Origin of the sequence: Acinetobacter sp. GG2 (assembly GCF_000292385.1) — a bacterium.
Lineage (GTDB): Bacteria > Pseudomonadota > Gammaproteobacteria > Pseudomonadales > Moraxellaceae > Acinetobacter > Acinetobacter seifertii.
The window spans coordinates 115,343-173,013 of record NZ_ALOW01000035.1; the positions used below are offsets into that span (position 1 = coordinate 115,343).

The 57,671-nt window shown below is 39.1% G+C and carries 53 protein-coding genes and 1 pseudogene (2 of these 54 running past the window's edge); 31 read left to right on the forward strand and 23 right to left on the reverse strand.

The annotated features are described in order from the left end of the window. The 4 genes from B554_RS0111010 to B554_RS0111025 all read left to right on the forward strand — a co-directional run. Positions 1–429 carry the 3' portion of a YfgM family protein gene (locus B554_RS0111010; RefSeq protein WP_002053293.1) on the forward strand. It extends 270 nt beyond the left edge of the window, so 429 of the gene's 699 nt are visible here — the last part of the coding sequence; its start codon lies off the left edge, out of view; its stop codon occupies positions 427–429. Then, on the forward strand, positions 429–1,574 hold the full coding sequence (gene bamB / locus B554_RS0111015; protein WP_019458082.1) for an outer membrane protein assembly factor BamB: 1,146 nt from the start codon (positions 429–431) through the stop codon (positions 1,572–1,574). Before B554_RS0111010 ends, bamB begins: the two co-directional genes overlap by 1 nt. Positions 1,575–1,761: 187 nt before the next feature. Next, positions 1,762–3,171, forward strand: coding sequence for a ribosome biogenesis GTPase Der (der, locus tag B554_RS0111020; protein ID WP_019458083.1), 1,410 nt, complete (start codon positions 1,762–1,764; stop codon positions 3,169–3,171). 113 nt (positions 3,172–3,284) lie between these two features. Continuing rightward, positions 3,285–3,941 (forward strand): 4'-phosphopantetheinyl transferase family protein, encoded by a 657-nt coding sequence (locus B554_RS0111025; protein ID WP_019458084.1) that lies wholly within the window; start codon positions 3,285–3,287, stop codon positions 3,939–3,941. A gap of 67 nt (positions 3,942–4,008) precedes the next feature. Here the strand turns inward: B554_RS0111025 and secB are convergent, their stop codons facing one another. The 4 genes and pseudogenes from secB to rsgA all read right to left on the reverse strand — a co-directional run bounded on the left by secB (position 4,009) and on the right by rsgA (position 6,334). Next, a complete protein-coding gene (secB, locus tag B554_RS0111030; RefSeq protein WP_004698753.1) occupies positions 4,009–4,467 on the reverse strand; it encodes a protein-export chaperone SecB in 459 nt (152 codons plus the stop codon). Between the two features lie 27 nt (positions 4,468–4,494). Then, positions 4,495–4,752 (reverse strand): glutaredoxin 3, encoded by a 258-nt coding sequence (grxC, locus tag B554_RS0111035; RefSeq protein WP_002114715.1) that lies wholly within the window; start codon positions 4,750–4,752, stop codon positions 4,495–4,497. 11 nt (positions 4,753–4,763) lie between these two features. Further along, the gene (locus B554_RS0111040) at positions 4,764–5,180 is read right to left on the reverse strand and encodes a rhodanese-like domain-containing protein (RefSeq protein WP_004698745.1); all 417 of its coding nucleotides are present in this window, start codon (positions 5,178–5,180) and stop codon (positions 4,764–4,766) included. 97 nt (positions 5,181–5,277) lie between these two features. Continuing rightward, a pseudogene (rsgA, locus tag B554_RS0111045) lies at positions 5,278–6,334 on the reverse strand (ribosome small subunit-dependent GTPase A). Positions 6,335–6,459: 125 nt separating this feature from the next. Between rsgA and orn the strand changes: the two are divergent. The 3 genes from orn to B554_RS0111065 all read left to right on the forward strand — a co-directional run bounded on the left by orn (position 6,460) and on the right by B554_RS0111065 (position 8,854). Continuing rightward, positions 6,460–7,026: an oligoribonuclease gene (gene orn / locus B554_RS0111050; RefSeq protein ID WP_000099436.1), complete on the forward strand. Its 567-nt coding sequence runs from the start codon at positions 6,460–6,462 to the stop codon at positions 7,024–7,026. Positions 7,027–7,182: 156 nt separating this feature from the next. Then, positions 7,183–7,914 carry a Bax inhibitor-1/YccA family membrane protein gene (locus tag B554_RS0111060; RefSeq protein ID WP_019458086.1) on the forward strand — a complete coding sequence of 244 codons (732 nt, stop codon included), beginning with the start codon at positions 7,183–7,185 and terminating at the stop codon, positions 7,912–7,914. Between the two features lie 136 nt (positions 7,915–8,050). Further along, positions 8,051–8,854, forward strand: coding sequence for an enoyl-ACP reductase (locus B554_RS0111065; protein ID WP_004698737.1), 804 nt, complete (start codon positions 8,051–8,053; stop codon positions 8,852–8,854). 69 nt (positions 8,855–8,923) lie between these two features. Here the strand turns inward: B554_RS0111065 and B554_RS0111070 are convergent, their stop codons facing one another. From B554_RS0111070 to B554_RS0111100, 7 genes are all read right to left on the reverse strand, one after another. Then, the gene (locus B554_RS0111070) at positions 8,924–10,321 is read right to left on the reverse strand and encodes an efflux transporter outer membrane subunit (RefSeq protein WP_081400369.1); all 1,398 of its coding nucleotides are present in this window, start codon (positions 10,319–10,321) and stop codon (positions 8,924–8,926) included. 22 nt (positions 10,322–10,343) lie between these two features. Further along, positions 10,344–12,338 carry a MacB family efflux pump subunit gene (locus B554_RS0111075; protein ID WP_019458089.1) on the reverse strand — a complete coding sequence of 665 codons (1,995 nt, stop codon included), beginning with the start codon at positions 12,336–12,338 and terminating at the stop codon, positions 10,344–10,346. A gap of 2 nt (positions 12,339–12,340) precedes the next feature. Beyond that, positions 12,341–13,681: a MacA family efflux pump subunit gene (locus B554_RS0111080; protein ID WP_019458090.1), complete on the reverse strand. Its 1,341-nt coding sequence runs from the start codon at positions 13,679–13,681 to the stop codon at positions 12,341–12,343. A gap of 107 nt (positions 13,682–13,788) precedes the next feature. Continuing rightward, positions 13,789–14,778: a DNA polymerase III subunit delta gene (gene holA, locus B554_RS0111085; RefSeq protein ID WP_019458091.1), complete on the reverse strand. Its 990-nt coding sequence runs from the start codon at positions 14,776–14,778 to the stop codon at positions 13,789–13,791. A gap of 20 nt (positions 14,779–14,798) precedes the next feature. Next, complete coding sequence (gene lptE / locus B554_RS0111090; RefSeq protein ID WP_004698727.1) at positions 14,799–15,308, reverse strand: LPS assembly lipoprotein LptE; 510 nt, start codon at positions 15,306–15,308, stop codon at positions 14,799–14,801. A 27-nt stretch (positions 15,309–15,335) separates the two neighbouring features. Further along, a complete protein-coding gene (leuS, locus tag B554_RS0111095) occupies positions 15,336–17,960 on the reverse strand; it encodes a leucine--tRNA ligase (RefSeq protein ID WP_019458092.1) in 2,625 nt (874 codons plus the stop codon). A gap of 187 nt (positions 17,961–18,147) precedes the next feature. Continuing rightward, the gene (locus B554_RS0111100; RefSeq protein ID WP_019458093.1) at positions 18,148–18,492 is read right to left on the reverse strand and encodes a DUF4124 domain-containing protein; all 345 of its coding nucleotides are present in this window, start codon (positions 18,490–18,492) and stop codon (positions 18,148–18,150) included. Positions 18,493–18,996: 504 nt separating this feature from the next. Between B554_RS0111100 and B554_RS0111105 the strand changes: the two genes are divergently transcribed. The 5 genes from B554_RS0111105 to B554_RS0111130 all read left to right on the forward strand — a co-directional run bounded on the left by B554_RS0111105 (position 18,997) and on the right by B554_RS0111130 (position 25,818). Next, positions 18,997–20,721 (forward strand): acetolactate synthase 3 large subunit, encoded by a 1,725-nt coding sequence (locus B554_RS0111105; RefSeq protein ID WP_004698721.1) that lies wholly within the window; start codon positions 18,997–18,999, stop codon positions 20,719–20,721. Continuing rightward, on the forward strand, positions 20,721–21,212 hold the full coding sequence (ilvN, locus tag B554_RS0111110; RefSeq protein ID WP_004698718.1) for an acetolactate synthase small subunit: 492 nt from the start codon (positions 20,721–20,723) through the stop codon (positions 21,210–21,212). The genes B554_RS0111105 and ilvN overlap by 1 nt, the downstream gene beginning before the upstream one ends. 33 nt (positions 21,213–21,245) lie before the next feature. Next, entirely contained in the window at positions 21,246–22,262 is a 1,017-nt protein-coding gene (ilvC, locus tag B554_RS0111115) for a ketol-acid reductoisomerase (RefSeq protein ID WP_004698717.1), read from the forward strand. A gap of 330 nt (positions 22,263–22,592) precedes the next feature. Beyond that, entirely contained in the window at positions 22,593–24,647 is a 2,055-nt protein-coding gene (locus tag B554_RS0111120) for a GGDEF domain-containing phosphodiesterase (protein WP_019458094.1), read from the forward strand. 607 nt (positions 24,648–25,254) lie between these two features. After that, positions 25,255–25,818 carry a TetR/AcrR family transcriptional regulator gene (locus tag B554_RS0111130; RefSeq protein WP_019458096.1) on the forward strand — a complete coding sequence of 188 codons (564 nt, stop codon included), beginning with the start codon at positions 25,255–25,257 and terminating at the stop codon, positions 25,816–25,818. A 176-nt stretch (positions 25,819–25,994) separates the two neighbouring features. Here the strand turns inward: B554_RS0111130 and B554_RS0111135 are convergent, their stop codons facing one another. Then, positions 25,995–26,567: a TetR/AcrR family transcriptional regulator gene (locus B554_RS0111135; RefSeq protein ID WP_019458097.1), complete on the reverse strand. Its 573-nt coding sequence runs from the start codon at positions 26,565–26,567 to the stop codon at positions 25,995–25,997. A 330-nt stretch (positions 26,568–26,897) separates the two neighbouring features. On the opposite strand from B554_RS0111135, the gene B554_RS0111140 reads away from it, so the two are divergent. The 7 genes from B554_RS0111140 to B554_RS0111170 all read left to right on the forward strand — a co-directional run bounded on the left by B554_RS0111140 (position 26,898) and on the right by B554_RS0111170 (position 36,297). Then, positions 26,898–27,761: a hypothetical protein gene (locus B554_RS0111140; protein WP_025465191.1), complete on the forward strand. Its 864-nt coding sequence runs from the start codon at positions 26,898–26,900 to the stop codon at positions 27,759–27,761. Positions 27,762–27,988: 227 nt separating this feature from the next. After that, the gene (locus B554_RS0111145; protein ID WP_004698705.1) at positions 27,989–29,581 is read left to right on the forward strand and encodes a peptide chain release factor 3; all 1,593 of its coding nucleotides are present in this window, start codon (positions 27,989–27,991) and stop codon (positions 29,579–29,581) included. A gap of 69 nt (positions 29,582–29,650) precedes the next feature. Further along, positions 29,651–30,484 carry a hypothetical protein gene (locus B554_RS0111150; RefSeq protein WP_019458099.1) on the forward strand — a complete coding sequence of 278 codons (834 nt, stop codon included), beginning with the start codon at positions 29,651–29,653 and terminating at the stop codon, positions 30,482–30,484. An 87-nt stretch (positions 30,485–30,571) separates the two neighbouring features. Continuing rightward, the gene (locus tag B554_RS0111155) at positions 30,572–31,513 is read left to right on the forward strand and encodes an RsiV family protein (RefSeq protein WP_019458100.1); all 942 of its coding nucleotides are present in this window, start codon (positions 30,572–30,574) and stop codon (positions 31,511–31,513) included. Continuing rightward, complete coding sequence (locus tag B554_RS0111160) at positions 31,513–32,325, forward strand: TatD family hydrolase (RefSeq protein WP_019458101.1); 813 nt, start codon at positions 31,513–31,515, stop codon at positions 32,323–32,325. Before B554_RS0111155 ends, B554_RS0111160 begins: the two co-directional genes overlap by 1 nt. Before the next feature lie 124 nt (positions 32,326–32,449). Then, a complete protein-coding gene (gene acnA / locus B554_RS0111165; RefSeq protein WP_019458102.1) occupies positions 32,450–35,206 on the forward strand; it encodes an aconitate hydratase AcnA in 2,757 nt (918 codons plus the stop codon). A gap of 329 nt (positions 35,207–35,535) precedes the next feature. Next, on the forward strand, positions 35,536–36,297 hold the full coding sequence (locus B554_RS0111170; protein ID WP_019458103.1) for a ThiF family adenylyltransferase: 762 nt from the start codon (positions 35,536–35,538) through the stop codon (positions 36,295–36,297). 77 nt (positions 36,298–36,374) lie between these two features. On the opposite strand, the gene B554_RS19275 is transcribed toward B554_RS0111170, so the two are convergent. Beyond that, a complete protein-coding gene (locus B554_RS19275) occupies positions 36,375–36,446 on the reverse strand; it encodes a hypothetical protein (RefSeq protein ID WP_223848716.1) in 72 nt (23 codons plus the stop codon). Between the two features lie 133 nt (positions 36,447–36,579). Here B554_RS19275 and B554_RS0111175 point away from each other — a divergent pair, with 133 nt between their 5' ends. Next, on the forward strand, positions 36,580–37,494 hold the full coding sequence (locus tag B554_RS0111175) for a LysR family transcriptional regulator (RefSeq protein ID WP_081400364.1): 915 nt from the start codon (positions 36,580–36,582) through the stop codon (positions 37,492–37,494). On the opposite strand, the gene B554_RS0111180 is transcribed toward B554_RS0111175, so the two are convergent. Continuing rightward, positions 37,486–37,995, reverse strand: a complete 510-nt coding sequence (locus B554_RS0111180) for a hypothetical protein (protein ID WP_004698691.1) — start codon at positions 37,993–37,995, stop codon at positions 37,486–37,488. The genes B554_RS0111175 and B554_RS0111180 overlap by 9 nt on opposite strands. A 335-nt stretch (positions 37,996–38,330) precedes the next feature. Then, positions 38,331–39,335 carry a tRNA dihydrouridine(20/20a) synthase DusA gene (gene dusA, locus B554_RS0111185; RefSeq protein WP_019458105.1) on the reverse strand — a complete coding sequence of 335 codons (1,005 nt, stop codon included), beginning with the start codon at positions 39,333–39,335 and terminating at the stop codon, positions 38,331–38,333. Positions 39,336–40,128: 793 nt separating this feature from the next. On the opposite strand from dusA, the gene B554_RS0111195 reads away from it, so the two are divergent. From B554_RS0111195 to B554_RS0111225, 7 genes are all read left to right on the forward strand, one after another. Next, a complete protein-coding gene (locus B554_RS0111195) occupies positions 40,129–41,328 on the forward strand; it encodes a TerD family protein (RefSeq protein ID WP_019458107.1) in 1,200 nt (399 codons plus the stop codon). 66 nt (positions 41,329–41,394) lie between these two features. Beyond that, entirely contained in the window at positions 41,395–41,973 is a 579-nt protein-coding gene (locus tag B554_RS0111200; protein WP_019458108.1) for a TerD family protein, read from the forward strand. A gap of 58 nt (positions 41,974–42,031) precedes the next feature. Next, entirely contained in the window at positions 42,032–43,099 is a 1,068-nt protein-coding gene (locus B554_RS0111205) for a DUF475 domain-containing protein (RefSeq protein WP_019458109.1), read from the forward strand. An 83-nt stretch (positions 43,100–43,182) separates the two neighbouring features. Then, positions 43,183–43,758: a TerD family protein gene (locus B554_RS0111210; protein ID WP_019458110.1), complete on the forward strand. Its 576-nt coding sequence runs from the start codon at positions 43,183–43,185 to the stop codon at positions 43,756–43,758. A gap of 77 nt (positions 43,759–43,835) precedes the next feature. Next, on the forward strand, positions 43,836–45,131 hold the full coding sequence (locus B554_RS0111215) for a VWA domain-containing protein (RefSeq protein WP_019458111.1): 1,296 nt from the start codon (positions 43,836–43,838) through the stop codon (positions 45,129–45,131). A 14-nt stretch (positions 45,132–45,145) separates the two neighbouring features. Further along, positions 45,146–45,859, forward strand: a complete 714-nt coding sequence (locus B554_RS0111220) for a TIGR00266 family protein (protein ID WP_019458112.1) — start codon at positions 45,146–45,148, stop codon at positions 45,857–45,859. Positions 45,860–45,906: 47 nt separating this feature from the next. Further along, positions 45,907–46,485: a TerD family protein gene (locus B554_RS0111225; RefSeq protein ID WP_019458113.1), complete on the forward strand. Its 579-nt coding sequence runs from the start codon at positions 45,907–45,909 to the stop codon at positions 46,483–46,485. Between the two features lie 81 nt (positions 46,486–46,566). Here B554_RS0111225 and B554_RS0111230 read toward each other — a convergent pair whose 3' ends face one another. The 3 genes from B554_RS0111230 to B554_RS0111240 form a co-directional block, all read right to left on the reverse strand. Next, complete coding sequence (locus B554_RS0111230; RefSeq protein ID WP_004698642.1) at positions 46,567–47,757, reverse strand: MFS transporter; 1,191 nt, start codon at positions 47,755–47,757, stop codon at positions 46,567–46,569. Positions 47,758–47,775: 18 nt separating this feature from the next. Then, the gene (locus B554_RS0111235) at positions 47,776–48,183 is read right to left on the reverse strand and encodes a RidA family protein (protein WP_019458114.1); all 408 of its coding nucleotides are present in this window, start codon (positions 48,181–48,183) and stop codon (positions 47,776–47,778) included. A 68-nt stretch (positions 48,184–48,251) separates the two neighbouring features. Beyond that, positions 48,252–49,178 carry a DMT family transporter gene (locus B554_RS0111240; RefSeq protein WP_019458115.1) on the reverse strand — a complete coding sequence of 309 codons (927 nt, stop codon included), beginning with the start codon at positions 49,176–49,178 and terminating at the stop codon, positions 48,252–48,254. Positions 49,179–49,417: 239 nt separating this feature from the next. Between B554_RS0111240 and B554_RS0111245 the strand changes: the two genes are divergently transcribed. From B554_RS0111245 to B554_RS0111255, 3 genes are read left to right on the forward strand one after another with little or no spacing between them, the layout of a single operon-like run. Continuing rightward, positions 49,418–50,545, forward strand: a complete 1,128-nt coding sequence (locus B554_RS0111245) for a Re/Si-specific NAD(P)(+) transhydrogenase subunit alpha (RefSeq protein WP_004698636.1) — start codon at positions 49,418–49,420, stop codon at positions 50,543–50,545. Positions 50,546–50,556: 11 nt separating this feature from the next. After that, on the forward strand, positions 50,557–50,871 hold the full coding sequence (locus tag B554_RS0111250) for a proton-translocating transhydrogenase family protein (RefSeq protein WP_000230434.1): 315 nt from the start codon (positions 50,557–50,559) through the stop codon (positions 50,869–50,871). Positions 50,872–50,883: 12 nt separating this feature from the next. Further along, positions 50,884–52,338, forward strand: a complete 1,455-nt coding sequence (locus B554_RS0111255) for an NAD(P)(+) transhydrogenase (Re/Si-specific) subunit beta (protein ID WP_004698634.1) — start codon at positions 50,884–50,886, stop codon at positions 52,336–52,338. A 50-nt stretch (positions 52,339–52,388) separates the two neighbouring features. On the opposite strand, the gene B554_RS0111260 is transcribed toward B554_RS0111255, so the two are convergent. Further along, complete coding sequence (locus B554_RS0111260; protein WP_019458116.1) at positions 52,389–53,210, reverse strand: SDR family NAD(P)-dependent oxidoreductase; 822 nt, start codon at positions 53,208–53,210, stop codon at positions 52,389–52,391. Between the two features lie 240 nt (positions 53,211–53,450). On the opposite strand from B554_RS0111260, the gene B554_RS0111265 reads away from it, so the two are divergent. Next, positions 53,451–54,719 carry a hypothetical protein gene (locus B554_RS0111265; protein WP_019458117.1) on the forward strand — a complete coding sequence of 423 codons (1,269 nt, stop codon included), beginning with the start codon at positions 53,451–53,453 and terminating at the stop codon, positions 54,717–54,719. Between the two features lie 48 nt (positions 54,720–54,767). On the opposite strand, the gene rsfS is transcribed toward B554_RS0111265, so the two are convergent. From rsfS to B554_RS0111285, 4 genes are all read right to left on the reverse strand, one after another. Beyond that, positions 54,768–55,169 (reverse strand): ribosome silencing factor, encoded by a 402-nt coding sequence (gene rsfS / locus B554_RS0111270; RefSeq protein ID WP_019458118.1) that lies wholly within the window; start codon positions 55,167–55,169, stop codon positions 54,768–54,770. 81 nt (positions 55,170–55,250) lie between these two features. Next, a complete protein-coding gene (locus B554_RS0111275) occupies positions 55,251–56,045 on the reverse strand; it encodes a hydroxypyruvate isomerase family protein (protein WP_019458119.1) in 795 nt (264 codons plus the stop codon). A 16-nt stretch (positions 56,046–56,061) separates the two neighbouring features. Then, entirely contained in the window at positions 56,062–56,928 is an 867-nt protein-coding gene (locus B554_RS0111280; protein ID WP_019458120.1) for an NAD(P)-dependent oxidoreductase, read from the reverse strand. A gap of 11 nt (positions 56,929–56,939) precedes the next feature. After that, positions 56,940–57,671 carry the 3' portion of a crotonase/enoyl-CoA hydratase family protein gene (locus tag B554_RS0111285; RefSeq protein ID WP_019458121.1) on the reverse strand. 57 nt of this gene lie beyond the right edge of the window, so only the last 732 of its 789 coding nucleotides appear in the window; its start codon lies off the right edge, out of view — the gene reads right to left on this strand; the stop codon is at positions 56,940–56,942.

The window sequence follows — 57,671 nt, forward strand, 5'->3', positions numbered from 1 at the left end:
CAGGCAATACAAACTCAATTTGTATTGGCAAAGCTTGCATATGAAAAACAAGATTATGCGGCTGCTGAAAAAGCTTTGAAAAAAGTTGAAAACTCAAAAGTAAAAGATGAAGGACTGATTCAGGTTGTAAAATTGCGTTTAGCAGATGCACAATTGGCGCAAAACAAATATGATGAAGCTCTAAAAACTTTGTCTGGTAATGTCGATCCGGCATTTAAAGCAACAGTAGAAGAGTTACGTGGTGATATCTTTGTTGCGAAGAAAGATATTGATTCTGCTAAAAAAGCGTATCAAGCTGCATGGGATTCGTTACTGGAACGTAAACAAGAGCGACAAATTTTACAAATTAAACTCGAAAGTGTTGGCGTTTTAGTTGAAGATCCACAGATTGAGCGCCCAATTTTGGAAACACAGGTGGAAGAGTCTTAATGAATCAGAAATTCAAACTGCCTTTGGCAATTGCAATCGCATCAGCTGTATTGGTGGGATGTTCTAGCAACAAAGTAAAAGAAGCAAAACCAAATCCACTACCGAAATTGACTGAGTCGACAAAGGCTCTAGTACCGGTGTTTTCACGCAGTGTTTCTTCTACGAATAAGGCAGATCCATTACGTTTACAACTTGACGCTAATGAAGGCGTTGTCTTTACCCTTGATCCTAAAGGTGAAGTTGCAGCATATCGTGGCAAACAACGTCTTTGGGAGAAAAAAGTAAGTAAATTGGGCTTAAGCTCTGGTGTTGAAGCGGCTGAAGGTATTGTTGTTGTGGGTAACAGCAAAGGTCAGTTATTTGCTTTAGATCAAGCAACAGGTGAACAAAAATGGACTGCACAATTATCTGGTGCATTATTAAGTCCTTCTTTAGTTCAGTCTGGACGTGTGATTACAATTGCAAATGACGGTACTGTTTTTGCACATGATGCATCATCAGGACAACAAGTTTGGGCATACAAATTACCAAACGTTCAGTTTAGTTTACGCGGTCAGCCATCGCCAGTGAGCCTTGATTCACGCACTGTTCTAATTGCTTCAGCAAATGCTTATGTTTATGCAATTGATATCATTAGCGGTATTCCACGTTTCCAACGTCGTGTTGCGGTAAGTGAAGGTCGTTCTGATATTCAACGCCTGATCGATATTGATGGTGATCCAGTTGTTGCAGGCCAGCTTATGGTGACAACAAGCTTCCAAGGGCAAGTCACAGTGACTGATTTGGCTTCTCAACGTGTAGTTTGGAGTGAAGATTCAAGCAGTACAAAACGTCCAGAAGTTTATGACAATAAAGTATTTGTTTCATCAACTGATGGCAAGCTGACTGCTTATGATTTAACGACAGGCGAGCAGCTTTGGCAAAATGACAGCTTGTTGAATCGTCATTTAAGTAATCCTGTTGTATTAGGCCAAAATTTAATAGTCGGTGATTTGGATGGTGTTTTACACCTGATCGACCCGGCAACAGGTAAATTGGTAGGACGTTCTAAAACGAGTGGTGAGGTCAATACATTACGTGTTATTGAGAATCAACTCTACGTTTCGACCCAAAAAGGCGATTTAAGTATTTGGCAGAATCGTTAATTTTGTTCGCTTGTGCTAAAATAGCCGCTTAACAAATTACGCTGTTAAAAAATATCGGGGTGTTTGAATTAAATCAGTTCAAAGCCCCGTCTTTTATTATGGTCATATCTGACCTTAAAATATATCTCCTGTATTGTTTCTAATGCTCATGCCATGAGATATGGCTGGTCTTGATTAAGGTTATTGTATGAAACCCGTTATTGCGCTCATTGGTCGTCCGAATGTCGGAAAATCAACGTTATTTAACCAGATTACCAAGAGTCGTGATGCACTTGTAGCCGACTTCGCGGGTCTGACTCGTGACCGTAAATATGGTGATGCGACTTATCAAAATAAGTCTTTCATTGTTGTTGATACTGGCGGTATCGGTGAAAGTGAAGGCGGTATCGATAACTACATGGCCGAGCAGTCAAAAACAGCCATCAACGAAGCAGATATTATTATTTTTGTAGTTGATGCGCGTGCTGGTTTGTTAGCTTCTGATGAGCAAATTGCTCGTGAACTTCGTACTTTAGGTAAGAAAATTTATCTTGTTGCGAACAAGGTAGATGGCGTACATGCTGAAGCTGCTTTAGTTGAGTTTTATAAACTTGGTATGGGCGAACCATTACAAGTTGCAGCAAGTCATGGTCGTGGCGTTCAGCAAATGCTTGAAGATGTACTTGCAGAAGTTCCAGAAGATGAAAACCCAGATGAACATGACAAAGATACTGGCTTACGTTTAGCCATTATTGGTCGTCCAAACGTGGGTAAATCAACGTTGGTAAACCGCTTACTTGGTGAAGACCGTGTAGTTGCATTTGACCAACCGGGTACAACTCGTGATTCTATTTATATTCCGTTTGAGCGTGAAGGCCGTAAATACACCTTAATTGATACAGCGGGTGTGCGTCGTAAAGGTAAAGTTGATGAAATGATTGAGAAGTTCTCAATTGTTAAAACTTTACAGGCTATGAAAGATGCACACGTTGTGGTTGTTGTGGTCGATGCACGTGAAGGTATTGTTGAGCAAGACTTACATTTAATTGGCTATGCGCTTGAAGCTGGTCGTGCCATGGTAATCGCCATTAACAAATGGGATAACATGTCTGAATACGATCGCAAGCAATGTAAGCTTGATGTTGAGCGTCGTTTTGACTTTATTCCTTGGGCAAAAATTCATTTAATTTCTGCACTGCATGGAACAGGGGTAGGTGATTTATATCCTTCTATCCATCGTGCCTATGAGTCTGCGAACTTAAAAGTATCACCAGCGAAATTAACTCAAATTTTGAGTGATGCAACAGAAGCTCACCAACCACCGATGATTAGTGGAAAACGTATTAAAATGCGTTATGCGCACATGGGCGGACAAAACCCACCGACTATTGTGATTCATGGTAACAAGGTTGATAAAACACCTGCGGACTACCGCCGTTACTTAGAGAACGTGTTCCGTAAAGTATATAAACTTGAAGGTACGCCAGTTCGTATTGACTTTAAAACTTCTGAAAACCCGTTTGAAGGTCGTAAGAGTCAAGTTGATGAACGTACAGCTGCGCGCCGCCGTCGTTATATTCAGAAATTCAAGAAAGCGGAAAAGAAATTTAATCGTTAATTTGTATGAATGTAAAAAAGCCCAAAGTATTCTTTGGGCTTTTTATTATATGGTTTAATAAGTTATTGTTACTTTTATATTAGTTTTACTCCCAGATAGAATGGATTTAAAAAATGATTGATAGAAATATTGAAGTCTATACAGGGAAGCTAGATACATTTTTAAAACAACAACAAAAAGACTTTCCCGACTTTCGTACATTTAATGATTATAAAAAGCAGCAAATACAGCACATTAAAAATAAGTTATTAGCTCAAAAGTTAAGTGTAAACCCAACAGATTTGCAATTTGCAAAACATGAATATGGCAAACCTTATTTATTGGGTCATACTTTGCATTTTAACCATTCGCATAGTCAGCAATATTATGCTTTGGCGCTAAGTGAACGTGTTAAAGATATTGGTATAGATGTTGAAGAACTGGATCGTAAAGTACGTTTAGATAGTCTGGCACAACATGCCTTTCACGCTGATGAATATGCAACATGGCAAAATCTAGAACAAGATAGAGAGTTTTGGTTTAAAGTTTGGACCACTAAAGAAGCTGTTTTAAAAGCTTCAGGTCTTGGTATACGTTTGGATTTAAATACTTTAAATACTCAAGTGCATCCTACCAATCATGGTGGATTATGCTCGCATGAACTTATTGGAACGTTTGCTTATCAAAACTTTATCTTAGGTAACATGATTTTAACGGTCGCATGGCGTTCCGAGCAGTCTTGCCGTGGGTTTCAGTTTCCTTCTATTCAGCTTCATTCGCTTGATGGCTAACAAACGAAACAGTAGATATAAAAAAACCGCGAATTACGCGGTTTTTTTGTTTAGAGCAAGCTATAAATTAAGCTTGACCTTCAACGGCAGCAGCTTGAGCACGTTCCATATTTGCTTCGAACTCTGCATCAAAATTGATAGGAGTAAGAAGTAATTGAGGGAAGCTACCCTTAGTGACTAAGTCATTTACAGCTTCACGTAAGAACGGGAACAAAATGTTCGGGCAGTATGCACCCAAAATGTAAGGTAAGCGGTCTTCTTCGATGTTATCGATTAAGAAAATACCAGATTGAGTTACATCTACGATGAACGCTGTTTCATTGTCATTATTGGCTTCAACCACAACTTTTAAAGATACTTCAAAGTGAGTTGGGTCAATCTTTTCTGCAGCAGAAGAAAGATTGATGTTAAGTTCAGGTTGCCATTGTTTAGTAAAAACTTGTGCCCCTGGAACCTCAAAAGAAATATCTTTTGTATAAATACGTTCTAAAGCTAATTGTGGTTGAACTTGTTGTTCTTCGCTCATTGTTTTTTCCTTAATATGGATGCGAGGTTAAGCCAATAATTCGTCGAGTTTACCTTCACGCTCTAAAGCATAAAGTTGGTCAAAACCACCGATAAACTGATCATTAATAAAAATTTGTGGAACAGTACGGTGATTGGTACGTTGCATTAATTCAACACGTACTTCTGGTGCTTCAACAGAAAGATTTACTTCTTTGTAAGCAACACCTTTACGCTCAAGTAATTGTTTCGCGCGAACGCAATATGGGCATACAGAAGTTGAGTAAACAATGACATTTGCTGCCATAACAATTCTCCTTAAGCTTTTGGTTTGCTTTTAACGAGAGGTAAGCCTTGAGCTTTCCAGTTACTGATACCACCATCGAGGCGATAGCTGTCATGGTGAGCGACTTTTTGTAAAGCGCTACCAGCAACTTGCCCTAGGTTGCAAATAAATACCAATGGACGGTCACTTGCTTTTAATTCATCAGCATGACTTGCAATTTGGCTATAAGGAATATTGCGGCTACCACTAATGTGACCTTCGCGGAAGTCTTTGCTATCGCGTAAGTCAATTAAAATAGCATTCTTCGCTTTCACTAAAATACCAAGCGACTGTGGAGAAATTTTACGACCGTTACGTTGACCTTCAAAAATGAAGAACAATACGATCAAGACTCCGAGTGTACCAAACAAAATGGGGTGATTCCCCATAAACTCTAACCAGCGTTCCACAAGTCACCTAAAAAAATTAAAAACAAAATTGACCTAGAGTATAGCGTATATAGATGGTGATCAAAATCACCACTTCAAGGGCAAAAGGGGTAGAAAATTAGTTTTTTTGCTGCGCTTCTTGAATCTCATCGATTAAACGTAAGAAGCTGTCTAAGCGTCGTGGCAAAATTTCACCTGCTTCAACGGCCTGCTTTAAGCCACAATTCTTTTCATGAGTATGCGTGCAATTACGGAACTGACACGAACCTAAATGCGCTTCAATTTCAGGAAAACCCATACGAATTTTTTCTAAATCGAGATGCCAAAGCCCAAACTCACGAATTCCCGGCGAATCAATTAAGGCACCATTTTTACCAAAGTTGATTAAGCGCGTAGAAGTCGTGGTGTGTTGGCCAAGTGCAGAGTTTTCAGAAATGATATTGGTTTTCTGCTCGGCATCTGGAATAAGCACATTAATAAGCGAGCTTTTGCCAACACCTGATTGACCAACAAAAGCAACGGTTTCACCATCAAGTCGTTGAGATAATGTTGAAATATCACCTTTAGAATGACAAATCATGCTTTCATAACCTAAATCTTCATACTCTTTGAGCATGTCGAGAATCGGATCGTTTTCAGTGAGTAGATCTGATTTATTCAGCACTAAAAGAGCAGGAATATTTGCATCTGCACATGCCACTAAGTAGCGGTCAATCAAAGTAGGTGCTGGTTCTGGAAGTGGAGCAAAAACAATAACGATTAAACTGATATTGGCTGCCACAGGTTTTACTTTGTGATAGCGATCTGGACGAGTAAGCAGTGAAGTACGTGGGTGAATGGCTGTAATAATGCCTAAACCCGTATTTGGGTCTGCCTGCCATTTAACACGATCACCAGTTACAAGTAACTCAAGATTAGTTCGAGTATGGCAACGCCATACGCTTTTGAGCTCAATCGGTTTCCAAAATGGTTCTGGTTCGCCTTCGGCAACTTGAGGTTTTTCTGGGTGATGCTCGGGTACAGAAAGTGCCTGTACTTCAAGTTGACGGCCATAGTGCTGTACAACCAGCCCATCTAGATCTTGAAGTATCGACTTCTTCTTGGCGAGTTTTATGCTGTTTTTCAATACGACGTTGCTGTTGCTCAGTTAAACGACGCTTACGAATTAGAGCCATTCATATCCCAAAAAAACCATTGTTTGAAGACCGCAAAAATAGCACGAAGCTGGTATGGAATTACAGCGCAGAAGCAAGAAATTTGCTACTATTGATGTTTTTACGGCATTTTAGAACGTACATACATGAGCAGTACTTTAAATACACGATTAATTTGGATTGATCTGGAAATGACCGGTTTAGATACCGACAACGACCAGATTATTGAAATCGCAACAATTATTACAGATGATCATTTAAATGTACTTGCCGAAGGTCCGGTTTTGGCTATTCATCAACCTGATCGTATTTTAAATGCAATGGATGAGTGGAACACTCGCCAGCATGGCCAGTCAGGTTTAATTGAACGAGTTCGTCGTAGTAAGTTGACCGCCCGTGATGCTGAGTTACAAACTTTAGAATTCCTAAAAAAATGGGTGAATCCAAAAGTTTCACCCATGTGTGGTAACTCGATCTGTCAGGATCGCCGTTTCTTACACCGTCTTATGCCTGAACTTGAGCAGTATTTCCACTACCGTAATCTTGATGTATCTACGGTAAAAGAACTTTCAAAACGCTGGCGCCCTGAAATCATGAGCGGTTTGAAAAAGAATGCATCGCATTTGGCAATGGATGATATTCGTGACTCAATTTCTGAACTTAAATATTACCGTGAATACTTTTTCATTATGAATACTGATGGTAAAGATTAATGACGTTGTTCAAGTAAAAATGAAAAGGGGGCTAAAGCTCCCTTTTTTATTGTTTAAAGGACATTGTTACAATAATGCCAAGGGCTAATTTGGCTTTCATATTCATTTTGCTTAAAATGATGTTTTAAGTTTATTTATTATAAAAAGAGAGCATTTATGCAAAGTAATAACCCGATACTGACTCGCGTTGAAACGGTCAGTGACTATAGTCAACCGATGACCGTGCAAGGTGCGATTCAAAAATCTGTGATGTTGACCATCATTGCTGCCGCAGTGGGTGTCGCTTTATTTTTCTATGCAGCCTTTACTGCAAATGTTGGTATTGCTTATGCAGCTTCAATTGTGGGTGCAATTGGTGGCTTGGTTTTAGCTTTAATTACAACGTTTAAACCAACAACTGCGCCAACATTAGCAATTCCGTATGCCTTATTTGAAGGGGCGTTTCTAGGTGGTATTTCATTTACTTTCCAGTTGAAATATCCTGGCGTTCCTCTTCAAGCTTTATTGGCAACCTTCGTAACCACTTTAGTGATGTTTGGTCTCTATAAGTTCCAAATTATCCGTGCTACTGAAAAGTTCAAATCAGTTGTTGTCTCTGCATCTTTAGCGATCTTTATTGTATTTATCGTGCAGATGGTTATGCGTTTAGCATTTGGTTCAAGTGTTCCTTATATTTTTGAAAGTAACTGGTTAGGAATTGGTTTTGCTGCATTTGTTGCAGTGATTGCTTCACTTAACTTAATTTTAGATTTTGATTTAATTGAAACTAACGCAGCATATCGTGCTCCAAAATTCATGGAATGGTTGTGTGGTATTGCGTTGCTTGCAACTTTGGTCTGGATGTATATCTCGTTCTTACGTCTACTTGGCTTATTGGCTGATGACTAAAATTTAGATCATAAAAAGTCGCTCCGCTATAGGGGCGATTTTTTTTCGTGCGATTTTTGAAAAAAGATGCATTATGCAATTTCGAAAACTGCTGAATATTGGCATTATGCTGAAAATTGTTTTGAGTGAGATCGGCATGACACAAGGACTTTTAGCAGGTAAGCGCTTTTTGATTGCAGGCGTTGCTAGTAAATTATCAATTGCTTTTGGTATTGCCCAAGCATTACACCGTGAAGGTGCTGAGCTTGCGTTTACTTATCCAAACGAAAAATTAAAAAAACGTGTAGATGAGTTTGCTGAGCAATTCGGTTCTAAGCTTGTGTTTCCATGTGATGTTGCCGTTGATGCTGAAATTGATAATGCATTTGCGGAACTTGCAAAACATTGGGATGGCCTAGACGGTGTTGTGCACTCAATCGGCTTTGCTCCTGCACACACACTTGACGGTGACTTCACTGACGTGACTGACCGTGACGGTTTTAAAATTGCTCATGACATTAGCGCATACAGCTTTGTTGCAATGGCACGTGCTGCAAAACCTTTATTACAAGCTCGCCAAGGTTGTTTATTAACTTTGACTTACCAAGGTTCTGAGCGCGTTATGCCTAACTACAACGTAATGGGTATGGCGAAAGCATCTTTAGAAGCTGGTGTTCGTTACTTGGCATCAAGCTTAGGTGTTGATGGTATCCGTGTAAACGCGATTTCTGCAGGTCCAATCCGTACTTTAGCTGCTTCTGGTATTAAATCTTTCCGTAAAATGTTAGATGCTAACGAAAAAGTTGCACCATTAAAGCGTAACGTAACAATTGAAGAAGTAGGTAATGCCGCGTTATTCCTATGCTCACCTTGGGCTTCAGGTATTACTGGTGAAATTCTATATGTAGATGGTGGTTTCAATACTGTAGGTATGAGCCAATCTATGATGGATGATGAATAAGTTTTAAAATTTATTCAGACATAAAAAAAGCCGTAGTTGAATGACTACGGCTTTTTTAGTGGGCGCAAGTTATTGCGGCAACTCTTTTACAGGCGAACCACCTAACGCCTGCATAAGGGTAACATAAGCGTTGTATTGGCTTTGTTTGGTTTCAACAAGACTCAAGCGCGCAGTACGAGTAGTTTGCTGGGCATCAAGAAGTGTTTTTAATGCAACAGCACCGTAACGATAACGCACTTCAGTTAAACGTTCGGTTTTTTCTGCAAGTTCAACATTACGTGCTTGAAACTCTACTTGTTTGTCGAGTTCAGTACGACTTGATAACGCATTTTCTACATCAGCGAAAGCCTGATAAAGCGTTTGGCGATATTGAATAATCGCTTTTTCATAATCAAGGTTGCTAATCGCGATATCTTTCTTCATATCGTTATATTGCAAAAATGGTAAGCTTAAACTCGCTCCAAGCGTGAGGGCAGGGTTACGTAATAACTCCGTTAAAGATGTACTACTTGAACCTAAACTACTGGTTAAGCTAATTGACGGATAGTAGCTTGCTTTAGTCGCATCTTTGGTTGCTAGTGCCTTTCTTAAACGAAGCTCGGCTGCTTGCAAGTCAGGGCGGCGTGACAAAATATCCGCTGGTAAACCCGCACCAATAGCAGGCAGCGCTGTACGTGGTAAACGCTGTGGTTCTTGAATGTTGAGCTGTTGTACAGGTTCATGCAATAACACTGCAATCGCTGTACGTGTTTCAACAAGCTGTTGCTCAATTTGGCTTAAACTTGCTTTCTGGCTTTGAACAGACTGCTCGGCTTGCGTAAGGTCTAAGCCCGAAACTGCACCTGCTTTATACTGAGTTTGAACTAACTGATAAAGCTTTTGTGAAGTGGCTAAGCTTTGTTGTGCAGTTGCATAACGTTCATTTAAATAGCCCAGTTGCCAGTAGAGTTTCGCTGTAGTGGCAATCAGACTTTGCCCTGTAGACTGTAAGTCTTGTTCAGTCGCTAAAGCTTCCCATTTACTTGCTTCGGTTTGACGAGCAAGCTTGCCAAACAAATCAAGTTCATAACTTACGCCTGCACTTAAGGATACTCCTTTAGCACTATCATCGCCTGAATTTAAATCGAAACTATGACCTGTAGAAACATTTGAACTGGTACGCAAGCCTTGTTGATTTGCAGTTAAATCAGCTTTCAGGCGAGCTTGCTTTAAGGTGATCCCTGCAACAGCCAAATCGCTATTACGTTCTAATACGTTGTTTACGAGTTGGTTGAGCTGCGCATCGTTAAAAAGTGTCCACCAACGGTCAGAGTATTGTGCAACTGATACAGTTTTCGTTTTAGTTGGGTTGTCGTACTGAAAGCTACCCGGAACCTGTACAGACGGTGCTTGGTAAGGTGTTTTAACCATTGCTGCACATCCCACAAGAGAACTGGTGAGGAGAAGTGCTGCGCTAAGTTTAGTCATTGAAAAAGACATGCAATTTTCCTTATTCTCGTGATAGTGCTGCAACAGGGTCGAGTTTTGCAGCATTTTTGGCAGGCAAGAAACCGAATACGACACCAATTAATGTTGAGCAAACAAATGCAGCCACAATAGAGGTCGTCGAATATGCCACTGCAAAATTACCTGCGGCCACTTTGTTAATGAGCTGTCCTAGGCCGAGCGAAAGTAATACGCCGAGTACACCACCAATTAAACACACTAAAATTGCTTCGATTAGGAACTGCTGCAAAATATCACTTTGTCGAGCGCCGACAGCCATACGTACCCCAATTTCTTGAGTACGTTCAGTCACCGAAACCAACATAATATTCATTACACCGATACCACCAACCACCAAAGAAATGACAGCAATTGCTGAGACCAGAAGCGTCATGGTGCTGGTTGTTTTCTCAATGGTTTGGCGAATACTGTCACTGTTCATGGTGAAAATATCTTGGGCACCGTGGCGCTGTGTTAATAAGTTAACAATCGCGTTTTCAGCGGCGTTGGTCGAGTATTTATCGTTAATACGTACGACAATATTACGAACATGGGCTTGCCCTAACATACGGCTCATGACCGTGGTATAAGGCATATACACATTGAGTGTATCATCTGAACCCATACCGCTAGTTTGAGGCTCTACAATCCCGATAATACGAGCCGGCACACTACCGAGTAATACCACTTGCCCAATTGGGTTGGTGCCATCACTAAAGAATTGTTTTTGAGTATTGGTATCAATGACTACATCTTGTGAGCGGTCGCGGACACTACGCTGGTCAAAGGTTTGACCATCTTTGAAGACAAGTCCCTTTACGTCAAAGAAGTCGTTACTTACGCCATTAATGGTCGCATTCGCTTCATTTTGTTGATAACGCATAGTCTTGGATGTGCTGACCATTGGACTGACTGCACTCACATAAGGCTGCGTCATTAATGCGTCAGCATCGGCAGGCACCAGCGTTTTAAAATTGGCTGTTTTGGAGTTGTCACCAAAACCACGACCTTGGAATACCGTAATTGTGTTAGTACCGAGGCCACTAATATTTTCCAAAATCTGCTTTTGTGAACCATTACCCAGCGCTACCACCGTTACGACAGATGCAATACCAATAATGATCCCTAGCATGGTCAAAAAGGTACGCATGCGGTGTGCGTTCATGGACAGCAAAGCCATTTGGAATGCTTCAGATAAGCGGTCTAAGGTTGAACGCCAAGCTGAAATACTTTTGCCTTTTTTCTGCTTGTTTTGTAGAGCAGGGGCTGCATCTGGGTCAGTTTTAACTTCTTCTGTAGATTGGTCTGGAATATTAGGACGGTCACTAATAATTTCGCCGTCACTAATTTCGATAATACGCGTTGCATTTTTTGCAACTTGCATATCGTGTGTAACCAAAATAATGGTGTGACCAGCCGCATTGAGTTCACGCAAAATTCGCATAACCTCAACACCACTATGTGAGTCGAGTGCACCTGTTGGTTCGTCGGCTAAGATTACATCACCGCCATTCATTAAGGCGCGGGCAATCGAAACACGTTGCTGTTGACCACCAGAAAGTTGGCTCGGTCGGTTTTGAGTTTTAGTGCCTAAACCTAATTCAGTGAGTAGGGCAGTTGCACGTTGTTTACGGTCTGAAGGAGTAACACCTGCATAAACAGCTGGAACTTCAACGTTACCTTCGGCTGACAAGTCACCGAGTAAATGATAACGCTGGAAAATAAACCCAAAATATTCGCGGCGTAACTGCGCTAACTGGTCGGGTTCTAGCTTACCGGTTTCTTGACCATTAACCTTATAACTCCCACTTGTTGGGCGGTCCAGACAGCCCAAAATATTCATGAGTGTTGATTTACCAGAGCCGGACTGACCGACAATGGCAACCAGTTCGCCTTCATAAATGGTCAGGTCAATGCCTTTTAAAATTTGAATCGTGCTTTCGCCAGCAGGGAATTCCCGGACCAGATTGCTGACTTCAAGCAAAGCTTGTTTTGTCATGCTTACATTCCCATTGGACCGCTACGGCGACGGTTATTACCACTATTTGCAGAAGCTGCAGAGTTTTCTGAACTATCAGCAATCACAACTTGGTCACCTTGTTTTAATCCGGCAAGTACTTGTGCGTTTACACGGTTGTTAATACCCACCAAAATTTGCGTTGGTTTAGTCGTACCATCTGCTTGTAAAATACGAACGACACTCAGCGTTGCTTTGCCTTGTTCAATAAGTTGTTTTTGTTCAGGAGTTAAATTTAAGCGTTCTAAACGAGCACCATTACCTTCATGTTTTCGCTCTGCTCTTGGTGTAGAGCTTGCTTTGTCAGCTGTTTGACCAGGTTTTCTTTGACCAGAAAATTGTTTACTACTTAAAGCAGAAGATGGAACCAATAAGGCATTTTTTGCTGAATCTAATACGATATAAACTTGAGCAGTCATATCAATACGCAATTTGCCATCTGTATTTGGAACGTCAAATAAAGCGTTGTAGTAAACAGCTGAACTGCTAGTTGAACTTGTTGTGCTGTTTGATTCACTAGAAATTGAATCTGGAGCAGGCTCAATCTGACGTAAAGTCGCATAACGCTTGCTGTCATCGCCTAGAGTAGTGAAGTAGACCTGTTGACCTTTTTCTACTCGCATAATATCGGCTTCACTCACCTGCGCTTTAATCGTCATATTTTGCAGTTTCGCAATTTTAACGATTGTAGGAGCACTTTGGTTCGCGTTTACGGTTTGGCCTTCTTCAGTCACAATCGCAACAACCGTACCATCAGTTGGCGCAACAATACGTGTATAGCCAATATTTGTTTGTGCTGTTGAACGAGTAACTTTCGCAGACTCAATTTGTGCATCTAATGCTTTAACTTGTGCCTGAGCGGTTTTATAAGCAGCTTCAGCTGACTCTAAATCTGCACGAGGTGTTGCATCTTGAGCATACATTTGTTGCTGACGACGATACTCAAGTTGTTTTTCATTTAAAGATGCCACTTGTTGAAGGCGCTGTGCTTCTAAGTTTTTAATATTGGCATCGGATGTTTTTAAACTGTTTTCTTGGGTAGTCGAGTCAATTTGTGCAATGAGTTGACCTTGTTTGACCTGATCGCCAAGCTGTACATACATCTTTTTAACCTGACCAGATACCTGAGCACCGACACTAATCAGTTTGGTTGCATCAAGCGTACCGGTTGCAAGTACATTATTCTCAATATCTCCGCGAGTTATCTCGGCAGTAATATATTGAGGCTGCTGTTGTTTAGGCTTTAAAAACTTCCAAGCTAATACAGCAATAACGGCTATACAGACGACAATAATAACGAGTTTAATTGGCTTTATTTTTGGCATGGCGAGAGGTCGAAAAGTCTAAAATTTTAATTAGTATAAGAGTCAATTGAGGATAAAACGTGAATTTTTATGATATTTCAATCAAGCAGGCAAAGGATTTGACTGTTCTATTGTATAAATAATGTTTTCCCACACAACTCGGCAATTGCCTGTTGCATCAAATGTTCGGCATTTTCGTTAGACATGCCTTTGATCGCAGCATCGATTTGCAAGAGTAGAGTAGACCAGCCTAAAAACTGCTGTGGATTGAGTCTTCTTAAAGCTTGCTGATATAAGCTAACTTTTGTTTTCCAAATACCGAGTTGCAATGCATTATGCGGTTGTTCAAACAACTGCATGAGTAAACGCATTTCTTTACTTAATGTCCATAAGATCAGGCTTTCAGGTTCACCAGAACCAATTAAATACTGGAATATCTTAATCGACTGCGCGAGATTACCTTCTAATAAAGCATCGCTTAAGTCGTAAGTGGTGTAACGGGACTGATCTTGTAGACATGCATATAGCTGTTCAATTTGAATCAGCTTCTGGTCTGGGAAAGTATCACGTACACGCATCAAGCTATTTTTAGCAGCGAGTAAGTTGTGCTCATGATGCTGCATGAGCCACTGCCAAGCGTCATTATCGAGTTGAATTTCGAGCTTCTCTGCTTCAGCAGTTAAAATTCTTTGACGGTCTTGCGGATAGTTGGCAGTCAAAGCAACAACAACGCCGTTTGCTTCGACAACTTGGAAAAAAGCAGACTTTAAACTGCTACTGTCTTGTTTAGGTAAAACAATTAACAGCAGGTTAGTTTCATTATGTTGAATATAGCTTTTAAGCTGTTTTAGACCATTTGCATCGGGCTTGATATTGCCATGAACTTCAATCGCAAGTTGCTGCGAAAATAAAGACAAGCTGTTCAGTGCATTAAAAACATTTTTCCAGTCACTCACGCTACTAATGTCATAGCGCTGTCTTTCAATGTCTTGCTGCTGCCAGCTTTTGCGGAAAGTATCTAATAAGTTTTGTTCAAGTAATGGTTCCTGTCCATGCAGGATCCACGCACCCCGAGCTTCCGGAATGCGTTTAAGAGCTTGTAAATAGTCAAGTTTCATTACTTAAGAACAATTAAATCTTATGGTTGAGCTTTTGGTAAGCGGTTTGCTGAAATTTGACGAGTAATTTGCTGTGCAATGTCATCAATCACAATACGTTGTAAGTAACCTTCTTGCTGGTTCTCAGTGTTAACCGTTGCCAAGTCGTATTGATAACTACGAGATGCAGTTAAAGTACGTGGCTCGGTAATTTTATTACCTTGACGGTCTTCAATCTGGAAAGTCACAGTTAAGCGTAATAACACTTCTGTAAGCTTACCATTTAGAAGTTGACGACGCGGTGTGTACTCTAAAACATGAAGAACATACGCATCATTGTCATTGCTGAACTGAACGCCATTTGCAGCTAAATACACTTTTAATTGTGTTTCTAGGTCATCGGTTTTTGCCGGTAACTCAAGGCTTAACTTTTTATAAACAAGTGGAGTCGCAGTCGGGTTAGTTCCTTTTAAATGGAAACCACACCCGACTAAGCCTGCACTAAGGCCTAAGGTTAAAACAACAGCGGCTAAACGTTTGGCTAAGTGCATGCTTGATCCTCTCATTAATACCTGTAATTAAACCACGAGGTTAACCAATTTGTTTGGAACCACAATTTCTTTTTTGGTTGGTCCTGTTAAGAACTGTTGAACTTCTGGTAATGCTTTAGCCTGAGCTAATAAGTCATCTTTAGAAATATCGACAGAAACTTCAAGTTTACCGCGAAGTTTACCATTTACTTGTACAACAATCGTTTGGGTATTACGTGTTAATGCAGAAGCATCAACCTCAGGGAAGATTGCTGCTGTTAAGTCCGTACCAAACTGAGTCAATAAAGTTTGACTTAAATGCGGTGCAAATGGAGCAAGTAACGTTAACAATGTTGTGATTGCTTCACGTTCTACAGCAACATCATTGTCATCTTTTGCTTCAAACTTGTTGCTTGCGTTTAACAATTCCATCAAAGCAGCAATTGCAGTATTGAATGCATGACGACGTTCAATATCATCACTTACTTTTTGAATCGTTTCGTGAGTCTTACGACGTAAATCTTGAGCATCTTTAGACAAGTTTGCTGTATCGATTGCAGTTGCAGCGTTTCCTTTTTCAAGGAAACTTGCTACAAGACGCCATACACGTTTCAAGAAACGGTTAGCACCTTCAACACCTGCATCAGACCATTCTAAAGATTGATCTGGTGGAGCAGCAAACATCATGAATACACGTGCGGTATCTGCGCCGTATTGGTCAATAATTGCTTGTGGGTCAATACCGTTATTTTTCGACTTAGACATTTTTTCTTGTCCGCCGATAATCACTTCTTGACCGTCACCTGAATATTTTGCAGAAAGAATACGACCTTTCTCATCACGTTCTAATTCGATGTCAGCAGGGTTGAACCAAGTTTTCTTACCATTTTCTGCTTCACGATAGAATGTATCTGCAAGCACCATGCCTTGAGTTAACAAGTTAGTAAATGGTTCATTACCTTGTACAACGCCTTCATCACGCATTAATTTGTGGAAGAAACGTGCATAAAGTAAGTGAAGAATCGCGTGTTCCACACCACCAATATACTGGTTTACAGGAAGCCAGTTTTGAGCAGCTTCAGGTTTCACCATACCGCCAGTGAAGTCTGGAGACGCATAGCGTGCGTAGTACCAAGATGACTCTACGAATGTATCCAATGTATCTGTTTCACGGCGTGCATCGCCACCACAGCAAGGACATTTCGTTTCATAGAACTCAGGCATTTTATTAAGCGGGTTACCTGAACCATCTGGAACAACGTCAGTTGGTAATACAACTGGAAGTTGGTCTTCTGGAACTGTGACTTGACCACAAGTATCACAGTTAATCATTGGAATTGGACAACCCCAGTAACGTTGACGAGAAACACCCCAGTCACGTAAACGGAATTGAACTTTAGAGTTTGCTAAACCTTGTGGTTCTAATTTCGCAAGGAATGCGTCAAACGCAGCTTGGAATTCTAAACCGTCAAACTCACCAGAGTTAACAAGTTTACCTTCTTTAGAACCGTACCATTCTTGCCACTCAGTTGCAGAGTAGTCTGCATCGTCAGCGCCTTTGGCATCAATCACTTGCTTAATTGGTAAGCTGAACTTATTCGCAAATTCAAAGTCACGTTCGTCATGTGCTGGTACAGCCATCACTGCGCCAGAACCGTAAGACATTAATACGTAGTTTGCGATCCAGACAGGAAGCTGTTCACCAGTTACAGGGTGTTTTACAAACAAGCCTGTTGCCATGCCTTTTTTCTCGGCTGTTGCCAAGTCTGCTTCTGCAACTGAACCCATACGGCATTCTTCAATAAATGCAGCCAATTCAGGGTTGTTTTCAGCAGCTTTAAGCGCAAGAGGGTGTTCTGCTGCAACAGCAACATATGTCACGCCCATAAGCGTGTCAGCACGTGTTGTATAAACAGTTAAGCCATCAGCATAAATTTCGGTATTGGCAGACGGGAAAGTAATTTCCATACCTGTAGAGCGACCAATCCAGTTACGTTGCATGGTCAACACTTGTTGAGGCCAGCCGTCTTGTAAAGTGTCTAGGTCGTCTAATAATTCTTGTGCATAGTCCGTAATACGGAAGTAGTACATTGGAATATCGCGTTTTTCAACCAATGCACCAGAACGCCATCCGCGACCATTTTCAACTTGTTCGTTAGCTAAAACTGTTTGGTCAACCGGGTCCCAGTTTACTGTTGAAAGTTTACGGTAGATTAAGCCTTTTTTATAAAGTTGAACGAACAACCATTGTTCCCAGTGGTAGTACTCTGGTGTACAAGTTGCAAATTCACGGTCCCAATCTACAGATAGACCTAATTTTTTTAATTGGTCACGCATGTAAGCGATGTTTTCAAATGTCCATTTTGCCGGAGCAACTTTATGGGCAATTGCAGCGTTTTCCGCAGGTAAACCAAATGCGTCCCAACCCATTGGTTGTAGCACGGTTTCGCCTTTTAGACGGTAAAAACGGCTAATTACGTCGCCAATTGTATAGTTACGCACATGACCCATGTGCAGTTTGCCACTTGGGTAAGGGAACATTGACAGGATGTAACGATGTTTACCTTCGACAGTGTCGGCAACTTTAAAGACTTTACGATTTTCCCAATCTTGTTGGACTGATGGTTCAATCGTGTTTGCTTGATATTCTGGGTCAATGTGAGAAATAGTCATAGACGTAAGCTATACAACGAAAATTGAAATGAAAGATTGCTGCACAGCATAGCGCAAAATACAGGAAAATGTCAGTTTTTAGATCACGATTTTATCTTTTAATATGAGCTATAAAAATTTCCCAACTCATTCTTCTTTATTTTAAATCATGGAAGAGTGGTGAAAGCATTCACCACTCTTCTTTTACTTAACGTGGTGCTGTAGCAGATGGAGCCGGTGCCGCAGATGGAGCTGCTGCTACGGCTGTATTTTTTTCCTGTACAGCGTTAGCTGCTGGTACTACTTTATCTGTTTTATCTTGAGTTTGTTGTTCTGGGGTTGGTGTCGAATTCTTTACAGGTGGCTGGGTGCCATAAGTCGAAACTGTGTTCAAATGTTTCGCGCCTTTAGGCGGTGGTGTCGTGGTGTAGTGGGTCGAGCCACTTTTATCTATCCATTTGTAATATTGCTCTGCCTGACTCTGACTTGAGCAAACTAAAATCGCTGTTGTGAATGCTGTATATAAGCTTGTTTTTAAATAAGATAAGTTCATGTTAGATGTTCCCCAAAAAATACTGACTATATTTAAATAAAGTTCATAAATAAGCAATTTAGAATGAGTGGTTTTATATCAAAAAGAGTATTTTTTTATATAAATAATGGGACAGGGTGATCAAATTTACGATTCGATATTAGATTAAAAAAACGTCAGCTAGTTTTTTTTATGGAAAAACCTTTCCTTTAATCTTGACTTTAGTGAATTAAACAACAAAAATGCTTTCTTTAGTTTTATATGCGATTATTTGATCACCCTTCGAATAACCGTCATGTTTTGTAATAGACATTCTCTCTAGCCGAGAGATTGATTTTACTAAAGTATGTATATCCAGACATGCTTTATTAATGTTAAAAAAGCTTATACGGCTGAAAAACAGAAATTTTTCTATTGCAACGAAAACTAGACAATATGTGTGCTATAACAGTGCAGACAATTCAATGAATGAAACACTATTTGTGCCTTCCATAAATAGTGATAAAGAATTTAGGGTGAATCACGTTGGAACTTTTATCTGGTGGTGAAATGCTCGTTCGTGCTCTTGCGGACGAAGGCGTTGAACATGTTTTTGGTTATCCAGGCGGCGCTGTATTACATATTTATGATGCGCTATTTCAACAAGACAAAATCAATCATTACCTCGTACGTCATGAACAAGCTGCTGGTCATATGGCAGATGCTTACTCACGTGCCACAGGTAAGACTGGCGTAGTACTGGTCACTTCAGGACCTGGCGCAACCAATACAGTAACTCCAATTGCAACAGCTTATATGGACTCAATCCCAATGGTGATTTTGTCTGGCCAAGTTGCATCACATCTTATTGGTGAAGACGCTTTCCAAGAAACTGATATGGTGGGTATTTCACGTCCTATCGTGAAACACAGTTTCCAAGTTCGTCACGCAAGTGAAATTCCTGCAATTATCAAAAAAGCATTTTATATCGCATCAAGTGGTCGCCCTGGTCCAGTTGTAGTCGATATTCCTAAAGATGCGACTAATCCAGCAGAAAAATTTGCATACGAATATCCTGAAAAAGTGAAGATGCGTTCTTATCAACCACCTTCACGTGGTCACTCTGGTCAAATTCGTAAAGCGATTGATGAACTTTTAAGTGCAAAGCGCCCTATCATTTATACGGGTGGTGGTGTTGTTCAAGGTAATGCATCAGCATTATTAACTGAACTCGCTCATTTACTGGGTTATCCGGTAACTAACACGCTTATGGGCCTTGGTGGCTTCCCGGGCGACGATCCACAGTTCGTGGGTATGTTAGGTATGCATGGTACTTATGAAGCAAATATGACAATGCATAATGCTGATGTCATTCTTGCGGTAGGTGCTCGTTTTGATGACCGAGTAACTAACAATCCTGCAAAATTCTGTTTAAATGCCAAAGTTATTCATATTGATATTGACCCGGCAAGCATTTCAAAAACAATTATGGCGCACATTCCAATTGTAGGGGCAGTTGAGCCTGTACTGCAGGAAATGTTGACCCAGTTGAAACAATTGAATGTGTCTAAGCCAAACCCTGAAGCGATTGCTGCATGGTGGGATCAAATTAATGAATGGCGTAAAGTTCATGGCTTGAAGTTTGAAACACCGACTGATGGCACAATGAAGCCTCAGCAAGTTGTTGAAGCTTTATATAAAGTAACGAATGGTGATGCCATCATTACTTCAGACGTTGGTCAGCATCAAATGTTTGGTGCGTTGTACTACAAGTACAAACGTCCACGTCAATGGATCAACTCTGGTGGTCTTGGCACCATGGGTGTTGGTTTACCTTATGCCATGGCTGCGAAGCTTGCTTTCCCAGATCAACAAGTTGTTTGTATTACGGGTGAAGCTTCAATTCAAATGTGTATTCAAGAGCTTTCAACTTGTAAGCAATACGGCATGAATGTGAAGATCTTATGCTTGAATAACCGTGCTTTAGGTATGGTTAAACAGTGGCAAGATATGAACTACGAAGGCCGTCATTCAAGCTCATATGTTGAATCATTGCCTGATTTTGGCAAGTTGATGGAAGCTTATGGCCATGTTGGTATTCAAATTGATCATGCTGATGAATTAGAGTCAAAGCTTGCTGAAGCAATGGCGATTAATGATAAATGTGTATTCATCAACGTTATGGTTGATCGCACAGAACATGTATATCCAATGTTGATCGCAGGTCAGTCCATGAAGGATATGTGGTTAGGTAAAGGGGAGCGTACATAATGAGACATATTATTTCTGTACTCGTTGAAAACGAAGCTGGTGCGCTTTCTCGTTTGGTGGGTTTATTCAGTCAACGTAACTACAACATTGAGACGTTGAATGTTGCCCCAACCGAAGATCCTACGTTATCACGTTTAACGTTAACCACTTATGGTGATGACCATAAAATTGAACAGATTACGAAGCAACTCAACAAACTTGTTGAAGTTGTAAAAGTAGTAGATTTATCAGAAGGTTCACACATTGAGCGTGAACTGATGTTGATTAAAGTAAAAGCGTTAGGTGCTTCACGTGCTGAAATTAAGCGTACAGCGGATATTTTCCGTGCGCAAATTGTAGACGTGACATCAACAACCTATACCATTCAAATAGCAGGGACAACTGAAAAATTAGATGGTTTTATTGATGCGCTTTCAGAAAACACCATTCTAGAAGTCGTTCGTTCAGGGGTATCTGGTATCGCCCGTGGCGAAAAAGTTTTAGCCATTTAATTTTTTAAAAAAGTATTTTAGCGGAGAACACAAATGCAAATTTTTTACGACAAAGACTGTGACTTATCAATCATCCAAGGCAAGAAAGTAGCGATTATTGGTTACGGTTCTCAAGGTCATGCACATGCACTTAACCTTAAAGACTCAGGCGTAGACGTAACTGTAGGTTTACGTGCTGGTTCAGCTTCTTGGAAGAAAGCTGAAAATGCGGGTCTTAAAGTTGCTGAAGTTCCAGCAGCAGTTAAGCAAGCTGACCTCGTAATGATTTTGACTCCAGATGAATTCCAATCACAACTTTACCGTGACGTGATTGAGCCAAACATCAAAGAAGGCGCGACTTTAGCATTTGCTCATGGTTTCTCTGTTCTATATAACCAAGTTGTTCCACGTAAAGACTTAGACGTAATCATGGTTGCGCCTAAAGCTCCTGGTCACACAGTACGTTCAGAATTCCAACGTGGTTCAGGTGTTCCTGACTTAATCGCAATTCACCAAGACGCTTCTGGTAATGCGCGTAACGTTGCGCTTTCTTATGCTTCTGGCGTAGGTGGTGGTCGTACAGGTATTATCGAAACTTCATTCCGTGAAGAAACTGAAACTGACTTATTCGGTGAGCAAGCAGTTCTTTGTGGTGGTGCAGTTGAACTTGTTAAAATGGGCTTCGAAACTTTAGTTGAAGCTGGTTATGCTCCTGAAATGGCTTACTTCGAGTGCTTACACGAACTTAAGTTAATTGTTGACTTGATGTTCGAAGGCGGTATCGCTGACATGAACTACTCAGTGTCTAACAACGCTGAATATGGTGAATACGTAACTGGCGTTGAAGTAATTAACGAACAATCTCGTGAAGCAATGCGTAATGCATTAAAACGTATTCAATCTGGTGAATACGCGAAGATGTTCATTCAAGAAGGTGCGTTGAACTACCCATCTATGACAGCTCGTCGTCGTCAAAATGCTGCACACGGTATTGAAGTAACTGGTAATAAGTTACGTGCGATGATGCCTTGGATTCAAGCAAACAAAATCGTAGATAAAGAGAAAAACTAAGTCTCTTTTCTAGTGTTTCTAAAAAACCCTGCTTAATGCAGGGTTTTTTATTTTAATTCAGCTAAAAACCAAGCTTAAAAAATCATCATTAAGGTCAGCTGACCTAGACTCAAGAAATCCTATATTTTTCATATAATTGGATGCTTAATTTTTGTTTAGTTTATTGATTTCTAAAGTAAAAAATACTTGACCAAATGTTAGATAATGTTATTGTTTATAACTGACTAAAAAAGTCAAATTTACTAATATTTCTTTAACGTGTTTAATTGTATTTTGTGCAATGAATTGAACAAAATAAAAAAAAGTATTGAATAATCATGGAAGTCCAGTATGGGTCATGTTGATTACGATAGCACATTGATCGTCGGCTCTTTTATTGCGGCTGGCGTTATTTGCTATATTGTGATTTCCATGGAGCAGTTAATATTTAAGCAAGCTTATAGAAAAGTTGAGCCTCTTATTTTAATACTGAATGGTTTATTGCTCGGAGCAGCCATTAGTATTGTCCATATTGTTGGTATGAATGCTTACCACATATTTGAAACTTCAGCGTCGAATGTTCCATTAATTACACTTTCTTACGGTATTAGTGCCTTACTTTCGTGTATCTCAATTTGGCTGACTTCTCGTTATACCTTACCTTTAGTGAGACTGATTTTAAGTTCAGTCATTATGGGAATTGGTATTTCCGCTTCATACTATGTGAGTATGTTGGGTTGGAATATCGATCTTTATAAGAAAGATTACACCTCATTCTTAATTCTATTTTCTGTATTAATTGCCATGAGTGGCTCGGGCTTGGCTTTCTTACTAGCTTATAAGTTAAAAGAAAGTGACCGTAATCGCGTAAGTTTAAAACTAGCTTTCGCAGTCATGATGACTTTAAGCATTATGGGAATGCACTATACGGCACTTATTGCGACAAATATTACCAATAAATTTGTAAGCCAGTATCAGGCTGAACATGATTTGCTGCTGTTTACCATTATTTTAGTCACCTGCTTGGTTCTGGTCGCGAGTTTTATCGTTGCTGTACTGGAACAACGACTCAATCAGAGAAATTTAGAACTCCGAAAAGCCAATAAAGAACTCGCCAATCTCTCCATTCAAGACAATCTAACTAAGCTACCAAACAGACTATATTTAGTTGACTACGCCGAAGTTCTCCTTTCAGACCATCGTTATAAAGACCAAAAAATTGCTTTTCTTTATATAGACTTAGATCGTTTTAAATCGGTAAATGATGCATTTGGACATCATATTGGAGATCAACTCCTTATTCAGATGGCAAACCGTTTACATTGGCAGCTTAGTGAAAAATGCAAGTTGCTGAGAATTGGTGGTGATGAGTTTTTATTAATAGCTGAAAATACTGATACTGATGGAGCCGTATATTTAGCTGAAAAAGTATTGCAGCTCATTCAAGAAAGTTATCAAATTTCCGGTAAAGAAATTAACATTTCAGCGAGTCTTGGTATCGCACTGTTTCCTGAACATGGGCAAAATGTTCAAGACTTACTTATGAATGCCGATGCAGCAATGCTGATGTCCAAAGAGCAAGGCCGCAACACTTATACCGTCTTTAGTTATTCTACTCATCAACAAGAAACAAGAAGTCAGTCAAAACTGATCAACGATTTATATAAAGCAGTCGACGAAAAGCAATTTGTTCTCTATTACCAGCCGAAGTTTAATACCAATCTTGAAATTTGTGGGGTAGAGGCGCTTATTCGCTGGAACCACCCAACGTTGGGTATGCTTACACCACATATGTTTATTGGTGGCGCAGAAAAGACAGGTTTAATTATTCCAATGGGATATTGGGCGCTTGAACAAGCTTGCCAGCAAATTCAGGAATGGGAACGTAATAATACTCATTTTTATCCAGTTGCAGTCAATTTATCGGCCTTACAGTTTGAAAATAAAAAGCTCTTTAGTACCCTCGAAAGCCTGTTAAAAAAATACCAAATTAAGCCTCATCACCTTACTGTTGAAATTACCGAATCAACTGCAATGCGACATATCGACTTAAGTATTCGTGCTTGTGAGCGACTGCGTGATATGGGTATTCGAGTGGCAATTGATGACTTTGGAACAGGGCATTCAAGCTTCTTATATTTAAAAGACTTACCAGTCGATGAGCTTAAAATTGACCGTGGTTTTATTGTCGATTTAAAACCGGGTTCAAAAGAAGAAGTTATTTTAGAAAGTATTATTCACTTGGCAAAAAAGTTAGGTTTAACCGTAACAGCCGAAGGAGTAGAAACTCAGCAGCAAGTCGAAATTTTAACGCGTTTAGGCTGTCAGCAGTTCCAAGGTTATTTGTTGGGTATGCCTGTAAATGTAGGGCAACTGATCCAGTCACAAGGCGCTCATTTTGTTTAATCTCGACATTAGCTTAAAAATAAAAAATACTTGTATATATAATATCTAAAATAATAATTTAGTTAATCTAATGAAAAACAATAAGAAATTTAAAATCTTGGCATAAATTCCACATTGACACTTCTAAACTCTCAGATTATCCTTTGCCTGCTGGCCTACATTGCCAGCCGGTTGTCGCAGACCGATTAGTAAAGGCATCAGATTATTCCCTCTGAGGAGTAGTCTTGTGTGTAAATCGTCCCTCGCTCGTTGCGGTAGGACGAGTGAGGGACACCTTCGGGTGTGCTGATTCTTTACTATCAGTCTGCGAACCCTTGCTCGTTCTGCCACCATAATTCTAAATTAATGCTTTGGCAGAACTCCAAATATAAGGAGTTGGCTATGCATACTTTTTTTATACCACCAGATTAGTCTTTAACAAGGTTTGATTACTTTTGAGTTTTCAGACTTTAGTTCGTCACGACTAAAAAATCATATGAACAATAAAACTTGAGATGCGTTAGGGCCATCTTTGGGGCCTTTGCATGCTTTTTTTGCCCAAAGCAAAAGTTGCAGCCGTTTTTTCTCATTTAGACACAACAACAAATTAATTTATAACGGTACATATATGCCATATTCAAATCTCTCATTTCGCGCGTTAAGTGCGCTGCATAAGTCTCGCTATCTTTTTAGTCAACATGGTTTTCACAACGTCGGTGTCGATCGTCTTGCGAGAGAGGCAGAGGTCCCGAAAGCCTCATTTTATAACTATTTCCACTCTAAACAGCGGCTAGTTGAAATGTGCCTAAACTTTCAAAAAGATGCCTTAAAAGAGCAAGTACACTCAATCATTTACATACAAAAAGATTTAGCCTTACGTGAAAAGCTCAAGAAGATTTTCTTTTTACATACCAATTTAAATGGCAACTATTACTTATTATTTAGAGCTATTTTTGAAATTGAAAAAATCTACCCGACAGCTTATCAAGTGGTGGTGCAGTATAGATATTGGCTCATTAATGAAATCTGTAATTTGCTTTTAACCTTAAAGAAAGAAGCCACCCAACAAGATGCTTATATGTTTTTGTTTGTAATGGATGGGGCAATTATGCAATTACTCGATACAAACAGGGGAGATACACGAGACATGTTACTGGTGTATATTTTAAAGAGTATTTTTATGAGTGATTAATTAATTTGAATAAATAAGCTTACCTAACACTATATTTTTATTAAGGAATATTTAAATAATTAAAATTATATAAAGTTAAGGCCGCTATGTAGCGAGTACATATCGGCCTAAATTTTATATTGATTAAGAGAAGAAGCAAGTCTGCTTATATAAATAAACTAAATTATTAAGTTTATTTAAGCAGCTGCACATCTCAGGGTTGTTTCGAGTTCAATTAGTTTGTTTATATAAGACCATGTTTCTTCAGGGTTGATTTCTGGCTTATTAACGGTGGCATCAATAATAAGTCCATCTATAATATTAAGAAAAAGGCTGCTTAGAACTTTTGGATCTTCAATTTCTAAATCTGAAAATATTTCAAAAACTACATTGTAAATCCAGTTTCGGTATTTATTAACTTGAACTTTAACAGATGGATACATTTGTAGTACTTCGATGGTCGCTTTTTTAAATAAGCATCCATTAAAATCTTCAGTATTAATCCAGTCGATATACCAATTAAAAACACTTTTAAGTTTATTTAATGGGTTGTTTACACTGTTAACTTTGTCTAATAAAGATGCCTGAACCTCTAAAATCCGTCGTTGAAGACATTCTTCAATTAAAATCTCTTTAGAAGAGAAGTACTTATAGAACGTCATTTTTGCAACATTGGATTCAGCAATAATTTTGTCAATACCAATAGAGGTATAACTTTTTTGATTAAAAAGGGTCATTGCTGTTGTTATAATCGTTTCTCTTTTTGACATTGGTTGCCCCGTCATAGATATTTTTTGATTAACTTTGCTATTGTAAAGTATGAAAGCTTAAATAAAACTTATTTTATGATATTTAAAAAATCATATTTATTCAATAGTTTGGTTTATTTTAAAAATTATGAATTTTTATATTTTATTGGCATTAGTTTACTTTTTTAAATAATATTAATTAATCCATTGATTTGTTGAGATAATGAACATAATATCGGATCGTTAAGTATGGGTATACGGAATTTATCCTTTTAGCAAATGAGTGCAAAATGGAAATAGAGGGATGACCCACAGCTTAACTATAAGAAAAACTTTTTATTGAGAATGATTATGTCAAAAAAATTTGAAGACTTTGATAATCCAAGACAAAAAGCATTACAAGGTATGAAAAACAGTATTTCTGCCCAACAGTGGGAAGAAAACTTACAATTTCTCAAACAGTTAAGGAATAGAATTGCACATTTACCAGTAAGTCATCATCCAGCCATTGAAATATTAAATAATGGTTATCTTGATAAACAAACCCTGATACGTATTCATTTAGAATATCGTCATGCCATCGTACAAATTTTTACTGATGCTTTATTACAGGCGCAGTTTCTCACGAAGCAGTTGGAACCAAAGCTTCACTCTGGCGCTAAAATGTTTCCTAGGGTGTTATTAAGCTTAAATATATTGGATGAATTCGGTTTTAGACCGGGTTTAGGTAAAGATAATTATTATTTAGGGAACCCTGAATATGCACATTATCCTTTATATGAAGATTTATTAAATGATTATGGTTTGACTGAGGCAGACCGCCGTAATTATAAACCTTCTAAAATTTCAGATCAGGTAAGAACATTCTTAGAAGATTCTTATGATAGCTATATGAAAGTTGTGGCTTTATTGGCCGTAGCAGAAGAAGAAGTCATTCTTTTTAGCCCACCATTAAGACAAGCAACCAAGTTTGTAAATATTGATGTTGAGGGTGGGGGTTATTATCACGTACATGGTGTTTCAACAGATGAAACGGCTGAAGCTGCTGATGATGACCATCAAGACGACTTGTGGTTTGCATTAGCACAAGCGATTACTCCAAGTGACTATGAAAGTTTAACAAAACTATGTCTTGATTATTGTGCATTGTGGACTGAATTTTGGGATGCCCAAATTGCCGATGTTCAATTTATTGAGGAAAAGAAATTGGCATAAGTTTCTAAGTTTATTCATAAAAAGCCTGTTTATATTGAACAGGCTTTTTTAATGGTGAACGCTATGAGTTCTTTAGGGCTTTACGAAAAATATTCCCGACATGAAAACACGGGCAGACAACTCAACAATCTCTAAACAGTACCTATAAATCTGCTACAATTACGCCAATTTTTATTTTGATCGACTTTAGATCTTTGGCACTGCAATCTACGCAGTAGGTGTATTTCATGAGTTTTAAAGATGAGTTAGCGGCACAGGTCGCTCAACGACGCACATTTGCTATTATTTCCCACCCCGATGCCGGTAAAACCACCATGACAGAAAAACTGTTGTTATGGGGTAAAGCGATTCAGGTTGCAGGGATGGTAAAAAGCCGTAAATCTGACCGTGCAGCTACATCTGACTGGATGGAAATGGAAAAAGAACGTGGTATTTCGATCACCACGTCTGTTATGCAGTTCCCATATAAAGGTCACACGATTAACTTACTCGATACACCGGGGCACGAAGACTTCTCGGAAGATACTTATCGTACGCTTACCGCGGTTGACTCTGCACTCATGGTAATTGACGGTGCAAAAGGTGTCGAAGAGCGTACCATCAAATTGATGGAAGTGTGTCGTATGCGTGACACACCAATTATTTCTTTCGTCAACAAAATGGACCGCGAAATTCGTGAGCCACTTGAGTTGTTAGACGAAATCGAAAACGTTTTAAACATTCGTTGTGTACCAATTACATGGCCACTTGGTATGGGTCGTGACTTTGCTGGTGTATACAATATTCTTGAAAATAAATTGTATGTGTACAAAGCAGGTTTTGGTTCAACGATTACAGATATTGAAGTGCGTGATGGTTATGACCATGCCGATATTCGTGAAAAAGTAGGTGAGTTAGCTTGGGCTTCATTTGAAGAGTCGCTTGAGCTTGTACAAATGGCAAATGAGCCATTAGACCGCGAACTTTTCTTACAAGGTAAACAAACACCTGTTCTATTTGGTACAGCATTAGGTAACTTTGGTGTTGACCACGTTCTAGATGCATTTATGCACTGGGCACCTGAACCTAAAGCTCACCCAACGCAAGAGCGTGTGGTTGAAGCGAAAGAAGAAGGTTTCTCTGGTTTTGTATTTAAAATCCAAGCCAACATGGACCCTAAACACCGTGACCGTATTGCGTTCATGCGTATTTGTTCAGGTAAATACGAGAAAGGTCTGAAAATGAACCATGTGCGTATTGGTAAAGAAGTCCGCATTAGTGATGCATTGACTTTCTTGGCTGGTGAGCGTGAGCATTTAGAAGAAGCATGGCCGGGGGATATTATTGGTTTACATAACCACGGTACAATCCAGATTGGTGATACTTTCACTAGTGGCGAAAACTTGCACTTCACTGGTATTCCACACTTCGCGCCAGAAATGTTCCGCCGTGTACGTTTGAAAGATCCATTAAAGTCAAAACAGTTGCAAAAAGGTTTGAAAGAGTTGTCTGAAGAAGGTGCAACTCAGGTGTTTATGCCGCAAATTAGCAATGATTTGATTGTGGGTGCAGTTGGTGTGCTTCAGTTCGACGTTGTTGCTTACCGCTTGAAAGAAGAATATAAAGTTGACTGTGTTTACGAGCCGGTAAGTGTAAATACTGTGCGTTGGATTCATTGTGATGATGACAAGATTCTTAATGAGTTCAAGAAAAAAGCACACGACCAGCTTTCAATTGATGGTGGCGGTCACTTAACGTATCTTGCTCCAAGCCGAGTGAACTTGCAGATTATGCAAGAGCGTTGGCCTGACATTCAGTTCCGTAACACTCGTGAACACTAATCATGTAAACATAACAAACAGCTTCGAATAGAAGCTGTTTTGTTTTGAAAAATAAGAAAGGATGATGAAATGAATTTGAGTAAAAAAGCAATTATTGCGCTTGTAGTTGCAGCCATAGCATTAATTTCTGTATTTGTCTGGAAGGGTACTCAGTCCTCATCATCCTCTCAAAAAAATGTAGCTTCTGCTAAAGATCACTCTGCTGAGAAAGCAGAGGTATTACCTTATTTAAATTTGACCGAAACTAAAGCGAATTATGCAGTGCCTTTTTGTGAAAAGAAAAACTGTATTGATGTCGATATTCAAACGATAAAAACTCAAGATACTTGGTTAAATAGCTGGATTGAAAAAAATCAGGCGAAAGTCATTCAGACTCAAATTGATTTGAAAAAAGATTTGAGCTTGCAACAAGCAGTAGATGCTTACGTCAAAAAGTCTGATGAATGGCAAGATAAATATTCTAAAAACCGTGCCTATGAGTTACACATTCATACGCGCATTGCTTCGCAGCGTAATCAGTATGTTTTATTGCAATTAGGGTTGGACAGTAAACAGGAAGAAGTCACGATAAAAGATCGTTATTATTTTTTTGTGGCTGATCGTAAATTGCATAAAAGTTTAACTTTGCTTGATGTACTTCAAAAAGACCAACAAACCACTGTGCATCAAATCGTGCAAACTGCTTATCAAGACTGGCTCAAAAAGCAAAGCGCTGACGTCAAAAAAGACGCCCCAAAAACCTTATATTGGGGACAAGCAGACTGGTTCTTTGATGGTGAAGGTGTAGGTTTGCATTATCAGGCAAATCAGATTACCAAAGATGCTCCTCAGCTTGATATTTATTTAACGACAGAGCAAACTAAAAAAATATTACAACCTGAGGTTTATGAACAAATGTTCTAAGTTGGTAGCAGAATTTGCAACCTACTTATAGATGCGCTAACTTCATATCAGTTATGCATAATCTTCTCAGAATAAAGGCAAAATATGATGTTAACTTCTAAGGCCTCGTTCCGTTTAACGCTACTTGCTTCTGCGTTATTTTTAGTGGCATGTCAGCCTAAAAGTGATCCTAAAGAATCGGAAGATCAGCAAAAAACCGCAGTGGTTGAGCAAAAGCCAGTAGAGCTGACTTTAAAAGGGGAAACAGTTCCTAGTAAGGTGGTTTTGCCAGACTGTAGTGGTAAAACTTGCCCAGACTTTAGAGTAGAGCGCCTGCAAAGTAACTATCCTTTCATTGATAAGATTATTGACCAACAAGTTTTAAAAGCACTTGGTCAGATTCTTGAAATTGCGAAGCCAGATCAAAAAGCAGGAAAAACTGATAAAAATACAGAGGCCTCTGCAGTTGCTGCTGCTAACCAACAAGATAGTTTTGATGTTGAAGTTCAGCGTTATGCAAATTCATTTGTTGGCTTAGACAACGAATTAAAAGCGTTAAGTAATAATCATCAAATTAACCTTTTAGTGAAACCTAAAATTATACAGTCACAAGGTAAAGTAGTAACCGTTGTCGTCAATAGCAGTAGCTATTTAGGTGGTGCACATGGTTCGGCAGCACAGCAATATTATAATTTTGATTTAAAAGAACAAAAGCACATCAAACTTGAAGACTTATTACGCCCGCAGAAAAAAGCGGCTTTAGAAAAGTTAGCACATGAAGTATTTAAAGCTTGGGTGACCGACTCAAAGCTTGCCAATAGTGTGAGTGAATATGAACAAGCTTGGCCATTTAAACTTACCGAGAACTTCTTGTTAGGTGATCAGGGTTTGATTCTTCAATATGGTGAGTACGAAATTGGGCCTTACGTGGTTGGGTTGCCTCGTTTAGTCATTCCATATGACCAATTGCAAGATGTGTTGAAAGAAGAATATTTGCCACAGCCTAAAGCCAAACCAGCTTCGGCTCCCGTTGCAAAAAGTACTAGCTAATGCATTTGTTTGATACCCATACTCATTTTGATGTTGCCGATTTTGATGAAGATCGGCAACAGTTAGCCCTTGAGGCTAAAAAAGTGGGTGTAGATGCTTTGGTGTTAATTGGCTTTTTGCAGTCACGCTTTGATGAATTATTGCAAACCCATCACCAGCTTAAGCAGTGGGATAATGTACCGACTTCTTATTTAGCACCGGGGTTGCATCCATTTTATATTGAGCAGCACAGGCCAGAGCATCTTTCTCATCTTGAACAAATTTTACAGCAAGAAGAGTGTGTAGCCGTAGGTGAAATTGGCTTAGATACTTTCTTGAAAGAACATAAGCAGCCCGATATATATGCTAAGCAAAAGCAGTATTTTGCTGACCAGTTAGAACTGGCAACGCAATACCAAAAACCAGTGCTGCTTCATATTCGAAAGGCGCATGGAGATGTTCTTGCTCTATTAAAAGCCCATAAGTTTAAACTCGGTGGAATTGCTCATGCCTTTAGTGGTGGCGTAGAAGAAGCAAAAGGCCTAATTAAACTCGGTTTTAAAATTGGTGTAACGGGGCAAGTGACTAACCCAAATGCGAAAAAGCTTCATACCGTTGTGCAAGCTATAGGTGCTGAGCATTTGGTAATAGAAACGGACTGTCCGGATATGACACCACTTTGCTGTCAAACCTCTGCTGAGCAGCGTACTCGCAATACTCCTGTAAACTTACCGTTTGTACTCAAAAGTTTGGCCGAAAATTTAAATATAGCTGAGTCAGATTTAGCCGAAAAACTGTGGAAAAACTCTCTATCTGCTTTGAAATTATCGTAATAAAAATCAAAGATTAAAAATATTAACTAAAACAAAACACAGCGATTAGAAAAGAAGCTTAAAGTAAGAAAACAACATGTAAAAACGTGAAAAATAACATTGCCAGACATGGGAGGATAACCCAATGGCTAAGTATAGCAATATCAATAGTTTTAATGCTCTACAGACGCTAACAGTAGGTTCCAGCAATTATCAGATTTTTAGCTTAAGCCAAGCCGAGAAAAAGCTAGGTGACATTGCCAAACTGCCGAAATCATTAAAAGTACTGTTGGAAAACTTATTAAGGTTTGAAGATCAGCATAGCGTTAAAACCGAACACATTCATGCTTTAGCAGAGTGGTTAAAAACCCGTAGTTCAGATCAAGAAATTCAGTACCGACCTGCACGGGTTTTAATGCAGGATTTTACGGGTGTTCCGGCTGTGGTTGACTTGGCTGCCATGCGTGCAGCAATGGCACAAGCGGGTGGAGACCCAGAAAAAATTAATCCGTTATCGCCTGTAGACTTAGTCATTGACCACTCTGTGATGGTTGACCATTTTGCTGATGATCAGGCTTTTGAAGAAAACGTTCAAATTGAAATGCAACGTAATGGCGAGCGATATCAATTTTTGCGTTGGGGACAATCTGCATTTAATAACTTTAGTGTCGTGCCTCCGGGTACGGGTATTTGTCATCAGGTCAATTTAGAATATTTAGCTCAAGCAGTATGGCTCGGTGAAGATAACGGCCAAACTTTTGCTTTCCCTGACACCTTGGTCGGTACAGACTCGCATACCACGATGATTAATGGTTTGGGTGTATTGGGTTGGGGCGTTGGTGGTATTGAAGCAGAAGCTGCCATGCTAGGCCAACCTATTTCTATGCTTATTCCTGAGGTGATTGGTTTTAAACTCACAGGCAAATTACAAGAAGGGATTACAGCGACCGACTTGGTGCTCACTATTACTCAAATGCTTCGCCAAAAAGGTGTCGTGGGTAAATTTGTAGAATTTTATGGAGACGGTTTAGCCGACTTACCACTTGCTGACCGTGCAACTATTGCCAATATGGCACCTGAATATGGTGCGACTTGTGGTTTCTTCCCAATCGATGAAGTGACTTTGGGGTATTTGAAATTAACTGGTCGTCAAAGTGACCGTATTGAATTGGTTGAAGCGTACAGCAAAGCGCAAGGCTTATGGCGTAATGCTGGCGATGAACCAGTTTTCACCGATACGTTAAGTTTAGATATGAGTACGGTTCAGGCAAGTCTAGCTGGTCCAAAACGCCCACAAGACCGTGTATTGTTGTCAGAAGTGCCTAAAACATTTAATGCCTTAATGGAGTTAAATCTAAAGCCTGTAAAAGAAGCTAAAGAGCGTTTGGAAAATGAAGGCGGCGGTGGTACGGCTGTACAAGCGACCAAAGCCAATATTCAGCATGAAAGCCCGTCTTGTGTAATTGACGGAGAAAAGTATCCTTTAAATCATGGCGATGTCGTCATTTCAGCAATTACTTCATGTACCAATACTTCTAATCCAAGTGTCATGCTGGCAGCAGGTCTACTTGCTAAAAAAGCCATTGAAAAAGGCTTGCAGCGTAAACCATGGGTAAAAAGTTCACTTGCACCTGGCTCTAAAGTCGTGACGGACTATTTGTTGGCTGCTGGGCTCACGCCGTATTTAGATGAGTTGGGCTATAACTTGGTTGGTTATGGTTGTACAACCTGTATTGGTAACTCAGGTCCACTACCTGAACCTGTTGAAGAAGCAATTCAGTGTCATGATTTAAACGTAGCGTCTGTACTTTCGGGTAACCGTAACTTTGAAGGACGTGTACACCCATTAGTTAAAACAAACTGGCTTGCTTCGCCACCTTTGGTAGTTGCTTACGGTTTAGTTGGTAATATTCGTACCGACTTAACGACACAACCGATCGGGGAAGGTAAAGATGGACAACCTGTTTACTTAAAAGATATCTGGCCAAGCCAAGCAGAAATTGATGAAGTGCTGCAAAAAGTGAATACCGACATGTTCCACAAAGAATATGCTGCAGTATTTGATGGCGATGAAAGCTGGCAAGCGATTCAGATTCCAAAAAGTAAAACTTACGAATGGGCTGATGACTCGACTTATATTCGCCATCCGCCGTTCTTTGAAGGGATTGGTGAACCGCCAAAACCGATTAAAAATATTGAACAGGCACGTATTTTGGCAGTGCTAGGTGATTCGGTAACAACCGACCATATTTCGCCAGCAGGTAATATCAAAAAAGACAGTCCGGCAGGCCGATATTTACAAGAGCAAGGTGTTGAGCCAAAAGACTTCAACTCTTATGGTTCGCGACGTGGTAATCATGAAGTCATGATGCGAGGTACCTTTGCCAACATTCGTATTAAAAACGAAATGCTCAGCGGTGAAGAAGGCGGTAATACTATTCATGTACCAAGTGGTGAGAAGCTTGCCATTTATGATGCAGCAATGCGTTATCAACAAGAGCATACGCCGCTTGTGATTATTGCTGGTAAAGAATATGGAACGGGTTCTTCACGTGACTGGGCTGCTAAAGGAACGAACTTGTTAGGTGTAAAAGCCGTGATTGCCGAAAGCTTCGAGCGTATTCACCGTTCAAACTTGGTGGGTATGGGGGTGTTGCCACTCCAGTTTGTTGATGGACAAACTAGGCAGTCGCTCAACTTAACTGGTCATGAGGTTATTTCAATTCGTGGTTTATCGGATGGTATTCAGCCTCATGAAATTCTTGAAGTTGATGTGAAAGGGCCAAATGGAGTAGCCAGCCATTTTAATGTGTTATGTCGAATTGATACGTTAAATGAGGTGGAGTACTTTAAGGCTGGTGGTATTTTGCATTATGTACTGCGGAATTTGATTGCTGGTTAATGTTGTCTTGAGATTAATACCAATCAATATTTTTATTGGTTGGTATTGGAAGAATTATCACGACGGGGTCCTCCCGTAAAAAATTCTAATAGCAGTAGCTCATAACCCTACTTTTGTTTCGGCAAAAGTAGGCAAAACCATTGCCATTCACAGAACCTGTTCAATATTAATTAGTATCTTACGTTTTGCAAAAACAGTATCTTGTCGATGCTCGACAGGCTGTGAATGGCTTTGGCACCAATCAGATAGCTGGCTAGTGCCAAGTAGCAATTTGGTTTTGAAAAGCAGTAAAATACTTCCCGTGTTTTATATCCCCTCAAAGAGCAGCAATGACCGATCTCCAACAAGATGAATATGACCGCCGTTTTGCAGGTGTAGCCAAAATTTATGGTGATTCATCGTTCCAGCACTATGAAAAAAGTCATGTGATGGTGATTGGTATTGGTGGGGTCGGCAGTTGGGCGGTAGAAGCTTTAGCACGTACAGGTATTGGCGAGATCACGCTGGTAGATATGGACGTGGTTGCAGCATCAAATGTAAACCGTCAGCTACCTGCAATGACATCAACTCTGGGCTGTGAAAAAGTTGAAATTATGGCGGAGCGTTGTCGCCAAATTAACCCGCGTATTAAAGTTAATATTATTGATGACTTTTTAACACCTGAAAATGTCACAGAACTTTTAAATCCTGTACCAGACATTGTGTTGGACTGCATCGATGACGTTAAAGCAAAACTGGCTTTAATGTTGCATTGCCGTTTTAACAAAATACCTTTGATTGTGTCGGGCGGAGCGGGTGGTAAGCTTGATCCACTTAAAATTCGTGTGGCTGATTTATCAAAAACAGAACAAGACCCAATGCTAGCGAAGCTACGTAGTCAACTTCGTGCTCGCGGCATCTGCAAAAAGCCAAAAGAGAAATTTGGTATTACCTGTGTTTATTCAACTGATAATCCATTTTCTAGTGCAGACGTCTGCCCATCAGCTGGCCTCCGCTGTGGTGGTTATGGTTCCGCAGTAGTGGTGACTTCAAGTTTTGCCATGATTGCTGTGGCTGAAGTTTTGAAAAAGCTCGATTTAAAGAAAGCCTAATTTAAATATTGAAAAGGCATGCGCTTATGTGAGTGCATGCCTTTTATTTTTGAGAGGAACTATTTAATCATATAGCTCTATAGTGTCGTGTTTGGGCTGTGTTGGAAGCTGCTGATCGTAAAATTTAAAACACCATAAAAGTAGAACAACGACAGTAAAGATGGTGAAACCTTTAAAATACTTCATGAATAATTCAATCAAGTGAGTGGTCTTGATAAAATTCTAGCGAAGGCAATCTATCTAATCTAATATAGAAAATAGACCTGATAATCTAATTTTGAGATGGTAATGCTCACATTAAAACAATTCCAATATTTTATAAAAATTGTAGAAGAAGGGAGTTTTACTGCTGCTTCAGAAAAGCTCTTTATTGCTCAGTCTGCTTTAAGTCGACAAATGAAGCTATTAGAAGAAGAAATTGATTTTCAGTTATTTGATCGCACTGATAAGAAAGTAAAGCTTACAACGGCAGGAGAGGTCTTCTATAAAAAAATAAAAAATAATATGCACTATTTAAATGAAATTATTGGAGTTTCTAAGAATATTGCTGAAGGAAAAAATCGCCAGATTAAAATTGCTCACTCGAGCAGTATTATTATGGATGAGAGAAAGATTCATATATTAAAAGAAATTAGCTTAGCTAATCATATAAATTTTGAGATAAATACTTTATCGTCTGAGCATCAAATTCTAGCTTTAATGAATGGTGAAATTGATATTGGTTTTATTCGGCCGCCCGTTCGGCACACCTTAGAAGACATGAATGTTCTTAAATTATATGAAGAACCTTTAATGGTAGCTGTCCATATTGATCATTCTAAGTTTACTAAAGAAGAAAAGGTTTATTTAAAAGACTTAAAAAATGAGCATTTTGTAGCTACACCTTATGCGGAAAGAGGGGGCTTAAGTTATTTGGTGGCAAATCTGTGTCTAGCTGCAGGATTTACTCCACAAAAAGCCCCAATTCAGTCTCGTAAGGTTTCGCAGCTACAATTGGTTTCTGCAAATTTGGGAATTAGTATTGTTCCCCAAGAGTTTGAGAAAATATTGCCCCATCAGGTCAAGCTATTACCTTTGGCAGATTATTTGTCACTTTCAGAAGTTCAGTTGGTCTATAGAAAAGATCATGATGAAATGATTCAGCGCTGTGCCGAGCAAATTCATCAAATGTTTTATCTTAAAAATGAATTAGCCTAATCTGTAGTAAGTATAAGTAACGCTATCATCTTTATAGACGTCATAACTGCTTTGTTTAAAGTCAGAAACCCATTCACTACCTGTGTAACCAGCAATATGCCCATAAACGTGATTGCGGGTTCTATGAATGATGTAAATATCGCCTTCTTGTGGCTCATCAAAAGCTGGATCAATTTCTTTATAGCCGATTTTTTTCAGGGTATCGCCCCAATCAGATGCTGCAATTGGATGGTTTTCAACATCGGCACCAGCGGACTCAAGTGCAAGACGAATGCTACGTGCACAACGAGCTTTACTGCGTCTAGAGGTAACACTTTCTAATTTTGCTACGAATTTTTCTACATCTATGGCTGGAGGGGTGTTGCTTTCAGTGCGGTGATTATTGGGTTTCATGGTGAAGGGATAAGGAAGGCTTGGTGTGCTGTGTGATACAACAATCGCTGCCTGATTTGAATCCTGATACATATAGTTATCAGCTACTTGTCCGTCATAAATAATCATCGTGAAATCTCTACCCGTACTACCTATATCCGTATTTAGAAAATCACCACCTACCTGTGGCGTTCAGAGATACTAATTGCCCAAACTTAAAAGTTTTGTTTATGTTATGTAATAACGTATCTTTTTTCCAGTTTTTATTTCTAACTTAGAAAAAAAGCCTACTTAAAAGGGTGGCTGAAATCAGTGAAATTTAATTACTTGATATTATTAATTTTAAATAATTAATCAGAGCTTAAATTTGAATATTTTGAGCCGACATTTGCGAATATACTCAAAATCTAAGTCTCTGATTTAAAATGCCACATTTTCTTACAATTTAAAGGCGCTGAGCGCGCTTAAACCTGATGCTCTTTTACATATTCTTCAGTACGAATGATGGCAGCTTGCATGTTTCGAATTGCATTCTCTACATCAGCTAAAGTTTTCGCATTTCCACCGCTCAATGCCTGACGCCATTTACGTGCACCCGGTAAGTTTTGAAATAAACCTAAAATATGACGGGTAATGATAGACAGTGGTGCACCCTCAGCCATACGTTGCTCAATATAAGGCAGCATTTGTTCCATAATATCGAAACGGTCTGGTGCTTCTAAGTTCCAGAGTTGGCCGAGCTCAGCAAGTAGGTAAGGGTTGTGATAGGCTTCACGGCCAATCATCACGCCGTCAACATGCTGTAAATGAGCTTGAGTTTCAGCAAAAGTTTTAATACCACCATTAATTTCAATAGTTAGATGTGGGCGTTCTTGCTTTAAACGGTAAACATCTTCATAGCGTAGAGGTGGTACTTCGCGGTTTTCTTTCGGAGACAAACCTTTCAATATGGCAATACGGGCATGGACGACAAAGTGTGTGCAGCCCGTTGCCGCAACAGTATCTACAAAGTGCAGCATTTCTTCATAAGACTGCATGTCATCAATACCGATACGGTGCTTTACCGTTACTGGAATATTCACCGCTTTTTGCATGCTATGAATACATTCAGCGACCAAGTCTGGTTCTGCCATTAAACATGCACCGATTTTATTATTCTGTACACGGTCACTTGGGCAACCTACATTCAGGTTGACTTCGTCATACCCCCAGTCTTCAGCCATTTTTGTACAAGTGGCAAGTTCTTGTGGGTTTGAACCACCGAGTTGCAGGACGATTGGGTGTTCTTGAGCGTTATAGTCCAAGTGGCGTTTTGCATCGCCAAATAAAATCGCGCCTGTCGTTACCATTTCGGTATACAGCACAACGTTTGGGTTAAACAACCTTGCAAAGAATCGGTAATCCTTTGTAGTCCAGTCCATCATTGGGGCAACTGAAATACGAGGTTGTAACGATTGAAGTGATTGCATAATCAATAGACCCAAAAGTCGCTAAATTAAAGAAAGGGCAGCATTATACGGGGTTTAGCCTTGAATCGACAGAGGCTTTTAGCCGTATAATTTATAACCGACCTTGAGTTGGGGATAGAAAGATGATTTTTAACAAGTTAGGTTATGACTGAGCCAGCTGCTTTTTTTGTAAGAAAGCATCAAATTAGCTAATAGTTAATCGAAAGCCAAACTCATGGTATGTAAGTTTAAAAAATAGGACTTATTTCTAAAAAATAGATTTTATATAAATAATCAATCAATTATCTAAATATATACTCATTAGGATAATTTATATATTCAAAACTGAATCATAGGCTTCTAAAACAGTATTTAGATATTAGTAGATGGGATAGGGTGTATTCATATTTTAGTAATTAATTTCTCTAAATTTTAATGAAAAATTTAAAAAAATCCAAAGTTTTGATAAATGTACGCAGCATAAATTTAAGTAATTGTGTAATATAAAGACCTTTATGTCTATTTTCTAATTTAAATTTAAGAATTATATGGTTGAGATCGAGTTGCAGCATGGGGTTGTTGGGGTAAAAGATTGATTCAATTAATACAAATTTTGATGATTCATTTGGCTTATTGGATTAATAGAATTGAGTTAAACCAAACGAAATTATTTTATTCAATATAAATAAGGCTACTTATCTGCCATATAAATATACTTGGAAGCGCAGCGCACCACATTGTGCTAGGTCATGCAGATTATTGAGTAGGTTAAAAAGATTCAGCTAAAAATATAAATTAAGACACGGGGAAATTCATGCAACAACTTATTACAGGTGCAAATCTTACTTTGAGCTGCCCGCAATTTGTTTTGAAAGTTAAAACAATATTACCTTCTGATATTGGTTTAGATGTGACTGCCTATCTATTAAATTCTCAAGGGAAAGTTCGTGGGGATGCAGATATGATCTTTTATGGTCAAAAGCAAACACTAAACAGGAGTATAGAATTAATTGAAACTACAAATCACAGATCTTATGTAAGCCAATTTAATATTAATACACAACTATTAGATCTTGATATTAATAAGTTTGCTGTATGTGCTACGGTCGATAGTGAAGGTGCACTTAATACAATTCAAGATATTGAAATTGAATTATGGGAAAAGGGGCAGCTCACTGCTACAGCGATTGTAAAAAGCGCTGAAAAAAAAGAAAAAGCACTCATTTTAGGCGAAGTTTATCGTTATAAAGATCAATGGAAATTCCGTTTTGTGAATCAAGGATTTAATGGTGGTCTAAAACCATTATCTGAATATTTTGGGGTTGAAATTAGCGATCAACCTATTAGTCCTGTTTTAGACACTCTGCCTAAAACTCCATCAGTCCCTCAACCCAAAATTAATTTAAATAAAATTACGCTAGATAAGCGTAATAGCCAGATTAGTTTACAAAAACAAGATCAAGACTTTGGTGAAATTAAAATTAATCTCAATTGGAATCAACGTCCTCAGCAGACTCAATCGGGTGGATTCTTTAAAAAGTTACTTAACCAAAATCAGGGAATTGACTTAGATTTAGGCTGTTTATTTGAGATGAAAAATGGACATAAATCAGTTATTCAAGCCTTGGGTAGTCAATTTGGTGTTTTTGATAGTTTTCCATTTATTAAATTATGTGCTGATGACCGTACTGGCGCATTAAAAGAAGGTGAGTGGCTCAGGATTAATGGCAAGCAGTGGCAACAGATTCATCGCGTAGTGCTATTTGCTTTTATTTATGAAGGTGTGCCGAATTGGGCAGAAACAGATGCGGTAGTGACAATTTATGTACCTGATCAGCCTCCTATAGAAGTTCGTTTGTCAGAAGGGCAACCTTTAGGTATGTGCGGGATTGTTGAGTTAGTAAATAAAGGCGGAAGTATTCAAGTTCAGCGTCATGTCCGTTACGTGCGTGGACATCGAGAACTAGACCAAGCATTTGGTTTTGGAATGCGTTGGGTTGCTGGTAGTAAATAAAATTTATCTATTTGTAAGTTTTTAAACTATTGAATTTAAAGTGTTCAAACGAGGAGAAAAAATAAAATGGCAATTAGTTTAAATAAAGGTGGAAATTTATCCCTAAGTAAAACAGATCCTAATTTAGTTAGAGTTTTAATTGGATTGGGGTGGGATGAACGTGCAACTGATGGTACTGCGTTTGATTTAGATGCGAGTGCATTTTTACTCACAGCTGGTGGTAAGGTTCGTGGTGACCATGATTTTATTTTCTATAATCAGCTTAAATCACAAGATGGTGCAGTAGAACATACAGGTGATAATCGTTCTGGACAGGGCGATGGTGATGATGAAACCTTACTGGTAAATCTTTCAAAAGTTGCACCTGAAGTTGAAAAAATAGCAATTACCGTAACGATTCATGATGCGAAAGCAAGAGGTCAAAATTTTGGTCAGATCGCAAATGCATTCATACGAGTAGTAAATCAGGATACAAATGTAGAAGTTGTTCGTTTCGACTTGGCTGAAGATTATTCAACAGAAACCGCAATGGTATTTGGAGAAGTCTATCGTCATAACGGGGAGTGGAAATTTAAAGCGGTCGGTCAAGGTTACTCTGGGGGATTGGCTGCAATGTGTCAACAGTATGGTATTCAGGTTGGCTAAAATTATCATTTCAATAAATAAATGATGAATACCGTTAAATTTTTATAAAAGGTAAAAAATGAAACATTTTCGTTTCTCAATTTTTTTTAGCATGATCTGTTTAGGATTGGCAGCGTGGTGGGGCTTTACTCATGGGCCAAATGCAGGGTTTTCAATGATGCTTAAAGCATTATTGATTACTGGTGTATTGGCCGTTATGGAAGTCTCCTTATCTTTTGATAATGCGGTTGTAAATGCTTCAGTATTACGGAACTGGGATGAATTCTGGAAAAAGATTTTTCTTACAGTAGGGATTCTGGTTGCTGTATTTGGTATGCGTTTAATTTTCCCTTTATTAATTGTTGGCGTAACTGCAGACATGGGAATGATTGAAGTTGCTAAGTTAGCATTAAATGACCCTAAAGCATATTCCGAGAAACTGTTAGCTCACCATGCTGAGATTTCAGCTTTTGGTGGCATGTTCTTGCTTTTGGTATTTTTGAACTTCTTATTTGATGATGGCAAAGATACTCATTGGTTCCACTGGCTGGAGGCACACCTATCTAATTTAGCTAACATCCCTGCAATGTCTGTATTTGTATCGCTCATCGCTCTACTTATTATGGCGGCATTTGTACCTGTAGAACAAAAGTTAATCGTGATTGTGGCGGGTATTTGGGGCATTGTAGTTTACATCGGTGTTCAAGTAATTGGTCACTTACTGGAAAGTAGTGATGATGAAACAAGTGAAGAACAAGCATCAGGGAAGTCTACTAATCTCGTTAAAGCAGGTATTGGTGGTTTCCTTTATCTTGAAGTTTTAGATGCTTCATTCAGTTTTGATGGGGTTATTGGTGCATTCGCGATCACGAATGATGTCGTCATTATTATGCTTGGCTTAGCAATAGGTGCAATGTTTGTTCGTTCAATGACCATTTATTTAGTTGAACAAGGTACGCTAGAAGCCTTTATTTATTTAGAACATGGTGCACATTATGCCATAGGCGCGTTGGCAGCAATTATGTTGTACACAGGGACAGGTGGACATGTTCCTGAGGTTGTAACAGGTTTGATTGGTATCGCATTTATTGCGTGGGCGGTGTTGTCGTCAATTGCTTATAGTAAAAATCAAATACAAACTTCATAAGAATTTTTGAAAAGACCATTTATATGGCTTTTATCAAACAAATGAAACAAACAATCAGTCAAAGTTTATAAGGAGTAACACATATGGCGATTAGCTTAACTAAAGGCGGTAACGTTAGTTTAACAAAAGAAGCACCTGGTATTACCAAAACGACCGTAGGCCTAGGTTGGAACCCACGTGTGACTGATGGGGCTGCTTTTGATCTTGATGCAATTGCTTTTTTAGTCAATGAAAATGGTAGAGTTCGTGCGGATCATGATTTTATATTTTTCAATAATTTAAAGTCTTCTGATGGTTCTGTTGTTCATAATGGTGATAACCGTACAGGAGACGGTGCAGGTGATGATGAAACATTAAGCGTGGACTTAAGTAAGGTTCCTGCTGATGTAGCAAAAGTAATCTTCGCTGTCACAATTTATGAGGGACAGACTCGTAGTCAGAATTTTGGCCAAGTTGCTAATGCGTATATTCGTGTAAGTAACGATGCGGGCGGTAGCGAAATTGCACGCTATGATTTATCTGAAGACAGTAGTACGGAAACGGCTATGATCTTCGGTGAACTTTACAAACATGGCAGTGAATGGAAATTCCGTGCAATTGGTCAAGGTTTTGCTGGTGGTTTAGGACCTTTAGCTGCATCTTATGGCGTTGCGGTTTAATAGACGTCTGGAAGATAGTGCTTAGGCACTATCTTTTTTTTATATTTATAAGTTATGAAAATAGGCTACTCCTTCATATGTTAAGTCTAGTTCGCGGACAAAAAATAAAATTAACTGATCTCTTACAGGGGCAATCCTCTTTTTATATTCAGGTTCAATATCAAGCGGATTTTGATCTGGATATTGCTACTTTTGGACTTGATTCACAGTATCGTTTAAGTGATGAACGATACATGACATTTTATAATCAACCTGAAACACCATGTCAGGCTGTATGTTTGCTAGAAAATCATAATAAATCTAATCAATTTAGAGTTGATCTTCAAAAGATTCCATCATCCATAAATCATCTGGTTTTAAGTGCTGCAATTGACGGTCCTGCCGTCATGTCTGAGGTGCAGAAAATAACTGTCAAAATAATGGATTTACAAAATCAGCCTATTGCTGAATTAGAGTTAAATCATCATTTATTTGATCAGGAACGTGCCACAATGTTAGTTGAAATCTATCGTAAAGATGGAGTTTGGCGACTGGCTGCAATTGGACAAGGTTTTAATGAAGGCTTAGCTGCATTAATTCGCCATTTTGGTGGCGAGGTCGCAGATGAAGACGTTGTACAGAAAGAGTCTGCAGTGCAACAATCGAGTGTTGAGCTAAAGAAAAAACTGTCACTGGAAAAAGCACAGAAAACAGGTAACGCTTCAATTATTGATCTAACTAAAAAATCTCTTGTTGAGTTAGAAAAAAAGAATTTGCTTGGTGTAACAGCAAGAGTTGCACTGGTGCTTGATGCTTCAGGATCAATGGATTGGCAATATCGCCGTGGGGATGTGCAAAAGGTGGTTGATCGTTTGATGCCATTGGCAATTCATTTTGATGATAACGGAAGTTTTGAATGTTGGGCATTCGCTGCAAAAACGATACAACTAGATGATGTTGTTTTAACGAATGTTAATAATTTTATTAATACAACTCATCAAGGCTGGAAAAATTGGTCGGTTGGAGCACGGTACAATGAAGAAATTCCAGCAATTGAAGCTGTAATTAATTATTTTCAGAAGTTTAATGATCAAATTCCAACTTATGTTTTGTTTATTTCCGACGGTGGGGTTGGAAGTCGTCGGCAAATGAAAAAAATATTATCTCAAGCGGCTACGCTTCCAATTTTTTGGCAATTTGTAGGAATTGGAGGTCGTGATTACGGAGCACTTGAAAAGCTTGATGACATGTCTGGCCGAATTGTCGATAACTGCAATTTCTTCAATTTAGACCGAATTGATAGTGTGTCGGATGAGCACTTATATGAATTGTTATTGCAAGAATTTCCTCATTGGTTAAATGCTGCTAAGCATCATCGAATTGTTAGAGATTAGTAAAGGTTAATAAAATGGCACACTTTAGTTTAGTGGGTTCACCCGAACCATTCTTACATGTTGCAATGCGTCGAGGAGATCGAATTTATTGTGAAAGTAACGCAATGGTTATGATGGAAGATGCTCTGGAGTTAAAGGGAAGATTACAAGGTGGCTTAATGCAATCCTTATTCCGTCGATTTGCTAATGATGAATCTTTATTCCAGCAACATATCGAAGCTGTACGTGGAGATGGGGACTGCTTATTGTCTGCTTCACTAGATGGTGATATGCAGATTCTTGATGTTGGCGCAACTCAATATATCTTAAGTGATGGTGCATTTGTTGCCGCACACGACTCAGTCGATATCAAAGCAAGATTAAATACTAGTCTTGGAGGAGCTTTCTTTGGCAATACTGGTGGTTTCCTTGTTATGGAAACCAGTGGGCAAGGTCAAGTTGTGGTTTCTGGTTGTGGAACCTTGTTTGAACTAGAAGTAGAGCCGAATAAAGAGGTTGTTATTGATAACGGGCACGTCGTCTGCTGGGATTCGCGTTTAAATTATCATTTATCTGTTTCAACTTCACAGAATAGTGGTTTTCTTGGCAACTTGGTGAATAGTGTAACTAGTGGTGAAGGTATGGTATTGCGTTTTTCTGGTGCTGGTAAAGTCGTAATTTGTTCAAGAAACCGGAACAATTTTTTACAGTGGTTGATGTCTAAATTAAACCGTCAACAGTCTCATTAAAAAATAAAAGTAATCATTTTTATAGTCCTCATTGGAAGATCCATAATATGGCAATTAATTTAGAAAAAGGTCAGAAAATCAATTTGCAAAAAGCAGATGGTAGTAGCCTTCAACAAGTTTTCTTGGGCGTTGGCTGGGATGTGGTAAAAAGTAAAGGTTTTTTTGGTTTTGGTGGCGGCGGTAATATTGACCTTGATGCTTCAGTCATTTTATTTGATGAAAATAAAAAAATGCTTGATGTTGTCTATTTTGGGCAATTACAAAGTAAAGATGGGAGTATTCGTCATTCTGGAGACAATTTAACAGGCGCTGGAAGTGGTGATGATGAAGTGATTCGTGTCAACCTTAATCAAATTCCAGTGCAAGTAAAATCTTTGGTGTTTACTGTTAATAGCTTCCGCGGTCAAACTTTTGAGAAAGTGGAAAATGCATTCTGTCGTTTGGTTGATCAATCAAACAACCATGAAATTGCAAGTTATAAACTTTCCTCGCAAGGGGCACATACAGGCCTGATTATTGCAAAAATTTATCGTCATAATGATGCATGGAAAATGCATGCAATTGGTGAAAATGTACATGGACGTACCTTTCAAGATATCGTTCCTTACGTTTTACCTCATATTTAATTTTGTATTTGACTCAGTAGCTTTTCCACCATTGTTCAAAGCAATGGTGGATTATAGAAAGATGATTTTTAACAAGTTAGGTTATGACTGAGCCAACTGCTTTTTTTGTAAGAAAGCATCAATCACACTAAACAAAATGCAAAACACAACGAGTCCCACACCAGCAAGGCATGTCATGCTCCACCCACCATGATTCCATGCAAAAATTCCTAATGCTGAACCAGCTGCACCACCAATAAAGTAAGTGGTCATATAAATAGCATTAATACGAGATTTAGCATCTGGACGTAAACGGAAAATAATACTTTGGTTACTGGTGTGAACAAGTGCGAGTGCTAATTGAATTAAAGCAAATCCAATAACATAAGCGAAGAGTAGAGTTTGTCCGAAGTAGAAGCAGATCCAGCTGACTAAAAATAGCCCGCAGCCCATCCATGTAAGTAATTTTGTATAGCCTTGATCGGCATATTTACCAATATAGCGGGTTGATAATGCACCAAAAATACCAACTAGAGGAACGAGTCCGATAAATAGATCTGGCAAATGGTGTGCTGAGGTGAGTAGCAGTGCGATAGTGGAATACAAAATACTGACTGCTGCAAATGCGAAGGCACCAGTAAGCGCTCTTAATAATAATCGCTTCTCTTGCTTTAAAAGCTGAGCCATAGAAACAAAGATTTGCCCATAGTTCATTTTCATGCGCAATACATAAGGCAGGCGACTTTTTAAAGTAAATGCCAATAGCAGCATTAATATACCGCTTACTACATAAACGACTTTCCAATGAAAAAGATTGGAAAATAAGCCAGCTAGACTGGTCGAGAGTAGAATCCCGACCAATAACCCGCTCATTAAAAAGCCAATAATCTCACCCGTCTTTTCAGGTTTGACCGTCATGGTTGCAAGTGGGATAAGAACTTGGGCAGCAACAGAAAACAAGCCTGCCAAAATTGTACCGATCCAGAGCATAGGTAAGTTAACAGCAAACGCAGAAGTAAATAAGCCAACTGCACAAAGCACCATTAAAAATGGAATAGCCTTAGCTTTATTGACGATGTCACCCATCGGAACAATAAAGAGCAAACCGAGAGCATAAGACACTTGAGCAAATGTTACTGTTAAAGCGGCTTGCGCTTGAGTTACTGCAAACTCTTGCTGAATAGAGTGAATTAGTGGCTGACAGTAATAATTCACACCTGCACATAAGCCACATGCTGCTGCCATCAACCAAAGCAAAGGTTTATTTTGACTGATATCTTCAGGGGTAGACATGATGTTCTCTCAGTTTTATTAGGTATATGCCGTTGCTTCAACTTCAATAAGCATGCGTTTTAATGCAAGGCGTGGCACAGGAATGAGCGTGCAGGCTGGAAAAGGATGATTTTTCCATAGATTTTGCATGATTTTAATTAAAATTTGGTGTTTTTCATCTGAGTGGTCAACAATTAAAACCCTTAAAACAGCAATATCTGAGATTTTTGCTTCTGCTGCTGTTAATGCATTTTGAATGTTATTAAAAACTTGAGTGGTTTGTTCTTCAAAATTTGGGCTTAATTCCCCTTTCGAATCTTCACCGCCTTGTCCTGCAATATGAATAATATTTTTAAAATTTTGGACTACAGCAATATGGCTATAAGCATTTGGCGTTGGGTTATATAAAGTAGAGGGATTTATGATTTTAAAAGTTTCTTTATTCATTGGAACTCAACCGTTCAGTAAAATTTAGATGAGTATCCAACCTCAACTTAAGTTGAGGTCAAGCAGATTTAGTGTTTTAGTCTTTTCTTTCTAAGCGTAATCATCATGACACCTACAATATTGAGTAGGCAGCCGACCCATTGCCACATATTAAGATGTTCATTTAAGAAAAGAACGGCAAGTAAAATTGTTAAAACCGGTCCAATCGAAGCGATCATTGCAGATTGTGATGCGCCCAGACGTTCAATGCTTTGTATGAGCATAACGGTGGGTAATACGGTGACTAAAAAGCCTAAGCCGACCCCATACCAAATGACGCTTGAGGGAAGTTGTAATATAAGTTGAATAGGGTGAGGTGTACTCAAAGCGTAATGCGTTAATGCACCAATACAGGCGACAGTGAGCGCTAAGCCTGTGAAATTCCAAGAACCAAATTTTTTAATTAGTGGTGGAGTTAGCAGTAAATAACCTGCAAAAGCTACAGCGCTTGCAAATACAAAACTTGTTCCTAACCAAAAGTTGCCCTGAATTGGTGCATTGTTATGCTCTTGAAGCATCACCAATACGGTTCCACCATAACTAAGAAAAATGGCGAATAAACTTTTTACATCTAATTTTTGTTTGTAGAGCAGGCTTGATGCGATCACGGTAAGTGTTGGATATAAAAATAAGATAATCCGCTCTAAAGAGGCGCTAATAAACATGAGACCCATGAAATCGAGCCAACTAGCGAAGTAGTAGCCTAATAGACCAGCAAAAATTAAAATTAGCCAATCCTTCTTTTTTATGCCCTGATTATGATGCCTATTGAACCAGCAAATGAGTAGAAAGAACGGTAAAGCGCTTAACATGCGTAAAGCCATCAGGACTGTACCGTCTACTAATGGAGAAAGGGCATAAGTCTGTTTAATAAAGATTGCTTTTGTGCTGAATAGAAAAGCAGAACAAAGCGCAAAAAAAGACCCAATTTGAAACGAAGATAAAGAAATTTTCATATACAGGACTGTATAAGAGAGACTATTGTCTGCAAAAAAAAGAAAAATCTTCCTATATTACACTCCAAGTCAAATATCGTGAATCATCAGTTCAAAATATGGGTATTTATTAAATAAATAGTGGGTGGTATTTTCAAAAAGTTCAATTAGAATCCAAATTCTGTACAAAGAATACACATGGGGGAAACATTGCAGTTTGCAATGTTTTTGACAATGAGAAATTAGCTTGAGGAACGCTCATGCAGATCGGAATCCCAACCGAAACTGTCGTCGGTGAAAATCGTGTAGCTGCTACGCCAGAGACAGTAAAGAAGTTGATTAGCGCTGGTCATAGCGTTGTGATTGAACGTGGTGCTGGTGTAAAGGCTGCGTACATTGACAGTGCTTATGAACAGGTCGGTGCAACCATTACGGATGATGCCTATACGGGTAGTCAAATTATTTTGAAAGTTCGTGCGCCACAAGGCGGGGAAATTCAAAAACTTGCAGCAAATACAGCTGTTGTAGCAATGTTTGATCCTTATCGTAATACCGAGCTAGATCAATTTGCCAATCAGCAAGTATCTGCTTTTGCTCTGGAATTGCTTCCTCGTACGCTTTCTCGTGCACAAAACATGGATGTGTTGTCTTCTCAGGCAAACTTGGCTGGTTATAAATCAGTTTTGCTTGCTGCTGCCGAATATCAACGCATGTTCCCAATGCTTATGACTGCTGCTGGTACTGTGAAACCTGCACGTGTTGTGATTATGGGAGTTGGGGTTGCAGGCCTTCAGGCGATTGCTACTGCAAAACGTTTGGGTGCAGTTGTTGAAGCAACAGACTTACGTCCTACAGCTAAAGATCAAGTTGAGTCTTTAGGTGGTAAATGGTTAGACGTACCAATGTCTGAAGAAGAGCAACAACGTGCGGCAGATGCAGCAAAAAATGGTTATGGCTGGATGCCGGGTGAGCAATACATTAAAGACCAAGCTGCGATTGTAGATAAAGCTGTTTCTAATGCCGATATCGTGATTACAACCGCATTGTTGCCAGGTCGTGATGCGCCGCGTCTGATCAAAGCTGAAACTGTTGCCAAGATGAAACCAGGTTCTGTCATTTTGGATATGGCAGTTGAAACTGGCGGTAATGTTGAAGGTTCTAAAGTTGGCGAGACTGTTTTTACAGAAAATGGTGTGAAAATTTTGGGTGTTCCAAATATTCCAGCAACTGTAGCAACAGAAGCTTCTGCTTTATATGCACGTAACGTTTTTAATTTCGTAGAAACTTTATTCGACAAAGAGAAAAACTTTGCGATTAATCAAGAAGACGAAATCCAAAAAGCCCTATTGGTCACTCATGGCGGTCAAGTGCTGCTTAAGCGTGGTTAAGGAGATTTCTCATGGTTGAAACTATTACAATTTTCGTCCTTGCCATCTTCGTAGGTTATTACGTTGTTTGGGGTGTTACACCAGCTTTGCATACGCCACTTATGGCAGTAACTAATGCATTGTCATCAATTATTGTTGTTGGTGCGATGTTGCAAACAGTGGGTCTACCTGTTTTAGGTGTAGATGCGAATGTTGCATTTCAAAGTGTAAATGTGGTGAGTGTACTCGGTGCAATTGCAGTATTTTTAGCAAGCATTAATATTTTCGGTGGCTTCGCAGTAACTGCGCGCATGCTGGAAATGTTCAAGCCTAAGCAAAAGAAATAAGAGGGCTTTGACATGGAATTTATTCAAGCAAATGCAAACTGGTTGTACCTTGTAGGCGCAATCCTCTTTATCTTGACGCTTCGTGGCTTGTCTGGCCCTAAAACAGCAATTCAAGGTAACCGTTACGGTATGATCGCAATGGCGATTGCCGTTATAACGACCTTCTTTGTTGCCAACAACCCAGTCATCTGGATGATCGTTGGGGCGATGGTGTTAGGCGCAATCGTGGGTATTGCACGTGCACGTACAGTGCCAATGACACAAATGCCTGAAACTGTTGCGCTTATGCACTCTTTGGTTGGTTTAGCTGCTGTCCTTATTGCAATAGCTGCAATTTTACATAACAACCAATTAACTGCACTGTTTGCTCAAAATGAGGCGGCTTTGACTGCAGCTGGTGTACAACATGCACACATGAGCAAGGTTCATCTATTTGAATTGTTTGTTGGTTGTTTCGTTGGTGCAATTACCTTTACTGCATCTGTGTTTGCTTATGGTAAATTGGCTGCGAAAAAATGGGCTAAAACAATTTCTGGTGCATGGGTTAAACCTGTTCAAGCACTTATCTTTATTGCGATGTTGGCTTGTGGTTTCTACTTCTTCACAACTGGCAACATGACTGCTTTCTGGGCAATGACAGCACTTGCACTTGCATTTGGCTGGGTATGGATTGCACCTGTAGGTGGTGGTGATATGCCTGTAGTTGTATCGCTTCTTAACTCGTTCTCTGGTTGGGCAGCAGCAGGTATTGGTTTTACCCTTGAAAACAACATGTTGATCGTTGCTGGTTCGCTTGTAGGTTCATCTGGTGCGATTCTGTCGTACATCATGTGTAAAGCAATGAATCGTTCAATCATCAACGTATTGTTTGGTGGTGCGATGGGTGGTGCGGCAGTTTCTACAGCTGCTAAGGGTGAGCAAGTTCAGCGTAACTACCGTTCAGGTTCTGCTGATGATGCTGGCTTCTTGATGTCAAATGCAGACAGCGTTGTGATTGTACCGGGTTATGGTATGGCGCAAGGTCGTGCACAAAATGCTGTAAAAGAATTGTGTGAAATTCTAAAAGAGCAAGGTGTTCGCGTTCGTTTTGCGATACATCCAGTTGCTGGTCGTATGCCTGGACACATGAACGTATTGCTTGCAGAAGCAGACGTGGCGTACGAAGACATCTTGGAAATGGATGAGATTAACTCTGACTTCCCTGCAACAGACGTAGTACTTGTCATTGGTGCAAACGACGTTGTAAACCCAGCTGCAAAAGATGATCCTAGCTCACCGATTTATGGTATGCCGATTCTTGAAGCGCATAAAGCACGTACAATCATGGTGATTAAGCGCTCTATGGCAACAGGTTATGCAGGTCTTGATAATGACTTGTTCTATAACGAAAAAACAATGATGATCTTTGGTGATGCTAAGAAAGTTGTTGAAGATATGACTAAATCAATTAATGGTACAGGTCACTAAGTTACTTTGAAATAAAAAACCACCTTCGGGTGGTTTTTTGTTTTTAGGATTTAAAGAAACTTTTCGACCAGATCCATTGATTGTTGGTAGAGATCACGTGCCAGTTGCTGGTTTTTGGCATGTGACGATTTCCAGTCAGGCATATGCGCACTGACATATTCGCCATTGCGGCTTTGCCATGAGTCTCCAATTGCCATTTCCGTAATAAGTTTTGCAGGAACTGATGTTGGCACTAAGCCTATTTTCATGGCTGCATAAACTGGTTTTGGTAAATCACGATAAATATCAGAAGCAACACCGCCGGGGTGTAATGCATTATTTGTAATTGTACTACCAGCAAATTGTTCAGCTAGTGCATTGCTCAAGAGTAAGTTTGCGAGCTTAGATTGTCCATAATAGAACAGGGGATTGTAAAAACCTTCTGCACGAAATTTATTAGGTTTAATTGAACCAACCCAATGAGCAATAGATGCAAGATGAACAATGCGTGCTTGAGGAGATTGTTGTAAAACTGGGAGTAACTTTTGAGTAAGTAAGAAATGGCCTAAATAATTAACGCCAAATTGTTGCTCAAAACCATCTGCTGTGAGCTGTTTTGTTTTTGCAAATAACTCAGCATTATTAATAAGTACATCAAGATTGCCATATTTATCTGCAATTTCATTAGCAGCTTTTCTGGTTAACTCAAGACTATTCAAATCAAGAGAAACGATATCGACTTGCCCTTGGTCAAGTGAGCGCAGTTTGTTTTGTGCTTCTTGAGCTTTTTGAGGATTTCGACACGCCAAAATGACATGTTGCCCTTGTTTTACAAGTTGTTCTGCTGTGGCAAAGCCAATTCCTGTGTTGGCGCCTGTAATGAGTATCTTCACTTTTTATTGCTCCAGTTATGCTATTTATTGATGAGACTTTAAGAATGGTTATAGTGCTGTAATTTTGACAATTTGTCATGTCAAATTTAAAAATGGCTGATGACTAGCTCGTAAGTTAGGCTTATAAGAAAATGATAACTCTATTATTCTATAATTTTCTGGAAATATTAAAATCTAACTTTTTAATTTTATTGAATTAAGTTTAATATATTGATCTTTAAAATTTATAAATCAAATAAAATGAACATAGATGAGATTAGGGTAAAAATTAATCAACTTTATCTTTGGGATGGTTACCAGCGCGAAGCTGCACTTCGACAATTATCAGGATGTTTCGAGCCAGCTTTATTTCCACATTTGCTACGTAAATTAAGTGATTATGTGCAAGTTAATAGGCATCTCGCAGCTCGTCATTTATTAGAGTGGGCAGAACGGTCAGATTGTGCGGATTTATGTATCACTTATTTTTTAGACATTGAAGCAATTAAGGGAAGAATTCGAATTGTAGGAGAGATTGAAGATATATTGATGGATAAAATTCATCAAAATTTAGATAAAGTAAAATTGGTTTTATTGTCTAGACAGGGGAAATTGAGTAGAGCTTTATTTAATTATATCCAATCTAACCAATTGATTATTGAATCAGAGTTGCTTGAGATTGCTAAAAATGCAAATGATCAGTGGATTAGGTACTATTGGATTAAGTTTGCTGTAAAGCAGAATCTAGACTTTTTAAGGTCGGAATTTCAACAATCAAAATATGTAGATGTAAAAAAAGTTCTTTTGAATCGTTTGTTGGAATTAGATGCATTAGATAATGAAATTTTGCTGTTTGCTTTAAATAGTAAGTACTTATCTATTGTGGATTTTGCTATCTTTGTATTGAAAAATCGTAATTTTGATTTTAATAACTATTTTATGCAATTTCAAAATAATCAGCTTGAGAATACAAGTGTAAAAAAATGCTTATTACAAATGATAATTTTAGAATGGAATAAACAGGATTTTTATTTATATATAGATAAGTTAAATGATAAGTCTATTTTATTTATGATTTTATATAGAGCGCTTAAAATGAAGTATATTTCATTGGGCGAAGTAATTAATTTGTTCTATCGTAAAAAATTAAAGCTTCCATTTTATTTGCTTCAGAAAATTACTAAGTTGAGTACTGAGCTTAAAGAAGTAGACGAACTTTATTTACTAACTACAACACCAATTGGCTTTGTACAAAGATTAGAATTTTCTGAGAACTTATCTTTTTGGGGTAAAGTGGAGTGGTTGATTCATATTGAGAAATATTGTCAAACAGATGATGAAAAGGATGTGTTGAGGGATTCTATTAAAATGGTACTGAATTTGGCTAAATACCAATACTATGGCCCTTTATGGAAAAAAGAGGACAAGGAAATATATTGGATCTTGTTTCAAAATATGGGGAATATTTTAAATCTCATAGAAATATACCCACAAGAATATGAAAATTTAAAAAAACTAATAACCAAATGATATTAAAAAAGCGGCTCAAAAGAGCCGCTTTTTTTAAAAGCAAAAATTTTATGCGACTGACTCTGGGGCAGTACGCCATAAGCTTTCTAAATCATAGAATTTGCGGGCTGTCGGTAGCATCACGTGTACTACAACAAAGCCAAGATCAATTAAGATCCATTCGGCATCTCGTTCGCCTTCAACGCCAATCGGGCGGAAACCAGCTTTTCGAGCTTCTTCTGCAACATTATCAGCAAGTGCTTTGACGTGACGAGTAGAAGTACCACTCGCAATAACAATAGCATCAGCAACGTTGCTAATAGTGCTAACATCTAACTGTAGAATATCTTTTGCTTTTACATCAACTAAAGCGTCATGGACGACTTTGAGACAAGCTTGTACGTCTTTATTTGAGGTGTTCATTGCGAAATCGTGAGAATTAGACACGCTGGGCGATGGTTCTAAATTCATATAGGGTATATTTTCCTGACAATTACTCACTATCTAATATAGTGGTTTTCACTCAGAATTTCAAACGAAACTAGTAACAGTTTATATATTTACATCATCGGAAAAATATTTGTTTTTCCATGTAAATGACTGATTTGACCCATTTTTAGGTTTGTATTCTGCCGCAATGTAGCCCATATAAGCACTTTGTTTGATCCAAGAAAATATTTGTTCGTAAGGAATCTGGGCTGTATCGGGTTCATGGCGTCCCGGACAATCTGCGAACTGAATATGGCCAATCTGGTGAATATTTTCTTGTAACCCTTCAAGTACATCTTCACCCATCATCGCCATGTGGTAACAGTCATATTGCATTTTTAAAGCAGGGTGATTGACTGCTTCTAGCATTTCTTGAGCTTGAGCAATGTTCTGTACTAAAAAACGTGGCATATCTGTGCCATTAATCATCTCAAATACAGGTTCAATATCATGTTCTGTGAGTAAGTCACAGGCCAGCTTTAAGTTGCTTGCAAGAGTTTTAAGGCAAGGAAGTAAATCTGAATCTTGAGGTTGCTTACCTGCCAAAATATTGACACGTGGTACTTTTAAAGCGGTGGCATAACGAATAGCTAATTCTAATGCTTCACGAAATGCTTTTTCTTGGCCTGGTACACCTGCCAAACCATTTCCACCTTGCATAAGGTCGCCAGCAGGAACATTAATTAAGCATAAACTGAGGTTATAGCGTTCAAGTTGGTCTTGAATATCGGAAATGGTAAGTTCATATGGGAATTGGATTTCTACGTGTTCAAAGCCCTCTGCATGGGCTAATGCAAAGCGTTCAATTAAAGAAACTTCGGTAAAAATCATGGATAAGTTAACGGCAAGACGACCCATATGCAAACTCCGTTTATTATTGCTCTACTACTTGAATCATAGTAGCTAAATCTTTCTCAGCAAAGCCATTTTTTTGGTGAGTTTGTAGCTGTAATAGAGCTTTTTGTGCAACAGGGATGTCTAAATTAACATTCTTAGCTAATGTTACCGCGTTGTTAAGATCTTTAGATAATGTTTGAACTTTCCACTGAATAGGCTCGAATGTATGAGTTGCCATGCGTGGTGCAAGTATTTGAAAAGGTTTTGAGTCGGCAAATCCACCAGCTAGCGCGGGAGCGAGTAATGTCGTGTCTACACCTGCGCGGTCTGCTAGTGCTACAGCTTCCGCGATAAGAGCGCTATTTGCTGCCACAATGAGTTGATTGCAAATTTTAGTGGCTTGGCCGGTACCAGTATCCCCCATTCGTGTTACACGTTGGGAAAGTACATTATAAACAGGGCTTAAAGCTTCAATGGTTTGAGCATCTCCACCTGCAAAAATGACAAGTGTGCCTTGTTCAGCACCAGCTGTACCGCCCGAAACAGGAGAGTCAATCCATGTCACGTGTTGTGAAGCAGTAGCTTGAGCGAGTGCTTTTGTTGCAGCAACAGACAGACTTGAGAAGTCCACAATAACTTGACCAGCTTTTAAGTGAGGTTGAATTTGTTCAAATACAGCTTGCACAGCTTTATCGTCAGCTAAACAAGTTAAAACTGCAGGGTATTGTCCGATGTTTGAAAGATCGAGAGCGTGTGCGCCGATGTCGATAAGTTCTTCACAAGCAGATGCTGTTCTGTTCCAGACAGCAACTTGAAAACCTGCTTGAATAAGACGGCTAGCCATACGGCTTCCCATAAGCCCTATGCCTAAAAAGGCAATAGGTGTATTACGATCAAAATTCATCTTCAAAGCTCTTATCTATATTGGCGTGGTAAAAATTTAACTTCCGGATGTTTATCTTTTTTACGAGCGAGTTTGCTATTTTTACCAAGTAATAGTTTAAGTTGCCAGATTTTTTCTAGGCGCAATGATTTTTCTGGTTGATGTTCCATTGCATCTAATACACGTTTTGCAGCAGTCAATGCATCTGGTGAGCGTTGCAGCATTTCTGAGGTAATCGCATTCGCTTTTTGTAATGGATTTTCGTTTAAGTGCGTTACAAGGCCAATATCTTTTGCATAATTTCCGTCAAACACACGCGCAGTTAAGGTGAGTTCTTTTGCAAGGTCTACACCAATCAAACCTTTGAGTGAGCGGGTAAGCCCCATGTCGGGTACTAATCCCCAGCGGCTTTCCATAATCGACATTTTGGTTTCTGGATGCGCAATACGGATATCGGCAGCCAACGCAAGTTGCATTCCCGCACCAAAGCAATAACCTTCAATCGCTGCAATCACAGGTACAGGCAAGTTTTGCCAAATCAAAAATGCTTTTTGGAAAAGGCTTTGTCCTGGTTTTACAAGCTCCCAAATCGCAAATGCAGAATTTTTAGGATTATTGAGGTCAGATAAATCAATTCCGGCACTAAATACTTGTGCTTCGCCAGTCAAAATTACACAGCGGATCTCTCGGTCTTTTTGTATGGCTTTAGCCGTTGAAACAAGTTCTTTGAGGAGAGCGAAACTCATGGCATTACGTTTATCCGG

Bases quoted from the DNA above. Each gene is read 5' to 3' on its own strand.
- bamB (WP_019458082.1), top strand. From the start codon at position 429: ATGAATCAGAAATTCAAACTGCCTTTGGCAATTGCAATCGCATCAGCT.
- der (WP_019458083.1), top strand. From the start codon at position 1,762: ATGAAACCCGTTATTGCGCTCATTGGTCGTCCGAATGTCGGAAAATCA.
- B554_RS0111025 (WP_019458084.1), top strand. From the start codon at position 3,285: ATGATTGATAGAAATATTGAAGTCTATACAGGGAAGCTAGATACATTT.
- secB (WP_004698753.1), bottom strand. From the start codon at position 4,467: ATGAGCGAAGAACAACAAGTTCAACCACAATTAGCTTTAGAACGTATT.
- grxC (WP_002114715.1), bottom strand. From the start codon at position 4,752: ATGGCAGCAAATGTCATTGTTTACTCAACTTCTGTATGCCCATATTGC.
- orn (WP_000099436.1), top strand. From the start codon at position 6,460: ATGAGCAGTACTTTAAATACACGATTAATTTGGATTGATCTGGAAATG.
- B554_RS0111060 (WP_019458086.1), top strand. From the start codon at position 7,183: ATGCAAAGTAATAACCCGATACTGACTCGCGTTGAAACGGTCAGTGAC.
- B554_RS0111065 (WP_004698737.1), top strand. From the start codon at position 8,051: ATGACACAAGGACTTTTAGCAGGTAAGCGCTTTTTGATTGCAGGCGTT.
- B554_RS0111070 (WP_081400369.1), bottom strand. From the start codon at position 10,321: ATGACTAAACTTAGCGCAGCACTTCTCCTCACCAGTTCTCTTGTGGGA.
- B554_RS0111075 (WP_019458089.1), bottom strand. From the start codon at position 12,338: ATGACAAAACAAGCTTTGCTTGAAGTCAGCAATCTGGTCCGGGAATTC.
- B554_RS0111080 (WP_019458090.1), bottom strand. From the start codon at position 13,681: ATGCCAAAAATAAAGCCAATTAAACTCGTTATTATTGTCGTCTGTATA.
- holA (WP_019458091.1), bottom strand. From the start codon at position 14,778: ATGAAACTTGACTATTTACAAGCTCTTAAACGCATTCCGGAAGCTCGG.
- lptE (WP_004698727.1), bottom strand. From the start codon at position 15,308: ATGCACTTAGCCAAACGTTTAGCCGCTGTTGTTTTAACCTTAGGCCTT.
- leuS (WP_019458092.1), bottom strand. From the start codon at position 17,960: ATGACTATTTCTCACATTGACCCAGAATATCAAGCAAACACGATTGAA.
- B554_RS0111100 (WP_019458093.1), bottom strand. From the start codon at position 18,492: ATGAACTTATCTTATTTAAAAACAAGCTTATATACAGCATTCACAACA.
- ilvN (WP_004698718.1), top strand. From the start codon at position 20,721: ATGAGACATATTATTTCTGTACTCGTTGAAAACGAAGCTGGTGCGCTT.
- ilvC (WP_004698717.1), top strand. From the start codon at position 21,246: ATGCAAATTTTTTACGACAAAGACTGTGACTTATCAATCATCCAAGGC.
- B554_RS0111120 (WP_019458094.1), top strand. From the start codon at position 22,593: ATGGGTCATGTTGATTACGATAGCACATTGATCGTCGGCTCTTTTATT.
- B554_RS0111130 (WP_019458096.1), top strand. From the start codon at position 25,255: ATGCCATATTCAAATCTCTCATTTCGCGCGTTAAGTGCGCTGCATAAG.
- B554_RS0111135 (WP_019458097.1), bottom strand. From the start codon at position 26,567: ATGTCAAAAAGAGAAACGATTATAACAACAGCAATGACCCTTTTTAAT.
- B554_RS0111140 (WP_025465191.1), top strand. From the start codon at position 26,898: ATGTCAAAAAAATTTGAAGACTTTGATAATCCAAGACAAAAAGCATTA.
- B554_RS0111145 (WP_004698705.1), top strand. From the start codon at position 27,989: ATGAGTTTTAAAGATGAGTTAGCGGCACAGGTCGCTCAACGACGCACA.
- B554_RS0111150 (WP_019458099.1), top strand. From the start codon at position 29,651: ATGAATTTGAGTAAAAAAGCAATTATTGCGCTTGTAGTTGCAGCCATA.
- B554_RS0111155 (WP_019458100.1), top strand. From the start codon at position 30,572: ATGTTAACTTCTAAGGCCTCGTTCCGTTTAACGCTACTTGCTTCTGCG.
- B554_RS0111160 (WP_019458101.1), top strand. From the start codon at position 31,513: ATGCATTTGTTTGATACCCATACTCATTTTGATGTTGCCGATTTTGAT.
- acnA (WP_019458102.1), top strand. From the start codon at position 32,450: ATGGCTAAGTATAGCAATATCAATAGTTTTAATGCTCTACAGACGCTA.
- B554_RS0111170 (WP_019458103.1), top strand. From the start codon at position 35,536: ATGACCGATCTCCAACAAGATGAATATGACCGCCGTTTTGCAGGTGTA.
- B554_RS0111175 (WP_081400364.1), top strand. From the start codon at position 36,580: ATGGTAATGCTCACATTAAAACAATTCCAATATTTTATAAAAATTGTA.
- B554_RS0111180 (WP_004698691.1), bottom strand. From the start codon at position 37,995: ATGATTATTTATGACGGACAAGTAGCTGATAACTATATGTATCAGGAT.
- dusA (WP_019458105.1), bottom strand. From the start codon at position 39,335: ATGCAATCACTTCAATCGTTACAACCTCGTATTTCAGTTGCCCCAATG.
- B554_RS0111195 (WP_019458107.1), top strand. From the start codon at position 40,129: ATGCAACAACTTATTACAGGTGCAAATCTTACTTTGAGCTGCCCGCAA.
- B554_RS0111200 (WP_019458108.1), top strand. From the start codon at position 41,395: ATGGCAATTAGTTTAAATAAAGGTGGAAATTTATCCCTAAGTAAAACA.
- B554_RS0111205 (WP_019458109.1), top strand. From the start codon at position 42,032: ATGAAACATTTTCGTTTCTCAATTTTTTTTAGCATGATCTGTTTAGGA.
- B554_RS0111210 (WP_019458110.1), top strand. From the start codon at position 43,183: ATGGCGATTAGCTTAACTAAAGGCGGTAACGTTAGTTTAACAAAAGAA.
- B554_RS0111215 (WP_019458111.1), top strand. From the start codon at position 43,836: ATGTTAAGTCTAGTTCGCGGACAAAAAATAAAATTAACTGATCTCTTA.
- B554_RS0111220 (WP_019458112.1), top strand. From the start codon at position 45,146: ATGGCACACTTTAGTTTAGTGGGTTCACCCGAACCATTCTTACATGTT.
- B554_RS0111225 (WP_019458113.1), top strand. From the start codon at position 45,907: ATGGCAATTAATTTAGAAAAAGGTCAGAAAATCAATTTGCAAAAAGCA.
- B554_RS0111230 (WP_004698642.1), bottom strand. From the start codon at position 47,757: ATGTCTACCCCTGAAGATATCAGTCAAAATAAACCTTTGCTTTGGTTG.
- B554_RS0111235 (WP_019458114.1), bottom strand. From the start codon at position 48,183: ATGAATAAAGAAACTTTTAAAATCATAAATCCCTCTACTTTATATAAC.
- B554_RS0111240 (WP_019458115.1), bottom strand. From the start codon at position 49,178: ATGAAAATTTCTTTATCTTCGTTTCAAATTGGGTCTTTTTTTGCGCTT.
- B554_RS0111245 (WP_004698636.1), top strand. From the start codon at position 49,418: ATGCAGATCGGAATCCCAACCGAAACTGTCGTCGGTGAAAATCGTGTA.
- B554_RS0111250 (WP_000230434.1), top strand. From the start codon at position 50,557: ATGGTTGAAACTATTACAATTTTCGTCCTTGCCATCTTCGTAGGTTAT.
- B554_RS0111255 (WP_004698634.1), top strand. From the start codon at position 50,884: ATGGAATTTATTCAAGCAAATGCAAACTGGTTGTACCTTGTAGGCGCA.
- B554_RS0111265 (WP_019458117.1), top strand. From the start codon at position 53,451: ATGAACATAGATGAGATTAGGGTAAAAATTAATCAACTTTATCTTTGG.
- rsfS (WP_019458118.1), bottom strand. From the start codon at position 55,169: ATGAATTTAGAACCATCGCCCAGCGTGTCTAATTCTCACGATTTCGCA.
- B554_RS0111275 (WP_019458119.1), bottom strand. From the start codon at position 56,045: ATGGGTCGTCTTGCCGTTAACTTATCCATGATTTTTACCGAAGTTTCT.
- B554_RS0111280 (WP_019458120.1), bottom strand. From the start codon at position 56,928: ATGAATTTTGATCGTAATACACCTATTGCCTTTTTAGGCATAGGGCTT.